Source organism: Rufibacter sp. JT20002 (assembly GCF_056491185.1).
In genome coordinates, this window is record NZ_JBSZJY010000001.1 from 807,401 (window position 1) to 865,071 (window position 57,671).

Below are 57,671 nucleotides of genomic sequence, written 5' to 3' on the forward strand. Positions count from 1 at the left end.
TCTCCATAGAGATCTACAACCGCTGGGGGCAGCAGGTCTACTCCAGCCGAGGCTATCCTAGTCCGTGGGATGGCAAACGGAACGGCGTTGATCTTCCCATTGGATCTTATTACTATATCATTGATCCCAGCAACGGCCGGCCAAAGATGTCGGGGCCGCTCACCATTTTACGCTAAGCCAAGAGCCTATGAGAAAGAACAGCTACCTTTTGCTTTTTCTGCTCTGTCTTCCGGGGTTGGGGTGGGCACAGCAGGTTCCGCACTACAGCCAGTACATGCTCAACCCGCTGCTCCTCAATCCGGCAGTGAGCGGAACTGACAATTACCTGGACGTGCGGGCGGGCTACCGAAACCAATGGACCGGTTTGGAAGGAGCCCCTACCTCTTATTACCTAAGCGGCCACATGCCCCTTTCCCGCCGTGATTACCTGAGCCCACCTACCACGTTCCAGCACCGGCCCGGCGTCAAAGGCAAATACAAAAATCAATGGCGACCCGAGATGCGCAACAACGCCCAGAAAACGCGGGCACATCACGGCGTGGGCATTCTGGTACAGGCAGACAAGGCGGCCGGCCTTAAACGCACCGAGGTGCAGTTGCTATACGCCTACCACCAACCGCTCACCCCCACCCTCAAACTGGCCGCTGGCATAGCCGCGGGCGTGACCCAGTTTGGGCTCAACCGCGATATGCTTACGTTTGGTACGGCCGGGGACCCAGTCATTAACGCAGATGAATACAACCGGCTGCTACCCAACATTGGGGTAGGCGCCTTGCTCTACTCTGCCCGCTTTTACCTGGGTGCCTCGGTGGCTCAGGTACTGCCTACCCCCTTTAGTTTCCGGGAAACGCAGACCACTCTTCCGGCCAAACAGCAGCGGCACTTCTTCGGGCACGCGGGGTACCGGCTTGCCGTCAGCAATTTCATAAGCGTGATGCCCTCGGTAGTGGTGAAGTACGCCTCGCCCAGTCCCCTTTCCATGGATGTGAACGCAAAAGTCTTTTGGCGCAACCAGTTCTGGGTGGGTGGCTCTTACCGCCTGCAAGATGCGGCAGTTTTGACGGCTGGTTTTCAGTACAAGCAGAAATTCCACTTAGGTTATGCCTATGATCTCACCACCTCGGGCCTCAGCCAGGTGAGCTATGGCTCCCATGAACTTGTGCTGGGCCTGATGCTCCGCAACCGCCGCTCCATCTACTCTCCGTCGCAGTACTGGTAAGGTTGTTTAGAGCCTGTTTTTGCAAAAGCGGGCCCAAAGCAGAGAACCCAACGCTGACGAAATAACCAAGCCATTGTTGAAAGTAAAACAGCTCCCACAGGAAGCTTCTGTTTGAGGCTTCTTTTCTGAAAAATGGCTTAAAAGCGATTTCAGACACAAATTTTCCTAACGCATGATAGGTGCCGGATAGATTCAATATCTTTGTTGGACATTCCCAAACTGCTACGTCCCATGCTACACTTAGGCGATTACAACTACCTGGAAATTCTGCGCGATCTGGAACACGGTCTTTACCTGGGCTCTGACGATGGAGACGTGTTACTGCCCCGCAAATACGTTCCAGCAGACGCCCGCATTGGTGACATGATCTCCGTGTTTGTGTACCGCGATTCTGAGGATCGCCTGATTGCCACCACCCTGGAGCCTAAAGCCAAGGTAGACCAGTTTGCCTGCCTGCAGGTACGGGACGTGAACAACTACGGGGCGTTTCTGGAATGGGGCCTTGAAAAAGACTTGTTTGTCCCCTACAAAAACCAGCACGACCCGCTGCACCCAGGCCAGTGGACCTTGGTCTACGTGTATTTGGACGAAAACTCAGACCGGTTGGTAGGCTCCACCAAGTTGGGCCCTTACCTGAACTACGACCCCATCACCCTGGAAGAAGGCGACGAAGTACAGCTGTTGATCGGGCCGGAGAAAGCCTTGGGCTACCAGGTAATCGTGAACAACAAGTACCTGGGCATGCTGTACCGCAACGAGGTATTCCGCAGCCTGACGCCCGGCGAATACACCCAGGGCTACCTCAAAAAAGTAAGAGAAGACAACAAGTTGGATGTAAGCCTGCAGAAGCAAGGCTATGACGAGGTACTGGAAGCCTCTGACCTCATCCTAGATCGGCTACGGGCCCAAAACGGGCATCTGCCACTCACCGACAAAAGCTCCCCTGATCTGATCTACCAGACGCTGGGCATGAGCAAAAAAACCTTTAAAAAAGCAATCGGGGCCTTGTACAAGCGAGGAGAGGTGCAACTATTGCCAGAAGGGATTAGTCTTTTGAATAAGTCCTGATTTGTCCTTCCACTACCTGTCTCTCACAACCTCATGAAATACGTCTGTCTGCTTTTGCTTTGTATTTGCAGTACCCTTCTCAGTCATGCCCAAGCGCCAAAGATCACAAAGCAACTGACCGCCGTCCGGACTGCCACCCCGCCCAAGTTAGATGGCCTTCCCGACGAGGAAATCTGGCAGCTGGCCCCTGCGGCGACAGACTTCACCCAGATGAACCCAGCCAACGGCTCACCGGCCAAGCAGCGCACCGAAGTACGGGTCTTGTATGACGATGAGGCCGTGTACGTGGGTGCCATTCTCTTTGATACGGCCCCAGATTCTATCCTTTCACAGTTAAGCCAACGCGATGGCGGCCAGGTGAACGCCGATATGTTTGGGGTGTATTTTGACACGTACCTTGACAAGCAGAACGCCTTCGGGTTTGAAGTGTCTACCGCCGGCGTGCAGACCGATTTCAAGGCCACCAACAACGGAAACCAGACCTCCTGGGATGCGGTCTGGCAAAGTGCCGTCACCCGTCACCCACAGGGTTGGAGCGTGGAGTTCCGGATACCTTACTCCGCCATCCGATTTCCCAAGAAAGACGTACAGACCTGGGGCATCAACTTCTGGCGCTCTACCCGCCGCTACCGCGAGGAGGCTTTCTGGAACTTCGTGGACAGCTCGGTGCAGGGTTGGGTAAACCAGTTTGGCGAGGTGCACGGCATCACTGGCCTCAAAGCTCCCTTGCGGTTGTCCTTGATGCCTTACCTTTCAGGCTACGCCGATCATTTTCCCCAAGACCAACCCGGCAAGAAAGACCTTAAAACCACCGTCAATGGTGGCATGGACATCAAATACGGCATCAACGACGCGTTCACCCTGGACATGACCCTGGTACCGGATTTCGGGCAGACGCAGTCAGATGCGCAGGTACTCAACCTCTCGCCGTTTGAGGTGCGTTTTGACGAAAACAGGCAGTTTTTCACCGAAGGGACCGAGCTCTTCAATAAGGCGGGCCTTTTCTACTCCCGCCGCATCGGGGCACAGCCCATCAATTACTCTAACTTCAGCTATGACAAAGGGTATTACGGGGAAAACGTAGAGATTCTGGAAAATCCCGAGAAAGCCAGCCTGGTGAACGCCTCCAAGCTCTCCGGCAGAACAAACAAAGGCTTGGGTATTGGCTTGTTCAACGCCGTGACCCGCAACACCTACGCCACCCTCAGAAGCGGCTTGAACAACGAGGAGTTCAAAGTCCTAACCGATCCCGTGACCAACTACAATGTGCTGGTGCTGGACCAAAGCTTGCCTTACAGTTCGTTTGTTACCTTCACCAACACCAACGTAACCCGGGGAGCAGGTTTCCACAACGCCAACGTGACAGGGCTTATGACCAAGCTCACCAACAAGAAGAACTCCTACACCCTGAACATGACCGGCAACCTGAGCCAGCGCTACAACAAAGGCGAACAGCCCCTGGGCACAGACAAGGTTGAATTGGGCCATATGTACTCGGCCAGTTTCGGAAAAACCAGTGGTAGCTTTCAGTTTCAGGCACGGCACACCGCCGAGAGCCACACCTATGACATCAATGACCTGGGTTACCTGGACAACAACAACTCCCGCGAAACGCAGGCCTACGTGGCGTACAATTTCTACAAGCCGTTCTGGAAACTGAACAACGCCTACAACGCGCTGGGGGTGCAACACCGCATGCTCTACAAGCCTTCTTCGTTTACCCAACTAGCGTATTTCCTGGAGACCAACGCCACCACCAAGAAATTTCTCTCCTTTGGCTACACCATTGTCTGGCTTCCGCTAGATGGCTATGATTACTTTGAGCCACGCTCTTATAAAGATGGTGTACCAGACCGTAAGCTGCGTAAACCCGCCGGTTGGGAGGTGAACAGTTACATTTCCACCGATTACCGCAAGAGACTGGCCTTTGACCTGAATGGCGGTTTCTACTACGCGAAGGAATATGACCAGTTAAGCCGATGGATTGGGATAAGCCCCCGAGTGCGGGTCAACGACCATTTACAACTTGTGTATGAAACCAACTTCAGCCAAGATTTCAACGCCTACGGGTTTGCCGGCAAAGGAGAACCAGACAGCGTTTTCTTCGGAAATCGCACCGTAAACACGGTCAGCAACACGCTTACCGGCACGTACATTTTCAACGCCCGTACGGCGCTCAACCTGAACATGCGCCATTATTGGTCTAACGCCACCTTTGACAAATACTTTCTGCTACAGGATAACGGGAACGGATCTCCCCTGGGCTACAGACCGGCCTCTCCGTCCGCCGATCCGCGTAACTTCAACGCCTTCAACATTGACCTGGTGTACAGTTGGCGATTTGCGCCGGGCAGTGAGGTAAGCGTAGTCTGGAAAAACGCGATCTATGACAGTGCCCTGCCCGAGCGTGCCAATTATTTTCTGAACCTGAGCAACACCCTGCAAGCCAAACAATTGAACAGTTTCTCCGTTAAGGTGCTATATTACCTTGATTATCAAGTGCTCCAACGTGCCCTTAAAACAAGATCCTAACTATGGTCTCTGCCAAAGCTGCTCTTATTGCCGGCGCCAGCGGATTGGTAGGCAGCCACTGCCTCCAGCTTCTGCTGCAAAGCCCCCGTTACAATAAAGTAATCTCTGTGGGCCGAAAGAAGCTAAACGTAGAGCACCCTAAATTGCAGCAGATCATTCTGGATTTTGATAACCTGGAGAAACACCGCCACAGCCTCATCGCCGATGACGTGTATTGCTGTTTAGGCACTACAATTAAGAAAGCAGGCTCAAAAGAGAACTTCCGGAAGGTGGATTACGATTACGTGGTCAATCTGGCCAAAATCACTTCCTCGCACTTTGCCACGCAGTTCTTAGTAGTGTCAGCGCTTGGGGCAGACCCTGACTCCCGCATTTTCTACAACCAGGTGAAAGGCCAGATGGAGCAAGCGGTCAAAAAGCTTCCTTTCACGGCGGTGCACATCTTTCAACCTTCTTTGCTTTTAGGGGAACGTCAGGAAGTGCGGTTTGGGGAGCGGGCGGCCGCCACGTTTATGAAAGGCGCTGGTTTCCTGTTCAACGGACCGTTGCGTAAATACAAAGCCATAGAGGCTAAAACAGTCGCCAAAGCCATGCTAGAGGCGGCCAAACAAGATGGCGGCGGGGTGCTGGTTCACCCCAATGAGCAGATGCTCCAGTATGCTTGACGGATAGATGCTTTTGCTAAAGGCTTTCTGCTTTTAAGGGTATTTAGCAAAAGTGAGTCCAAACCATTTCACTTTTCTCTCTTCTTCGTTGGCTAAAAGCTGTGGCTTGGGGAACTAACAAAGGTTCTAACTTTAAGGCAAGATTCTCCCTTAAGCGTCCATCAACTCTTCTCAAAACGGCAGACATCCGATTAAAAACGGTCTCTCCCAATTCTATCGCAACGATATAGCTGCAAAAGCCAAACTACTTTGGCAGCTACACTCAGGCAATTGCTTTACAAGACAACACCCTTGAAACTTTTTATTGAAACTCCATTTGATATTTTTTGAGCAAGAAGATCCACTACCTACAAAATACATAGAAGTAAGTATTTGATATTATCTTTTATCAAGATAATTTTGACTTAAAACCCCCACCAGTCATATTCATACTCAAGGGTCATTAAGTAAGATGACCTTTGGTTCCTTGTTGTGCCTGTTATTGAACTTAGGTTCTATATATAAATAACAGACAAGTTTACTACTATTTTAAATTCAGCATAATCTGTTTTAACGATTGCGAGAAAAGTGCTTTTCAGCTAACTATTTTTCGAGCAAATATCTTTTAACAAGGCGATGACTAATTACATCACGAGTTTCCTTATGATGCAATTAGTCATCGCTTATACTTCTCTTACTATATACCTTAAACAAATTAAAAACTATTGATTACTCAATTAACAAACACTATAATTCAACCTTTAAGATACATAACAAATACTTTGAAAAAAGTACATAATCCTGCAGCATAAATAAAAAAATAAATCATTCTTTTTTCTCAAGAACTACCACAATATTAGATAAACCATCAATGGAGTCTCTTACAGGTTTATCTGAAATATGAGAGGTAATAAAATTAGTTGAGGTAAGCTTTAATGAATTGGAGGTCAACTCAAAGGTACACAGCCAAACCATATCATTCTTGAAAAAGCTGATTGTGTTGCCACTGATCTTGAAAGAAAAAACACCACAGGGCTTTTCTAAATCAGAATCATACACCTCAAGTGTATTTTGAGAAAACTTAAATATAGAACCTTTTTTGATTGCCTTGCAGTGCGGCAAAATGGCAAGTGGGGTAGTTGTTGGTTCTACGACCACCCAAGAACCAATAATTAACGACTTTTCTAGATCATTTAGAACAGTACTTTTAAAACCGGTACACGCAAAAGAAAGCAACACACAAATGGTTGTTAAAACAAAAAAATCAGCTTTAAATCTCATCATTATTGGTATTAAATTTTAAATAAATAAACCAAGACTACATCATACAATTTACATTTATTTACCACAACTAATATCATTCAATAAACAAAGCAGCTTCAACAAATCATTCACAAACTACATACCTCGCGCAAACAAGTATCACACATCTACTCCTAAAACGTTTTCACCCTATTTTCTAAAAGATAATAAAAAATAAACAACCAAATATCCTTTCCATTTAACGTATACACTTATGAAACAGATCTATCTACTTCTATCCCTTCTATTCTTCAGTTGGGTCACAGGCTCTGCCACCGCCCAAAACCCCATCTATATCGGAAAAATTAAAGATATAGCTACAACTTACAAGACAAAGGTCCAACAAGCCAACAGCGCAACGGCTCTCGAGGCACAGGTCAGCCATCAACTACCCGGTGGAAAGCCTTTAACCCTCAAACTGAAATCAAGTAAGCAGGAGGGGGCGGCCAATCATTTTTACGGAGAAGTTTCCGGCTCAAGGTATAGTAGTTTCAACCTAAGCGTGAATGGCCGGGAGGTTTCCGGTTCCATCATCATGCGAGAGGAAAAGAAGTTTTATCGATACTCTTCCACTCCAGATGGTTCAGTGTATTTAAAAGAAGAAGATATTGATCAAGTGCTCTGTGTGGGCATTCCTAAATTTGAGAAAAAACCAGAGAAGGAACGATTCAAAACAGCCCAGGCACCTACCATAGCTAATGCCGTTCCTATCCTTCAGAGTTTGCCTGGTGCCGGAGCAGTAGTTTACCTTGACTTTGACGGGCAGACAGTATCTAATACCCTGTGGAACTCAAATTTCAACGGTGGCAACCCCATTGTAGCTGAGCCTTCCACCCTAAGCGAAGCTGAAATGACGGAGGTATGGAAACTGGTAAGTGAAGATTTCCGGCCTTTTGCTCTTAATGTGACTACCAGTGAAGCCGTCTTTAACAGTGTTCCGGTTAACCGCCGGATGCGCGTCATCTTTACTCCCACTAACTATTTCTATCCTAACGCTGGAGGCGTAGCGTACATTGGGTCATTTACCTGGGGAGGCACCTCTTACGGTGAAACTCCTTGCTGGGTGTGGAACACTGGCGTAAAGGGCGCCGGAGAGGCCGGTACCCATGAGGCAGGGCATACACTACAGTTAGTACATGACGGACGAACCTCTCCCGCTGAAGAGTATTTCTGGGGACAAAGCTCTTGGGGGCCAGTAATGGGCGCAGGATATTCTGTACCGGTGGTTCAATGGAGTAAAGGTGAGTACCCCTACGCCAACAACACAGAAGATGATTTAGCAAAAATTTCTACCCTAAACGGCTTTGGTTATCGCGCCGATGACCATGGAAACACCACTACAACGGCCACCCCACTTATAGTAGAAACTAATGGTGACATCTTAGCGGAAAAAAACAAAGGGGTTGTCACAACCCGCACCGATGTGGATGTCTTTTCATTCACTTCTTCTGGCGGACTGACGTCCCTTACCGTGAATCCGGATCCCAGCCACCCCAACCTGGACATTTCCCTTACGTTGCGTAACTCTGCTGGCACGGTAGTAGCAACTGCTGACCCATCTACCCTGGCAGCTTCTTTAAGCACAACCTTAGCAGCCGGAACCTATTACCTTACAGTGGATGGAGTCACCGGGGCATTGGGAGCTAACTCAGATTATGGCTCCTTAGGTTCCTACACTATCTCTTCATCCAGCTATTGCACACCTTTATATGTTACCGGGTGCTCTGACCAAGACTTTATCAACAACCTAAGCTTTAATACGCTCGTGAATAACAACTCGGGTTGTAGCAGCGGAACCTCAACTGGGTACACCAATTACGCTCCATCTGGCACGTACACCACCGCTGTAAACAAAGGCGTTACTTATAGCCTTAAACTACAGTCTGGAACTTCCTACCCCCAGGGGTTTGGCGTCTGGATAGATTATAACCAAGATAAAGACTTTAATGATGCGGGCGAGTTCGTATACGGCTCACCTTCCGCCACTACCAGCCTTTTAACCACCAACGTCACTATACCCACAACTGCGACGTCAGGTACAACCCGAATGCGGGTGAGAAGTTTATTTAACAATGTTCTGGCTAGCACCGATGCCTGTAGTTCTTTCAATTATGGCGAGGCTGAAGACTATACTATCACAATTAGTCATAACACCTCTCCTACCGTAAGTCTTACTGCACCAGCAGCTGGAGCAGTCTTCGTTAACCCAACCACAATTGCTATCACCGCCAACGCCGCAGACCCTGACGGCACAGTGGCTAAAGTGGAATTCTTCGCAGGAACTACCAAGCTGGGGGAAGACCTCACAGCTCCCTACTCCTACAACTGGGCCGGAGCTGCCGCCGGCACTTACTCGCTGACCGCCAAGGTGACAGACAATCAAGGCAAGGTCGCTACTTCTGCTGCCAGATCTATTACTGTGAAAACGACCACTCCTCCTACAGTAAGCTTGACTTCTCCCACAAGCGGAGCAATCTTTACGGTTCCAGCAACCATCACCATCAACGCTAATGCCGCAGATACTGACGGAACAATAGCTAAGGTAGAGTTCTTCCGGGGTACCACTAAATTGGGTGAAGACCTCACAGCTCCCTACTCCTACACCTGGACAAGCGCTACGGTTGGCACCTATTCCCTTACCGCCAAGGCAATTGATAATATAGGAGCAGCTACTACTTCAGCCGCAGTATCTATTACGGTTAAAGATAATGCCGCTCCTACCGTAAGTTTAACAGCCCCTACCGCCGGAGCCACTTTCACAGTTCCAGCCACCATCACTATATCTGCTAACGCCGCAGATACTGATGGCACGGTGGCTAAGGTGGAGTTCTTTGCCGGAACCACCAAGCTGGGCGAAGACCTTTCTGCCCCATACTCTTACAGCTGGACAGGAGCCACAGCCGGAACCCACTCGCTAACTGCCAAGGCGACTGATAACTTAGGCAAAGTCACTACCTCATCGGCAAGATCTATAACTGTGACCAGCGGCAACGTAGGCCCTACCGTTTCTATCACCTCACCTACCGCAGGAGCCACTTTCTCTGCCCCAGCCACCATCAACATCACGGCCAACGTCACAGATTCTGATGGAACAGTGTCTAAAGTGGAATTCTTTGTTGGAACCACCAAGCTACGGGAAGACCTGACGGCCCCTTACTCCTTCAGTTGGTCTGGAGTAGCCATGGGAACCTATTCACTTACGGCTAAGGCAACTGATAACCTAGGTAAGGTTACCACTTCTGCCGCTGTTTCAGTTACAATTACCAGTTGTGCTCCTACGTATACCATGGGTTGCTCAGATGGGGACTTCATCAACAACTTTAGCTTTAACACTCTGGTGAATAATAACTCGGGCTGCAGCGGCGGAACCTCCATAGGATACACCGTTTATCCCGCATCTGGAACCTATACCACTTCCGTTACTCCGGGGCAAGCCTATACTCTCAAAGTACAGTCTGGGGCAGCTTATCCGCAGGGATTTGGTGTTTGGATAGATTATAATGGAGACAGGGATTTCTCTGATGCTGGAGAGTTTGTGTACAAATCTGCTTCCGCTTCAACAAGCCTTCTGACGGCCACCATTACAATTCCAACCACCGCAGTTGCCGGTCCTAGGCAAATGCGGGTTAGAAGCCGCTACAACGCCGTCCTAGCCAGCACCGATGCTTGTAGCTCAATCTCTTATGGAGAGGCGGAGGACTATACCATTACCATCAATACAACCACTACTCCGGCGGTTGCTGCCATCAGCTCATCGGTAAGTGAATCAGAACTACAGGTTGGAACCGACCATACTTTCCGGGTATATCCTAACCCTTTCACTGATAACACTACCATTGAGTTCGCTTTTGCTCAGGATGAAGAATATAGTGTGAAGATCTATAGTGCAAGTGGCACCTTAGTGAAAACCCTTACCGCAGGTAAAGCAAAGGCTAAATCAATCATGCAGGTAGAGTGGGCAGATAATCAGACGGCAGCAGGTTTGTATTTTGTACGGTTAGAGTCTAAGCAGGGAGTGCAAACCCTAAGGGCCATGAAGAGATAGATTAGTTTACTACTTCTGAATCATGAACAGCTATAAGTCCTTGGCTCTTGGGGTCAAGGACTTATTTTTTGTTTTACTGTTACATTTCAGGAGAACATATTTTACATGGCTTGACAAGTTCCCCTAAAAGATAACTACTCAACATTAGAACTTGGCTGCGCGTAAAGGCAGCAGACCCAACTTCATTTCCATGGACGCTGCCCAACACCAGATACAACACCACTTTCCCCGGAGTACCCAATATGACCCTGAGTGGGTGCGTGAGCACTCCATGGGCGAAAATGTGCTCTTCAATCTGGAAAGCATCACGTCTCTCATTCCCTTAAAGAAAGGCATGCGCGTGTTGGACCTGGGCTGCGGCAAGGCAGCAAGTTCTATTTTCCTGGCCAAAGAGTTTGGAGTGCAGGTCTGGGCAGTAGACGAGGCTATCTCGGCCACCGCTAACTACAAAAGGGTGCAGGAAGAAAGCTTGGAAAACCAGGTGTTCCCGCTCCAGCTAGACGCCCGTTCGCTGCCGTTCCCAGAGGAGTTCTTCGATGTAGTGCTGGTTATTGACTCCTACACCTACTTCGGCACCGATGACAAGTATCTGCCCTACATCTGCCGGTTCCTGAAATCAGACGGGTATATTGGCATTGTGGACGTATGTTTCAAAGACGAGATTGAGACTATTGACCAAGTACCTGAGTTTCTGCGCGAAGATTTTCAGGCGTACTGGTACTACATCCATTCAGTGGCCTGGTGGCGCAAGCTCTGGGAAAAGACAGGCTTGGTGCAGATCAAAACCGCAGAACTTCTGCCCGCCGCCGACCTGATCAGAGAGCAATATGTGCGCGATTTTGAGGAACACGGTCAGAAAAAAGACCCGTTTGCCCGCGGACTGAAAAAAGATACCGAGCACCAAATCAGCTTTTTCAGGCTAATTGGCCAACGCACCTCCCGCGAGGCGTACTTGCAGTCTTATAAAAAAAGCTAACTTGCGAGCTCAGGTTTCAACCGGAAATCGCCCAAAAGCTTTTTACTAGTTTTTATCCACAGGTAAAATATTCCCAGGTTCTAAGAAGTTTTAGAAAGGCAGACCCCAGGATCGGTCTCTTTTGTGAAGAATCATTTTACTATGAAAAACAAACATCTTATTTTTGGGCTGATAATAGTAGTGCTCTCCCTCGCCAAGCTGGAAAGCGCCCAGGCGCAAACGGTAGGCCTTGGCCTTAGGGTGGGAGGGTATTCGGCGGGTATCTCCGGAAAGTATTTTTTCAGAGAAGACCGCGCCTTGGAGGGGATACTGGGAACGGGCTTCGGACGGCGAGGCTTCCAGTTAACCGGTTTATTGGAGCAACACGCCTCGGCGTTTGGCATCCAGGGGCTGCAGTGGTTTTATGGAGCCGGCGGGCACTTGGGCATTTTCCGCGGAAGATACTACCACAAGCCCTCCAGCAAACATTATGAAGACTCTTATGATAACACCCTCGTAACGTTGGGGGTGGATGGTATTGTAGGTTTGGAATATCAGATTACGGAAATTCCGATTTCAGTGGGCATCGATTTTAAGCCATTTTTCGAAGTCAACCGAGACGGTCTTTTCTTGTATGGCGACGGAGCTCTGACCGTCCGCTACACATTCTAATGCTTCCCCGAACCTACTTGAAAAGCCTGCCTCGTGCAGGCTTTTTCTATTTCAGGCCTTTCGTCTGTAGTCAGGCAACTCCGCTTTATACCTCTTTTGCTGAAACCTGGCCCAAAGCGCTTTAGCTCCACACCTGCATTTGCGGAATCCAACCGCAACCCGTATCTTTGCTACTGCTTATCAAGAAAGACGGAGGGATTAGGCCCTGTGATGTCTTAGCAACCCAATTCAGTTGGGTGCTACTTCCTACCCGCTGCACCTACGCGCCGGGGGAGATAAGTGACGGAACTCCCACGCACCTGCGCCCGCCACTTTCCTCTGCCCTTTCTTGAGCCGCAACTAACCCTTTAGGTTTGCACAAGATGACCCGCATTGAGGAAGAAGTAAAAAAACGAATATTAGTCTTAGACGGTGCCATGGGTACCATGATCCAGCGGTACAACCTCCAAGAGGATGATTACCGTGGCGAACGTTTCAAAGACTACCACTTAGATGTGAAGGGGAACAACGATTTGCTCTCTATCACCCAACCCCACATCATCAAAGAAATACACAGCCTCTACTTTGAGGCGGGCGCCGATATAGCCGAAACCAACACCTTCAGCGGCACCTCCATTGCCATGGCCGATTACGACATGCAGGATTTGGTGTACGAACTGAACTATGAGTCGGCCCGCATTGCCCGCGAAGCCGCTGACGAGTGGACTGCCAGAACCCCGGAGAAACCTCGCTTTGTGGCCGGAGCCATCGGACCAACCAACCGTACTGCTTCTTTGTCGCCAGACGTGAACAACCCTGGCTATCGTGCCATAACGTATGACGAACTGGTAGAAGCCTACACCGAGCAGGTTCGCGGACTGGTAGACGGTGGCGTGGACTTGCTGTTGGTAGAAACCATCTTCGATACGTTGAATGCCAAGGCGGCTTTGTTCGCCATTGACCAATACAGTCAGCAAACCGGCAAACGTTTACCTTTGATGGTTTCTGGTACTATCACCGATGCCAGCGGCCGTACCCTTTCAGGCCAAACGGTAGAGGCTTTCCTGTACTCCGTGTCACACATGCCGCTGTTGAGCGTAGGCTTTAACTGTGCGTTGGGTGCGAAGCAGCTGCGCCCGCACTTACAATCCCTGAGTAAGGCTTCTAAGTTTCATATCAGTGCTTACCCAAATGCTGGCCTGCCGAACGCCTTCGGGGCGTATGACGAAACGCCGGAGCAAATGGGCCAGCACATCCGCGACTTCCTGGAGAACAACTTCGTGAACATCGTGGGTGGCTGTTGCGGAACTACGCCGCCGCACATCAAGGCTATTGCTGAGATTGCGAAGCAGTATCCGCCTCGTCCGTTGCCGCAATTACCGGCTGTTCCTACTTACTCCGGTCTGGAGCCACTGACGGTATATGAAGGGTCTAACTTCGTGAACATCGGCGAGCGTACCAACGTGACTGGTTCTAAAAAATTTGCGCGTTTGATTCTAAACGAGCAGTACGAAGAGGCCTTGGCCATTGCCCGCCAGCAGGTGGAGAACGGAGCGCAAATCATTGACGTGAACATGGACGAAGGCATGCTGGACTCTGAGGCCGCCATGACCTTGTTCCTGAACCTGATTGCCTCTGAACCAGACATCGCCCGGGTGCCTATCATGATTGACTCCTCTAAGTGGAGCGTGATTGAGGCCGGTTTGAAGTGCGTGCAGGGGAAAGCCATCGTGAACTCCATCTCCCTCAAAGAAGGCGAAGAGGCGTTCAAAGAGCGCGCCCGCAAAGTGCGCAGCTACGGCGCCGCCGTGGTGGTGATGGCCTTTGACGAAGAAGGCCAGGCCGACAACTACGAGCGCCGCATCCAGATTTGCGAACGGGCTTACAATATCCTGACCAAAGAAGTAGGCTTCCCCGCCGAAGACATCATCTTTGACCCCAACATCCTGACCGTAGCCACGGGTATGGAGGAGCACAACAACTACGCTGTTGACTTCATCAACGCCACTCGCTGGATCAAGCAAAACCTGCCGGGAGCCAAAGTGAGCGGTGGCGTAAGTAACATTTCCTTCTCGTTCCGGGGCAATGACCCCGTACGCGAGGCCATGCACTCCGTATTCCTGTACCACGCCATCAAAGCCGGTCTGGACATGGGCATCGTGAACGCAGGTATGTTAGAGGTTTACGAGGAAATCCCGAAAGACCTTCTAGAGCGCGTGGAAGACGTGCTACTGAACCGCCGTCCAGACGCAACTGAGCGTTTAGTGGAGTTCGCCGAAACGGTGAAAAACAAAGGTAAGGAAGTCGTACGCGACGAGGCCTGGCGCCATGAACCGGTGCAGAAGCGTTTAACCCACGCTTTGGTAAAAGGATTGGTAGAATACATTGATCAGGACGTGGAAGAAGCCCGTCACCTGTACCAGAAGCCGCTGGAAGTGATTGAAGGTCCGCTCATGGACGGCATGAACGTGGTAGGCGACCTGTTCCAGGAAGGCAAGATGTTCCTGCCGCAGGTAGTGAAAAGCGCCCGCGTGATGAAGAAAGCCGTGGCATACCTGCTTCCTTACATTGAAGAAGAGAAAGTACGCGCCGCCGCCAACGGGGACACCTCCACGCGCCAGACTAACGGAAAAATTCTGATGGCTACAGTGAAAGGCGACGTACACGACATCGGGAAGAACATTGTAGGCGTAGTTCTGGCCTGCAACAACTATGAAGTAATTGACCTGGGCGTGATGACGCCCGCCGATAAAATTTTGGATGCTGCCCGCGAGCACAACGTGGACGTAATCGGCCTGAGTGGTTTGATTACCCCATCTTTGGACGAGATGGTGCATGTGGCCCGTGAAATGGAGCGCCAGAACTTCAACATTCCACTGCTCATCGGTGGGGCCACCACCTCGCGTGCGCATACCGCCGTAAAAGTGGCGCCTGCCTACAACGGCACCGTGGTACACGTACTGGATGCATCGCGCAGTGTACCCGTAGTTGGTAACTTGCTGAGCCCTGATAACAAGGAGAAGTTTGCCGCTGACACCCGCCTGGAGTACGACCAGATGCGCGAAGGCTACCTGAGCCGACAGAAAGACAAGAAATACCTGCCCCTACCCCAGGCGCGCGCCAACAAACTGCCTATTGAGTGGAAAGCCGAAGATGTGTACACCCCGGCCAAAACCGGCGTGCAGGTGTTCCAGAACTTCCCATTAGAAGAGTTGGTGCCGTATATTGACTGGACTCCGTTCTTCCAGGCTTGGGAGCTGCATGGCAAATTCCCGAAACTGCTGGAAGACGCGGTTGTTGGCGAAGCAGCCACCAAACTGTACGCCGATGCCCAAGCCTTGCTCAAGCGCATTGTAGACGAGAAGTTGTTAACCGCCAATGGCGTGGCCGGTCTATTCCCAGCTAACAGCATGGGAGACGATGACGTGGAAATCTACACGGATGAAGCGCGTACCCAAGTTTTGACTCACTTCCGGACGCTTCGTCAGCAGGGCCAGAAAGGACCCAACGTTCCAAATATCGCCTTGGCAGACTTTGTCGCTCCTAAAGAAACGGGCTTGGCAGATTACACCGGAGGTTTCGCGGTGACCGCTGGTATTGGCTTAGATGAACTGGTGCAACAGTTTGAAGCGGATCACGACGATTACCACAGCATCATGGCCAAAGCCTTGGCTGACCGTTTAGCGGAGGCTTTTGCGGAGAAACTGCACGAGATTGTGCGGAAGGAAATATGGGCCTACGAGCCGGAGGAAAGCCTCACCAACGAAGACCTGATCAAGGAGAAGTACCAGGGCATCCGTCCGGCACCGGGTTATCCCGCCTGTCCAGACCATACGGAGAAAACCACACTGTTCCAGTTGTTGGAAGTGGAGAAGCACACCGGCATCTCCTTAACCGAAAGCTTGGCTATGTACCCAACCGCGGCCGTGTCTGGCATGTACTTCGCGCACAAACAATCAAAGTACTTCGGATTGGGCAAGATTGAAAAGGACCAGGTAACGGACTACGCGCAGCGCAAAGGCTTGAGCGTGGAGGAAACCGAGCGTTGGTTATCACCTAACCTTAATTACTAATCATTGTTTAGGCGCTAGTTTGCTAAAAACAGCCCCTAAACAAACTCAATAAAAGCATTTTCAAGGCCTTGGCCTAAGACATACATAACTTCAATGAAAGTTACTGAGCATTTACAGAACGCCACCAATACCCTTTTCTCGTTTGAGATTCTGCCGCCGGTAAAAGGCACTAGCATTCAGTCTATTTACCAAGGCATTGACCCATTGATGGAGTTTAAGCCCCCGTTTATCAACGTGACCTACCACCGCGAGGAGTACGTGTTCAAGGAAAGGGAGAATGGTTTATTGGAAAAAATAACAATTAGAAAACGCCCAGGCACGGTAGGTATCTGTTCGGCCATTATGAACAAGTACCACGTGGATGCGGTGCCGCATATTATCTGCGGGGGCTTCAGCCGGGAAGAAACCGAGAACGCCTTGATGGATCTTAACTTCCTAGGCATCGATAACGTGTTGTTGCTGCGCGGTGATGCGGTGAAGACCGAGCCCGGTTTCCGGCCGCACAAAGACGGGCACTCCTACGCTTCTGACCTGATCAAACAGGTGGTGCACCTGAACCACGGCGTGTACCTGGATGAAGAGATGGAAAACCCTGTACCTACGGATTTCTGCATTGGTGTGGCCGGCTACCCGGAGAAACACATGGAGGCTCCCAACCTGGCCACCGACCTGCGCTACCTGAAGCAGAAAGTAGATCTGGGCGCCAACTACATCATCACGCAGATGTTCTTTGATAATAAGAAATTCTTTGAGTTTGTGAACGCGTGCCGGGCAGCGGGAATCAATGTACCTATCATTCCGGGTCTAAAAACGCTGACCACCAGAAACCAGCTGAACGTGCTGCCGCGCTACTTCAACATAGATTTGCCCGAAGACCTTGTGAACGCCGTGGAAGCTTGTACCAACCCGAAAGACGTGAAACAGGTAGGCATTGACTGGACTATCCAGCAGTGCAAAGAACTGATGGCGTTTGGCGTGCCGTGCCTGCACTTTTACACCATGAGTAAATCTGATGCTACCCAAGCAGTAGCGAGAGCTATCTTTTAATCTGTTTCCCTGGTATTTTCCATTAAACGGCCTTAAAACAAAGGAGCCATCTGCTTTTGCAAATGGCTCCTTTGTTTTAAGGCCGTTTTCTATTTAAGTTCTATAAATCGATTCTGAATTTTGAAGTGGTGATGCCGCCGAAATTACCGTAGCCGTTCCGGATGTTGCTGTGCAGGTTCAGGGGCTCGGCAAAGGGGTTATCCTCTTCGTAATTGTCTTTGGAGCGCTCGTACAGGTATAGGTCTGAGGTGATGTGCTGCAAGGTTATCTCCATTTGAGAGGGTGGGGTACCGCCTCCGGTATACGCACCAATCTTGCCGGTGAACGAGATAACTCCCTGGTTTGCCCATCCGTCATCAAACACTTTGTAAAGTTCAATCTTCTCCACCTCTTCCCCAAAAATATCGTCATTCTCATTCCGGGTGTAAGCGTTGCCCACGGGACGACCCTGGTCGTCTAGCAACTGAACAAATAGGCGGTAGTAGTTTTGCTGCCCCGCAGGATCATTGAATTGCACCCGCAGAGAACCCGAAAAATTGTACTGGTCATGTTTGGCATCGGGCTGGAAAGAAGCAGCGGCCACAGGTATCCTGGCTGGCATGGTCAGTTTGCCTTCAATAGTCTCAAAACTGGGCGCACTTATCTGCAAGGTGTATTCCTGGCCCGGCTCTGGGGTAAACTCAGAAGTGGGTTTGTAGTTGCCCTGCTCGGGGTTAAAGTCCAGGGTCACAAACCGGAAGCTCTGCTTCACGGCCCCATTGTGGTCCAGGATGTTGACAGAAGCATCTTTGACCATTCCGTTCCGCCACAGGTCATTTGCCGACAAGACAGATTGGCTCCGCCCGATGTACATGTTCTGTTTAGGAGAATCGGTGTTGAGGTTGTACTGCACGGCCAACCGCGGGGTATGTTCCGGCACTTCCATGTCCACTTCCTTTTCGCAGCCGGTTAAGGTCCCGCTTACAGCAAGGCCGCCCATGAAAACTAAACTGCGCAGGCTTTTGAGGTATTTTCCAGAAAACAGGGTAAAAACAAGAGGTGACATTTTCTAGAATTTAAAGGTTTTGCTGATAGACGGTAGAATAGGGAAAAGACTGATCTGCTTGAACCGGGCGGGATCGCCCTCCTTCTCACCCGCTTGCACATAAATGAAATAAGGGTTCTTGCGGTTGTAGGCGTTGTAAAAACTGATGTTGTTGACCACCTCTCCCCAGCGCTTCTTCTTGGTATGGCTCAGGCTGATATCGGCGCGGTGATAGGCGGCCATGCGGTAGCCGTTGCGCGATCCGTAATCATTGTAGGTTTCGGTTCCGCCGTAGCCTCCCTCCCAGGCCTCGCCCAGCACGTAACGACCTTCAGGCAAAGTGATGGAGTTGCCGGTGCCGTACACCCACGTACCCGACAAGGTTAGATTGGGCTTCAGTTGATGGATGACCACCACTTCAAAGTCATGGCGGCGGTCATAGCGGTACGGGAACTTCGCGCCCCGGTTCAGGTCTGGGAACTGACGGTTAGACCATGCCAGGGTGTAGCCAATCCACCCGTTGGTGCGGCCCGTCTTTTTGTGCAGAAACAACTCCGCGCCATACGCCCAGCCTTTCCCGGTGGTGACCTTGGTATCCCAACTGCTGGAAATACCAATGAACGAGGCGCCCTCTTTGTACTCAATGAGGTTGTTCATGGTCTTGTAATACCCTTCCAGGCTGATCTCCAGTTTGTCGCCGGCGATAGTGCGGGTGGCTCCCAAGGCTACCTGACGCGAGCGCTGCGGCTTTATCTTCTCGGTAGAGGGTACCCACAAATCGGTGGGCAAGCCGATGCCGCTGTTGGTGAGCAGGTGGATGAACTGGGTCATGTGGGCGTAAGACGCTTTCAAACTCAGCTTCTCGGTGGCAATGAACCTAACCGAGGCCCGCGGCTCAATGGAAGAGTAGGTTTCCTTGTTCACCAGAAAACCGTTGGCCCGCACGCCAATGTTCACCTTGAACCGTTCAGAAAGCCGCAGGTCGTCTTCCAGGTACAGCCCTACTTCCTGCGCGTTGGTCTTGCGGGTGTTCACGTTGAGCTCTTCGGCAGAGCCGCCGTTGTTGTCGCGCACCTGCAAAGCGCCCGGTTGAAACTGGTGGTGCACGTATTGGGTCCCGAACCGGATGTAATGGTCAGGATTAGGAATGTAGTCGAAGTCCAGTTTGGCACTCAAGTCCCGAATGTTGGAAAGGTACTTGAGTTTATAGTCATAGGAGTCGCCCTGGTAGCTGGAACTCTCCTCACTGGTAATGTCAAACTGGTACTTGGTGTAGGTGAGGTGAGTATTGAGGAAAAGGCGTTGGTTGAGGATGCGGTTCCAGCGGAACGCCGAGGTAAGGTTTCCCCAACCCAGACCGGCTTTGCTTTTCCTGTCTTCATCGTTCCGCTCCATGTCGGCGTAGAACTCGTCATAACCGGTATAGGCGCTCAGGTACAAGCGGTCTTTGGGGCTTACTTTCCAGTTTAGTTTTCCGTTTAGGTCGTAGAAATAGTAGCCTCCCATTCCTTCTTCCTTGTTCATAAAAGGACGGGCCAGCAGGTCAATGTACGTGCGCCGACCTGATACAATAAATGAGGCCACGTCTTTCTTGATAGGTGCCCCCACGGTTAAGCGGGAGGCAATCAGCCCAATTGAGCCTTCGCCGTCAACCTCGTTCATGTTGCCTTCCTTCATGGAGATATCCAGCACCGACGATAACCTACCCCCGTACCGCGCCGGGAAACCTCCTTTCACCAGTTCCACATTGTTCAAGGCCTCAGCATTGAACACCGAAAAAAACCCGAACAAGTGAGAGGCATTGTACACCGGCACGCCGTCCAGCAGGATGAGGTTCTGATCTGGCCCGCCGCCGCGCACGTACAAGCCGCTGGTCCCCTCGCCCCCAGACTGTACCCCTGGCAATAATTGCAGCGTCTTGAGCACGTCCACTTCCCCAAACAAAGCCGGCACCGATTTAATCTGGGACACACTCATGTTGATGGTACTCATGCGGGTACTTTCGCGCACGTCTTCCTCGCGGGTATTGACCACCTCCACTTCGCGCAGTGCGGTTGCAACCGGTTTTAGCAGGAGGTTTTGTTGCAGGTCTTTGTCTAAATAGGCAGAAAACAGGTGGCGCTCAAACCCCACATAGGACAGGACCAATTTAACTGAGTCTTTGGGCAGGGTGAGGCTGTAGAACCCATAAGCATTGGTAGCAGTGCCTTGCCCGGTGACTGAGTTGAGAATGGCTACCCCAATGAGGTTTTCGCCAGTTTCAGCATCGCGCACATAACCACTGATGGTGAATTTTTGCCCAAAGCCCATAAGGGGCAGCAAGAGAAAAGCAACGCTTACCAGGCACTTCAGGCTGTGTTTGCCCGCCAGGTCCCGATACCTAAAATGAAAGGACATTCAGAAATGAGTTGAGATAGACGATGACCGCAGGTAAGGCTTACCTACCGTGTAGGTAATGGACCGTTAAGATCGTATTTACCCCTACTCTTTCCAAAGAAAACTTTGCTTAGTACCCTATGTGCAGAATGGCGTCACCCTGATTGACCACGGGCATATGATTTAACCCAATTACGTAGCCACTCACCGGGGAGGTGATAGGATGACTGGCGTAACCGTACGGATCAGCGACGGTTCCCACCTGTTGTCCTCGGCTGATGTGCTGCCCGTTTTTCACGTAACTTCTAAACAGCCCTGCCCGGCGTGCCCTGATCCAGGTGGTTTTCTTACAGACCACCGGCGGTTGGGAAACCGGCACCGATTGGTCTGTGATCCCCAGGTGGTGCATAACCCGGGCGGTTCCCTCTATGGCCGTATTGATGCTGTTTTCATCTAACCGCAATGATTCGCCAGATTCATACACGATGATGGACTTGCCTAGCTTGGAAGCCTCTTTGCGCAGAGAACCCGGCCGTAACTTAGAATCCAGGATGAAAGGAGCCCCAAAAGCCTGAGCCAGTGCTTCGTTCTGCCCATCGTCCAGCTCACACCTGATCTGGGGGTAGTTAGACCGACTGGCCCCTCCGGTATGGAAATCTATGCCATAGTCTACCAGAGGCAGCACCTCACTTGTAAATCGGGCCGCCACCCTGCTGGCCAGAGACCCATTGGGCGTACCCGGGAAACTGCGGTTCACATCCTTGCCGTCTGGCACCTCGCGGGAAAAGTTGAGGAAACCGTAGATATTGAGGATAGGAATAGCCAGAATGGTGCCTTTTAAAGGTTGCAGCATCCGGCGACGTACCATCCGGCGGATGATTTCAATGCCATTCACCTCATCGCCGTGCATACCGGCCATGAGCAGCAATACTGGTCCTGGTTCCATGGCCCGGAAGACGTGGATAGGGATATCAATCTGGGTACCGCTAGGCAACCGCGATATGTTCAACCGGATGAGCAGATCATCGCCGGGACGGATCTCAATGTTATTGATGATCATCTCCGCCATCGGGGGTGCTTGGTTTCTTTGTCTTCTTGGCTTTCCCTTTTTTTACCAGCAATTCTGTGTATTCAATGATTTTACCGGCAATGTCTTGCTGGGTGGCTTTCTCAATGCCTTCTAAGCCTGGCGAGGAGTTCACTTCCAAAATAAGTGGCCCTCGGCTAGATTGCAGCATATCCACGCCGGCCACATCCAGACCCAACGATTTGGCGGCCAACAAGGCGGCGGCTTTCTCGGCGCGGCTGAGTTTGATCAGGCTGGCACTACCGCCTCGGTGCAGGTTTGAACGGAACTCGCCCTCTTTCCCCTGCCGCTTCATGGCGCCTACCACTTCGCCGTTCACCACAAACACGCGGATGTCGGCGCCTTTGCTTTCAGCGATGAATTCCTGCACAATAATACGGGCCTTCAGGTTATGGAACGCCTCAATCACTGATTCTGCGGCTTTCTGGGTTTCGGCCAAGACCACGCCCAAGCCCTGGGTGCCCTCCAGCAACTTGATTACCAGCGGCGCCCCTCCTACTTCCTTGATCAGTTCTTTTACTTGTTTAGAATAGTTGGTGAAGGCCGTTTTAGGCATCCCCAAGCCGGCCCGGGCCAGAATCTGCAGACTGCGCAGTTTGTCTCTGGACCGCAGGATGGACTGGGAGGCTACCACGCTTTTCACCTTCATCATCTCAAACTGGCGCACCACGGCCGTGCCGTAAAACGTCACCGAAGCCCCAATGCGGGGAATGATGGCGTCAATGCCGGTCAGCAACTCTCCTTTGTAGAGAATGTGCGGATCGCCTTTCTCCATCACCAGGTCGCAACGCAAATGGTCCAGCACTACCGTCTCATGGCCGCGTTGCTGGGCCGCTTCCACCAGGCGCCGGGTAGAATATAACTTTGGATCACGAGAAAGGATCGCAATTTTCATAAAGGAGAGTTCTTGGATGAGTTAGTTCTTTTCTTGGTATTGTTTTTGGCCTTGAGCGACAGGTTCTTCTTGGAGACATCCACGATAAACCGCTTCCGGAGCAGCGTTCGCCCCAACAAGACCGGGTACTTTAAGTCACTGCGGTCTGAGAGCGAAAACTCCGTCTCTATCTCCTGCCCGTAGATAATCACCTTAGTACGGATAACGTAACGTTCCTGCACATCGCCAAACGAACTTTTTACGCTGCGCAAATCAAAATCGGTGAACTCAAAGGCTTTGTGATTGTACGCCGGATGATTTTCATGCAGCAATTCAAAGTGAACGGCCCGTCTGCCGTCTGGCAAATCCACCTCCCGGATGTTGTCACAGTGAATGGACGAAGTGTACGCACCGGTATCCACTTTGGCCTCTATCTCAAACAACTCCAGCTCAGGAAAATCTACCATCTCCCGCCGACCTATAATGCTTTTAACAGGCTTGTCTTTCTTCATACTCCTAAAGCTTCGCTGTTTTTAGGCCATTAATCAGAAAACAGGCCTGAAACAGACAGGTTAAATCCCAGTGTAAGTGATGCGGTAAATGGCATCGTTCATATCATCAGAAACCAGCATGGAGCCGTCTGGCATCATTTCTACGTCTACGGGGCGGCCCCACTCCTTCCCGTCCTGCAACCATCCGGCCGCAAACGGTACAAAACTACCTTTGCCTTGCGCATCGGTGCGGTAGAGGCTTACCCGGTACCCAATCTTCTCGGTGCGGTTCCAGGAACCGTGCTCAGCAATGAAGATCTGGTTTTTGTAGGTTTCTGGGAACATAGCCCCGGTATAGAACTCCATACCCAAGGTACCGCCGTGCGGATTCAGCTTTTGCACCGGAGCGGTATAACTGCCGCAGTCTTTGCCTTTACCGAACTCTGGGTCTAAGGTCTCACCGGCGTGGCAGAACGGATACCCAAAGTGCATGCCTTTTCTAGGGGCGCGGTTCAGTTCATCAGGGGGCATATTGTCACCCATAAGGTCACGACCGTTGTCTGTAAACCACAATTCTTTAGTAGTTGGGTGCCAGTCAAAGCCTACGGTGTTACGCACGCCGTTGGCAAACACCTCCAGGCCTGAGCCGTCTGGGTTCATGCGGTTAATGGCGGCATACACCGGCTCCTTTCTAAGGCAGATGTTGCAGGGCGCGCCCACTGGCACGTACAGCTTGTCATCTGGCCCGAAGGCGATGTACTTCCAGCCGTGGTGCTCTTCGGTAGGGAACTTGTCATAGACCACCGCAGGCTTGGGTGGGTTCTTCAGGTTCTCGGCGATGTTGTCATAGCGGGTGATGCGGCTGATCTCGGCTACGTACAAGGCGCCATTGCGCAGCGCTACCCCGTTGGGCATGTGTAACCCAGAAGCAATGGTAATCACCTCATCGGCTTTGCCGTCTTTGTTTCTGTCTGGGATGGCGTACACGCTGCCTTTGTCGCGGGAACCTACGTAGAGCGTTCCGTCTGGCCCCAACGCCATAGACCGGGCATTCACCACATTACGGGCGTAGTAGCTGATCTGGAAACCATCTGGCAACGAGATTTTGGCCAGGTCTGCATCGGCGGCAGGCTGCTCAGTCACGTTCTCGGAGGCGGTATCCTGGGCAGCCGTGGAGGTTCTTTCGCCTTCTTCGTTTGCATCAGGCTTCCCTGAGTTGGAAGAGCAGCTTACCTGAAGGAATAACGCCAGCAGACAGGTGCTCCATTTTAGTATTGCGTGTTGTTTCATAGTTTTAAGATAGGTGGTTCAGTTGCAGCAATATTCAAATGTTCCAATTAGCAAGTTAAACTTACGTAATATAGAATAGCACAATATTAACTAAATTTAATGTTTATAAAAATCTGTTTAAACAAAGTAATGTGAGTTTCTACCCATCTTATAGATTTGCAGCCGTGTATCTCTTCTTCAAAATACATTTTAAATACTACTATACAAATCTAAATAAGTTTATATTACTCTGTGAATACCCTTAAATTCATAATCATCATCAAAATTCTTGCGCATACGTTATTCTTCCAGTTAATGCTCTTTTCCTTTTTTCATTACGAGTACCTCGGCCTTCCGCTCAACGCACTGTGGGGCATCTTCTATCTAAACAGATTATCCAAAGGAATCATATTGCTAAAACACTCCCTGCACTCTTAAGAAATAGCCTTTTTTGGAAAAGGAACAGGAAAACATAGCTTTCCTGTTTGGCGCCCCTGCTCCCTTTTATCAAAAATCAGCATCTCCAAGGTGCATCAACTGTTAGCATCTGAAGGTGATAGCTTTGAAAAGCTTTTGCTAAGGGCGTATACGCAAGAAAACTTACTTGGCTGTCTTTGAGCGATGATTCCGTAGCCACGTAGCCACGGTGTACAGCAGGTTGGTATGCCCTGTCTGCAGCACCACCAGGTTGTGCCTTTTGAGGGCGTTCAGGAACACTTGCAGCCGCTTCTGTGAGATGATCTGGTCGTACTTTCCCAGAAACACGTTCACTTCAATGTTGCTCTGATTCAGAAGCTTCACTATTTTACGGGTATCAAAAGTTAGGTTGCTGAATCCCGTCCAGCTGCGGTACACACGGAGGCGTTTCTGGGGCGAGTCCATCTGCCAGTTGGCAAACTTCACTAGGCCCGGATCTACCCAGCGCTTCTGCTCCAACCAGCTCAGGGTTCTGAAGAACCGGGTGGGCCGCAACACAATCCGTTTAAAGAGCCCCTGCAGCCAACCCGGGTACGTTGCCAGGCTGTAGAGCAAATGCGTTTTGATGCCGTCTGGCGCAATCAGGTACAATTCCTGCATGCGGTCATGAAACTTCTCCAGCACCGTAAGGGCGAATTTACCACCCATACTGAACGCCATCACCGAGAACCGGCCAATCCCCTCCTTCTCCAGCAACTCCTGAATAAACACCTGAAGCTTTTTCTTAGAAAGCGGCTGGTCTGCTTTGCTCAAGGTGCTTTTGCCGTGGAAAAACAGGTCTACCGCAAACACCGTGTATTCTGGCTGCAGCGTGCGGGCCATGGTGTCATAGTAATGGCTTTCCTGTCCGTACCCATGAAACGCCAGCAATGCCCGGGGCCCGTTGCCCATAATGCGGTAATGCAGTTTAGAGGATCTTATCTGGATGTAAGGCATACAGGCGCAACAGCTTTTCTAAAGTATTACGGCGCAATTAAAGAAAAATATACTTTTTGGTACTTTCCGTTCACAGTTACCCAAAGGCACCTTTGGTCTACCTACCTGAAAACAGACCTAAAACATCTTCTTCGCCGGTTCATAGAAATTCATTATTTGCCTATCCCTAACTCATCTGGGGTCGCCTTCCATTCTGCACAAATTTGACTAAACAAAGAATACTTAAAATTACCAGTTATTAAAACACTACCTTTACTAAACACCAATCTTCAGAGAGGCCCTTAATCCTTTTGCCTCTTTCTTGACGTTCCCCACTGCTTCTTTTTTCTAGTACTGGAAATCAATTAGCCTTTCATCTTAACAGGTCTGGTCCTTAGTGTCCTGCCTTCACCATTTAGTTATTATACCTATGGGAATTCCCAAATTAAAAACAGGCATTGCCGCTTTTGACCTCATTTCAGAGGGTGGCTTGCCAATTGGCCGAACTACTCTTTTAGCCGGTAGTTCTGGAAGTGCCAAAACCTTGTTTGGTGCTCAATTCCTGGCCATGGGTATTCTCTTATACAATCAAAATGGAGTATTTGTCACCTTTGAAGAGCAGGTAGAAGATATCAGGAACGACCTAAAAAGCTTTGGTTGGGACATAGACCAATGGGAGGCGGAAGGTAAATGGACGTTTATAGATGCTTCTGCTAAAGAAGAAGATGTCATTACAGTTGGCGAATTCGACTTAAGCGCTTTCAGGATTCGGCTGGAGAGGGCTATCACCAAAAACAGCGCCTACCGGGTAGTCATTGATTCTATTGGCAGCATTTTCACCCACTTTCCTGAGCATAATATTATCCGGCAGGAAATGTCCAAGGTGTCCATGACGCTGAGGCGAATGAAAGCTACGGCCATTATCACCACTGAGCGCACAGAAGAGTACGGGGCCATTTCACGATACGGGGTGGAAGAATTCCTGACGGATAACGTCATGATCTTGCGCAACGTGCTTACCAATGAAAGGCGTCGCCGCACCATTGAAATACTTAAGTTCAGGGGCAGCAACCACGTGAAAGGTGAAAACCCTTTTACCATTGTGCCCATGAAAGCGATAGTAATTGTGCCTATTTCTGCCATGAAATTGACCCAGCATTCCTCTAATCAACGCATTTCTTCGGGAGTTGAAGAATTAGATGAAATGTGCGGCGGTGGTTTTTTTAAAGGATCTATTGTGCTGGTTTCTGGGGCCACGGGTGCTGGCAAAACGCTTTTGGCCGCTAATTTCATGAATGGCGCCAAAGAGAAGAAGGAACGTTGCCTGCTACTGGCGTTTGAAGAGAGCCGCGAACAGATCTTCCGGAATGCTAAAGGCTGGGGCCAGGATCTGGAGCAGTTAGAAGCAGATGGTCTACTCAAAGTAGTATCCCACTACCCCGAGGTTCGCTCGCTGGAGGATCATCTCATCAACATCCAAGACCTCGTCAACGAATTCAAACCCGAACGCATCGCCATAGACAGTATCTCTGCTTTAACCCGCAACCCCTCCGAAAGAGGGTTTCAGGAATTTGTGGTAGCGCTCACCAATTTTTTGAAACATAAGGAAATCACCTGCATGTTCTCCGCCACTACGCACATGCTTACCGGTGGCGCCTCTATCACTGAAGGAGACATCGCCACCATTACAGACACTATCATTCTGCTGCGGTATGTGGAACTGACCGGCGAGATGCAAAGGAGTATCACGGTACTGAAAATGCGCGGCTCCAAACATGACGCCTCTATTCGCAGAATCTTAATTGATGAAGAAGGAATGCGGATTGGCGCACCCATCACAGGAATAAGCGGCCTGCTTTCAAACACTCCTATAGTGGCTTAGCAAAAACCCTGAGGAACAATGGGAATAGATGAAAGACAAAACGCGAAGCACCTAGAATAAAAATTAATGACAAATTACTGGATACAGCTCTTTATAAATAGAAACAGCACTACTTCTGTAGGCGCTGAAGAAAACTTAAATGCTATCCTCAAAAGATATTTTCCGGGTGACTATCAACTTGAGATTATTGACATTCAGGAACAGCCAGACAAAGCTGAAGAAGCTGGCATTTTAGCAATTCCTACTTTGATTAGAAAATGGCCTCAACCAGAGGTGCGTTTGATTGGTGCATTAACGGTTCAAACACGGGTATTAGCTGGTCTAGGAATAGCCAACGTAGACCATTTACAGAAATAAGGATTAATCCTGAGTACTTAGAAACAACTCAGACTTCTTTGTGATAATCGCACTTTACTTATACCCAAAGGTTTATGTTTATTAAAATCCCAGCTATAGGAAGTATCCAGGAGATGATCCTGAACACAGATTTTGTGGTGTCAATTACGCTAGATGTTACAAAAGCAGCCGGTGTCCTGGAAATTGAACTTGTAAAAGGAGATAGAACCCAGGTCTTGGAGTACTATTTTGACGAAGAAGGAGAAATGGAAACTATGTATGAAAAGCTCAACAGTCTACTAGAAGCAAAACAACTTTTCAAACAAGAGGGATTTGTAGGATAACCGAGGAAACGACACGATTTAGAGGCAATGTTCTGGTTGTTTTTACTTGATTAGTAAATAGGTGTATTTATATACTAATATATCCATTTGTTTTCTACTTTTCTGCGTATAGCTTAAGACAGCTCACTTACGCTAAACACATGAAAACCAAGACCTTATTATTTACCTTTTTAATGGGTGTGCTTACTTTTTGTACCACCCAAGCTTTTGCGCAAAGCACACAAAACGAGCAGGAGAAAAGACTAGAACAAGACTCAATCAGAGACAAAGCCCAAGGCGATAAAAAGCGCCTGAACGATTTGGCGGCGCAAAAGAAATCAGCCCAGTCTGACGCTAAAGTTGCCAAGGCCAACGCGAAGGAAGCCAACCGGATTGAGAATGAAGCATCAGACGCCGCCAGAGAGGCGAAGCAAGCTGCCAGAATGGAGGCCAAAGCGCAGAGAAACAGAGCCAACGCTGATAAACAAGCAAAAAAGGCGGAAAAAGCAGTAGAGAAGTCAGATAATAACTAACCTTTCAAAAGCTTAAAGATCCTCAACCCAGTACCTTTTCTGACGCAACGCACACATCATCAACTTATTTACAAAGCCCGAAGCGTTTCAAAGCTGATATTGAAAAATCAGCTTTGAAACGCTTCGGGCTTTTGATGCTTATCTAAATTTCTCTGCTCCTACATTCCCTGGCCATTCTCTACTGTGGTAACCCTACTAGACCGCCCGGCTACATCAAAGACAGCCAACTTTACTGTGCCTTTTTCTGAAATGGGCCCAGAATAGATTTTGCTTTTAGCGGTAGGCGTGGTTCCATCGGTGGTGTACCGGATGGTAAAGCCGGGCATTTGCACGTTGGCGACCACTTTGCCGTTCTGAACCGTGGCACCCACGGTAGGGATGCGGTAATTAAACCCACCGGCGTAGTAGCTCAAGCGCGGCAGTTCGCGTTTGCCCAGAATGTTCGTAAATTCAGACCAATCCTGCTGATAGGCTGCTTTGCTCTGCGCTGACTCTGGACTTGAGGCCCAGGATGGATCTGGTGCCCAGGCACGTTCGGCTAAGCCCAGGATCTTCGGCAAGATCATGTACTCCAGGCGCTCAGGCGACAAGATGGTCTCGCTCCAGAGCGGTGCCTGCAAGCCTACAATGTTGGCCCGGGCTTCGGGTTTCAGTTGTTCTTTTCCGGCGAACATGGCGGTGGAAGTAAGCGGTTTGTTTTCCTCGTTCACCTTGATGCTCTTCATGTAATCGAAGGGGATGAAGTAGAACGCTTTGTCCACATCGGTGTAGCCGCCCCAGTACAGGCCGTCTTCCTCGTAGGCTTTCTGGTAGGCCAAGTCCATGTAAAAGTGCGACACGTTGGTGAGCACCACTTTATAGCCGGCGTTGGCCATGCGGTAGGGCAAATCCAGGTTGGCGCCCAGGTTGTTCCAGACATCCACATGCACGTTGTCCTTCACATACTCGGGGTTGGCGGCGTAACTCAACCGACCGTTGGTTCTGATCTTGCGCAAACCTACTTCCTCCCAACCTGATAGGTACAGGTTGCGGGCCTTCAGCATATCATTAAGTTTCCCGAAGTAGTAATACCACAGATCATCAATGGTTTTCACGTTGGTGTTAGAGGCCATCAGGTTCTGCACTACCGGCGACTTTTCCCATACACCGTTGGGCACCTCGTCACCCCCGAAATGGATGGTCTGTATTGGCGCTCCGGCTTCTTTGTACATGGCCAGCAACTCATCGGTCACTTTCTCCAGGAAATTGTAGGTAGACGGCAGCGCCACATTGATGACGTTGTCGTTAAAATACTGCACCGAGCGGTACACCGATTTATCGTTCAAATCGCGGAGCAGGTATTGCTCAGCCTCGGCTTTCTTGCCTTCCTTCATGAGCCGCTCGTAGCGGGCATCCATGGATTTGATGGCCGCGCGGGCGTGGCCGGGCGTTTCCACCTCCGGAATAACCTTAATGTGGCGGTCTCGGGCGTACTTAAGAATCTCCACGAAATCTGCCCGGGTGTAGTAACCGCTACCGGTGGTGTTGTTCACGTCAGGGCCGGAGGCGTAAGACGGTTGCAGGAAATTTTTCTCGTCCAGGGTGTGTCCACGGCGACCGCCCACTTGGGTGAGTTCCGGCAAGCCGGGAATCTCAATGCGCCAACCCTCGTCATCGTTCAGGTGGAAATGGAACACGTTCAGCTTGTACAGTGCCATCAGATCCAGCAGTTTCAGCACTTCCTGTTTCTGGTGGAAATTACGAGCCACATCCAGCATGAACGCACGGTGCCCAAACCGGGGCTCGTCTTTCACCTGCACACCCGCTAGCTCCACCGAGGTTTGTTTCTTCGCCAAGGCCGATGGCGGCACCATGGTTTTCAAAGACTGCGTACCATAGAAAGCACCCACTGGCGTGGTGGCCGAGATTACGATCTCCTGTGGGGTTACTGTTAATTCATACCCCTCAGGTCCTAACCCTTCTTTCTTCTGCAGGCGGATGGCTTTGCCGGTGCCTGAGGATTTCACCTCAGGCTTCTGCCCGAAGATGGTACCCAGATGCGCTGATAATAGAGAAGCCTCGTTCTGGAAAGCAGCCGGGGCCACCACGGGAACGGTGCCCGTCAGGGTAAAGCCTTTGCCCGTTTCTTTGTACTGTGCCGGAGTAGGGAAAACCTTCGTCAAGGTCTCGGCCGGAATGTCTTTGATGCTGCTGTTCTGCTGGTAGATGTCTTTGGGTTCTACCCAGCCAATTGCGTTGTGCGTAGGTTTAATGATGTTATAGTTCTCGACGGTGAAGCCTTGGGTTTTGTCTTTGTCCCACACCAGGTAAAAGCCTCTGGGCGCTCTGGACACGTTCACAATTTGCCCGGCCGCCACAAACTCCACCCGAGCCGTAGCGCCGGGAGCAAGTTCTTTGAAGTTGGCTGTGGGCACCATCCGGAGCAAGTCCCCGTTGATAGGCTCCACGTTTACTCCTGCATTGGTTTCTCTTGGTTTGAAGGAAGGCGAGCAGTGAAAGTACAGACTCCAGCCCGAGGCCGGCAACGCTTCCTTCCCGGTATTCTTGAACGTCAGTGCCGAAAGCGTCTGGTTTTTCCCTTGGTGCTTCTCCTCTATGACTTCCCAGGTCAAACTCACCTGGTTTGTGGTGGCTTTGCTGGCGGCTATCTGCGGCGAAGCGGTTTGGGAAGCATTCGGTTGATTTTGCCCGGAGGAGCAAATAGACAGCAGGCTCATGGAAAGGACAAGGAGGTGTTTCATCTAGGGGCGTCTGTTATAAGAACAATGAAAAGCGCAACGAAAAAGAAGTCAAGAACAACGGCATTTTAGACCTTGTTCTTGGAAGGTTAAATATATCACAACCCAAGGAAATTCTTGTTTTTGGGTGCGTTTATTCTGATTTAACGAACATGCTGTTCCAATACTATCTCTTACGGAAGAAAAGAACTATAAAAAAAGCCGTTTTGCCCGTGATTTCACAAAATCACGGGCAAAACGGCTAACCATTCTTTGGAGCAAACTACTAAGACAAAAGGATGCTAGTATTATTCATTGGCACTTAGGTATTTTGATGGCGAATAGCTTTTGTAGCTCCACTAAATCCTCTATCTACAATTTGGAAACACCGCCCGACACCACAAATTTCATGACCTCACTGCTAGGAATTTCAAGGTACGTTACGTTTTCACGAGCCACTAAAAAGAGCTCGCCCGAAAAGTTGTAGGAGTGCGGAAAGTAAACTGCCACCTTATCTGACAAGTTAACCGCATCCATGGAAAGCTGCGTCACGAAGCCCAGTTTGTAGGTGTCATTGTACTGGGTCATCTTCACCAGCACCGGCTGATTGAATTTCTGGTTCTCGCCCACAAACGCATCGAAGAGGTCTTTAAGCGAGGAGTAAATCATGTTCACCAGCGGCAAACGGCTCATAATGCGCTCCGTGAGCACAAAGAAAGGTTTCACCAGGAAAGAAGAGCCAATATACCCTACCAACGTGACCAGCAGGACGATGAGCAGTAAACCCAACCCGGGATAGTTCAACCAAAACAGATCATCTAACCAATTGATGACGGCCAGTATGATGTAGATGGTTAAGGAGATAGGAGCTACAATCAGGAAACCGTTCAGGAAATAGCGTAAAATTCGTTTCATACACAGGAAGATAGTAAAAAAGCCCCGTCTCCGGGGCTTTCAAATATACTGAGTCTCTAATATTTTGTTCTAAGAATTATGCAGTTACCGGGTGTTGCGCCTGAATGGCATCGGCTACTTGCTGCATGAGCCACATTGGGGTGGAGGTAGCTCCGCAGATCCCTACAGAATTGGCGTCTTTAAACCACTCCATGTCCAGTTCCTCGGCGTTCTCCACAAAGTAGCTTCTGGGGTTTACCCGCTGGCAAACCGCATATAAGGCTTTGCCGTTAGAGCTCTTTTTGCCGCTCACAAACACCACCACGTCATGATTTTGGGCAAACTTGTCTAGCTGCGGCTCACGGTTAGACACCTGACGGCAAATGCTGTCATTTGCATCCAGGTCAAAAACCTCAATGCCATTGGCCTTCACCGCCGCTACCCGTTCTTCTATCAGTTCTTTCATCCGATAGAATCCTTTGGTGCTTTTGGTGGTCTGGCTAAAGAGGGTGATAGGACGCGTATAATCCAATTTATCTAAATCCTCCTCGGTCGTGATCACGATGGCTTCGTTGCCGGTCTGGCCAGCCAACCCGATCACTTCGGCGTGTCCCTGCTGGCCGTACAACACAATCTGGCCGTTGTGCGCTTTCACAGAGTCGTAGGCATGCTTTACGCGGTTCTGCAGTTTCAGCACCACCGGACAAGAGGCATCAATAAGCTCCAGGTTGTTGCGCAGGGCCGTCTGGTAGGTTTCTGGCGGTTCGCCGTGCGCTCTAATGAGCACCTTGCAGTCCCGGAGTTCTTCCAACTGCTCACGGTCAATGATGCGCAGGCCCTTATTATATAAACGTTGCACTTCCATGCTGTTGTGCACAATGTCACCCAGGCAGTACAACTCAGATACTTCCTCTAATTCATCTTCGGCCATCTGAATGGCGAATTCTACCCCAAAACAGTAGCCCGAATTCTTGTCTATGGTTACGTTCATATACTAAGGTAACAATCTGTTTACTGGGCAAGTTCTTTTTGCAGCAACGCGGAGGCCACCAAATCCAGCACAAAGTCTACCTGCTCATCTATGGTAATATAGGAAGTATCCAGCAGATGCGCATCTTCGGCCCTCTTGAGCGGGCTCTCAGCGCGGGTAGAGTCAATAAAATCGCGTTTTTTCAGGTTCTCTACAATCTCATCAAAGGGCACCATCTGCTTTTTCTCAAACAGTTCCTGCTGGCGACGGCGGGCCCTGATCTCCACGTCGGCGGTCATAAACACCTTCACCTCGGCATCGGGGAAAACGGCAGTTCCAATGTCACGGCCATCCATTACCACGCCGCGGCGCTTGCCCATTTTCTTCTGCTCGGCCACCATGGCATGGCGCACGGCGGGCAGCACGCTTACTTCGCTCACCTTGTCTGAGATATACATCTTCCGGATCTCGTCTTCCACGTTCAGGCCGTTCAGGAACACCTCATTGCGGCCGGTTTTGGGGTTCCGATGGAAGGTCACCTCAATGTTGTTCAACGCTTCCTGCACCTTCTTGGGGTTGGTGAGGTCTACGTAATGCTCTAAAAAGTAAAGGGTAACGGCCCGGTACATGGCGCCGGTGTCTATGTACGCGTAGCCTAGTTCTTGTGCCACTTGCTTGGCGGTAGTGCTTTTACCGCACGAAGAGTGCCCATCCAGGGCTACAACAATCTTCTTCATACCAGTGCCTTAGGGTAAATAAAATTAGCAGTCTTTGGTGGGGCAGGGTATTCCTTTGCCCGAGCGCTGATGGCGCTGGAAACTCTTGGTTTTCTTGCTCAAGGAGGTAGACTTGCGCGTACAGGCCGGGCTTACCGCACCCAGCAGCAAGCACCACAGCAACCCTAGGGAAAAAATCTTTCTCAAAACCATTAACTTTGACTGCAAAGATATACGTAATCTGCCGGAACCACTACGGTTTTTACGGGCCCGCCCGTTTCCGGATCAATTTTCTGCAAACTCCTCAAAAACATACCATGGCTACATCCAGATTCTACAAATTGAGCGGCAACATCATTGATGTGCTGCACCAGGAAATCTACCAAGGCACCCTGGAGATCATGGATGGCCAGATTGCCCGCATCGTGCGCGAGCCTGTGACAGAAACCCATTACCTACTACCAGGGTTCATTGACGCGCACGTGCACGTGGAGAGTTCTATGCTGGTGCCCTCTGAGTTCGCCCGACTGGCCGTGCCCCACGGCACCGTGGCCACCGTCTCAGACCCGCATGAGATTGGCAACGTTCTTGGTCTGAAAGGCGTGGAGTACATGCTGGAGAATGGGAAGAAAGTACCGTTTAAGTTTTTCTTTGGGGCTCCCTCCTGCGTACCCGCCACCCCGTTTGAAACGGCCGGGGCCGAGATCACCCCCGAGGACATTGAGGAGCTATTTCAGCGGCCTGAGGTGAAATACTTGGCCGAGATGATGAACTGGCCAGGCGTCTTGAACGGCGATGACCTGGTGATGCAGAAAATCACGCTGGCCCAAAAGTTTGACAAACAGGTAGACGGCCATGCCCCCGGCCTTCGCGGCGAAGAAGCCCAAGCTTACGCCGCTGCGGGCATGACCACCGACCACGAGTGCTTTACCGCTGAGGAAGCCAAAGACAAACTGGCTGCCGGCATGAAAATCCTTATCCGGGAAGGCAGCGCCGCCAAGAACTTTGAGGCATTGATTGAACTGATCGCCGACTACCCCGACAAGATCATGTTCTGCTCCGATGACAAGCACCCCGACAACTTGGTGGAAGGCCACATAAACGAACTGGTGAAACGCACCCTAGCCAAAGGCCATGAGTTGTTCCACGTGCTTCAGGCCGCCTGCGTGAACCCGGTGCACCACTACAAACTGGAGGTGGGCCTATTGCAGGAAAAAGACCCCGCCGACTTTATTATCATAGACAACCCGGAGCAGTTCAACGTGCTCAGAACCTACATCAATGGAAAGTTGGTAGCCGAAAATGGCCAGAGTAAGATTGAGTTCACCCCTAGCGAGATCATCAATAACTTCCACGCAGAACCCAAAATGGTAGACCAGTTCGTGTTCCCGGCGCAGGATGCGGTGAAGATCAGGGTCATTGAACCGTACAACGGCCAACTGGTCACGGGCATGCTGTTTCTGGACCCGAAAATTGAAAACGGCAATATTGTGAGCGACCTGGCCCAAGATGTCCTGAAAATGACGGTGGTCAACCGGTACCAGAACACCGCCCCTGCCCTAGCCTTCATCACCAACTTCGGGCTGAAAAGCGGCGCCATTGCTTCCAGCGTAGGGCATGACTCGCACAACATCATTGCCGTAGGGGTAGACGATGAAAGCCTGTGCCGTGCTGTGAACCTGTTGATTGAGGCCAAGGGCGGCATCTCGGCGGTAAACGGGGAGCGGGAAGAGGTGTTACCTTTACCGGTAGCCGGCATCATGTCTCCTGAGGATGGGTATTGGGTAGCCCAGCAGTACGCCAAACTGGACCTTGCCGCCAAGCACATGGGCTGCACCCTTACCTCGCCTTTCATGACGCTGTCGTTTATGGCCCTTTTGGTGATTCCGGCCCTTAAACTGAGCGACAAAGGTTTGTTTGACGGCCAGCACTTCCAGTTTGTGGACGTGACCTGCGCTACCCTGGAAGGAAAATAGCACCGCCACTGATTTCAGGGGGAGCCTTACCGGCACAGCCTTCTATTTGGAATGAAATCTAAGTAAAAGTGCCTCTTTGTTAATCGGGTTTTATCCCCTTTCCGAGTGAGATAGTACTGGTTGGCAGAATTTTTGCACTTAGGTAAGTAACCATTCCTCCGGTTGGCCGGTAAGCAGTATGTTGGCTTTGAGATAAGGCCCTGCGAACCTCCGGAAGAATGCGTTATTTAGCCTGAAAAGCACTGGTCTCTTCCGTATTGTCACCTACTAAACACACGCTTGGCAACAGACATTCTCCTTTTTGTGGTTGGAATTTTGGTCAGCACCTTCGGGACTATGGTGGGTTTTGGGGGCGGTGTGTTTATGGTACCGATCCTGATCATGTTTTTCCAGTTTCCTATTGAGCTGGCGATAGGCACCGCCATGACGGCCTTGCTGCCCGCTGCCCTGGTCTCGTCCATCTTTAATTTTAGGGAGAAAAGCATTGATTACGTGGTAGCTTCGCTGCTGCAGTTTCCGGCTATGGTAGGTACTCTGGTGGGGGCCTTTTTGGTGGCGTACATGCCCGTGCTGCAGATGCAGATTCTGTTCTCGTTGTTTGTGCTGGTGGTGGGCATCTACATGCTTGCCACCTATAAACAGAAGCAGAAACGCCAGAAGGGCATGATGTACCGCATCAACCGGATGCCTACTTCCTTTATCCGGAAAAACCACCCTAAGCACTTGGCGTACCGACTGAACGGAAGTTTGATGGCGTTTTTTGGGCTGTGCACCGGTACTATTGCCGGGCTTTTCGGGATTGGCGGAGGGTTTCTGCAAACCCCTATCATGATCAGGGCCTTCAAGATTCCTTCCCAGATTGCCATCTCCACTTCCCTGTTCATTTTGATCGTTACCAGCCTTTCGGGTATTTCCTCGCATTACTGGCTGGGGCACATAGATTGGGCCAAGAGTATGCCGCTGATGTTGGCTTTTGCCTTAGGGGCACTAATAGGCAAGTCCATCAAGGGCCCCCAAGCCACCAGCCAGCAGTTTTCTGAGAAGATGATTGGGGTGGGTTTAATGCTGGCCGGGATCAGTGTCATGGTCCATATCTTCCTCAAATACGAATTCTAAGACTTTCTCACGGGTGGTCGGCTCTTAAAAATAAACGTTATGAGCCTGTTTTGGATAAAGCAGGCTCATAACGCTTGGAAACCTCTATAGGTATGTTTTACCCTTTAAACCTTTACTCTGAAGCGCCTAGAAAATGAGAATCCAGAAGGTCCTGCACTTTTTGCGTGGTGAGCGGTTTGGTCAGGTAGGCGATGTTGCTAGCCGCGGCCCGCTCGGTATCCTGGCTGTGCTCTGAGGTAGACAGCAGGGCCAGCACAATATCTTTGGTAAATTCTGGGTTCAGTTTCTCAAAAAGAGAGAGGAATTCAAAACCATTCATCACCGGCATGTTGATATCCAACAAGATAAGCGAGGGCTTAAAGTACTCAGAAGAAGCCTCGTAGTTTCCCTCACTGATGTTGTAGAGATAATCAAAAGCTTGTTTCCCGTTCCGGAATTCCTTGATTTTTTCGCTTATCTGCATCCTATTCAGCAACCGCTGGTTCAGGAAGTTGTTGGTATCATCGTCGTCAATGAGCATGATGCCCTTCAGTTTTTTCATATCCGTGCGCTGGTCTCTTGGTCATGGTTCACAAAAAACAGCAGAAACGTGGTCCCTTCTCCGGGTACGCTTTCCACCTCCACTTTTCCGCGGCTGTTGTCCATGATGCGTTTGATAATATATAACCCGACGCCACTGCCTTCTACGTGGTCATGGAAACGTCGGAACAAAGAAAACAAATGTTGGCCGTATTGGGCTAAGTCAATCCCGATGCCGTTGTCCTGCACCCGTAACACCAGGTAATGGTCTTGCAAACTGGTGGAGAGACTGATATGCAAAGGCCGCTGGGCATCTCGGTATTTGATGGCATTGGAGATGAGGTGCGTAAGGAGACTGAGGAGGTTGTCTCTCGAAAACAACACCTGCGGAGCAGCGGAGAAATCGGCGTGCACGTTTGCCTCCGAAATGCGCAGAGGCTCAGCCAGCCGCTCCTTCACTAGTTCCAGCACCTGCTCAAAAGGCACCAGGTCTAAGTGCCCGTCTTCAATAGGTCGCTGTATCCGGCTGATCTCAGTGATGTTGTCCAGCTTGCGGTAGATGTTGGACACGGAGTCATCCAGGCGGCTGAAAAGCTGGCTTACCTCCTGGTTACCGGGAGGCAACTCCTCCCGGATGGCTTCCACCAGTCCGGCCACGTTCAGCACCGGTCCCCTTAGGTCACGGGAGGCGTAGTAGACAAAGTCATCCAGGTCGGCGTTCTTCTTGATTAGCTCGTAGTTTTTGGAAATCAGCTGTTTTTCGGCGCGTTTTCGGTTTTCAATCTCCTTCTCCAGTTCGCGGTTAGCTGTGATAGCCTGGGCGCTGCGTTTCTGCACCCGAGCTTCTAGTTCTTGCTGGGTTTCGCGCAGTTTTGCCTCAGCCTTTTCCCGCTCCTCAATCTGCTCTTTGAGCTCTAAGTTGGCTTTCTGCAGCTTTTTCTGGCTAGGTATTGCCAGCAGACCCGGAATGGCCCTAAACAGCAGGTATACCCCCACCAAAGCCACTACCCCAAAGACCAGTCGTAAGACCAGCAGGGTCTCGCCGCCGCCAGAGGCTCCCCAGAAGCTGAGCGCATGAATGCTCCCGCCCATCAGAGCGATAAGCCCAAACAGCGTCAATACCACTTTGCGCTCCCGCTCATCGCGCTGGAACGCCAGATAAAACAGAATGGCGGCTACCAGGAGGTAAGCCGTCACCACCAAAAGCTCTCCCACTAACGCTAAGCTTTCTGAGCCAGAAAACTCTGCCGGAGCAATTGCCGAATTAGGTTCTAAAATCTGAAATAAAGGCACTGCTTTTTGTCTTGAGATGGATGGTGTGCTTAAAACGGCCACTCGCCGCACAAAGTTACCAACGAAAGCGGTTAGCGAACCCAAGGCCGGTTCTGGACTGCTCTAAACGAAACGGCCACCTGTCTGGTAGGCAGGTGGCCGTTTCGGGCTTGTTTAAGAAAAACAGGCCTAAAATCTTATGCGTTAGTCCAGGTAACCTTGGGCACGCATCCAGTCGTCGTTGTAGATTTTTGCCAGGTAACGGGTTCCGTGGTCAGGCAGTACCACTACCAGCACATCGTCCTCGGTTAAGTGCTCGCGGGCATATTCCAACGCACCATGTACCGCAGATCCGCAAGACCAGCCCACAAACAAGCCTTCCTCCTTGGCCAACCGGCGGGTCATAAGGGCTCCGTCTTTATCAGTTACTTTGATGAAAGTGTCAATTAAATCAAAGTTCACGTTCTTGGGCAGGATGTCTTCGCCAATACCCTCAGTGGCATACGGGTAAATTTCCTCCTCATCAAAGATGCCGGTCTCTTTGTATTTCTTGAACACCGAGCCATAGGTGTCAATGCCTACCACTTTCAGGTCTGTCTTCTGTTCTTTGAGGTATTTGGAGATGCCGCAGATGGTACCGCCCGTGCCCACGCCAGAGGCGAAGCAGGTGATTTTGCCCTCAGTCTGCTTCCAGATCTCAGGACCGCTGGTGTCATAGTGCGCCGCGGTGTTGGAAAGATTATCGTACTGGTTCGGGTAAAACGAGTTAGGGATCTCCTGGTTCAGGCGCTTGGCCACGGAGTAGTAAGAGTCTGGATGTTCAGGCGCCACGTTGGTAGGACACACCACCACCTCAGCACCCACCGCTTTCAGGATGTTGATCTTCTCCTGGCTCTGCTTGTCAGACATGGTGAAGATGCATTTATAACCTTTGGCGATGGCAGCCAGGGCAAGCCCCATACCGGTATTACCCGAGGTACCCTCAATGATGGTGCCGCCTGGTTTCAGAATGCCCGCTTTCTCGGCGTCTTCCACCATGCGCAGGGCCATGCGGTCTTTCACGGAGTTGCCCGGGTTAAAGTACTCTACTTTCGCAAGCACCGTGGCCTTTACTCCGTCTGTGACGCTGTTCAGCTTCACCAGCGGCGTGTTGCCAATGGCTTCAATAATATTGTTGAAATACATACTTCGTGTCTTGGTTATTGACTCTTAGAATCAGCCACAAAGGTAAGCAATTTTTTCAGACCTTATGGGACTGGGCTTCTGGTTACCAGCGCGGATCATAGAAACTGGTGGTGTCTCTGAAGAAGCGGTTGTACCGCAAACGGGCCTGCCTAATGGAGTCTTGCCGCATCATAATGCGCTCCAATTCCTTTTGCCGCTCGCGCTCCTCCATGAGTTTAGCAACGCGGGTGCGCTGCCGGCCCTCCTTAGAAAACTGCTCGTACAGGAAACTGATGGGACTGGTAATAATATCTGGTGGTGTGGGCGGACCTGGCGGAATGATGATGCGGGGTACCGTTACGTTCATCCTAGGTTTAGGTGGGGCCGGGCGCGGCTTCATGTTCCTGAGCACCCGGTCTACTTTCTCCGGCGACAAAGGCGATACTTTCACCTCTCTTAGTTGCACGCTTTCTTCCTGCAGCAAAATGTTCACCCGCAGTTCTGTCACACTGCGCAACGAAGGCACATAGGTTTTCTCTTTGAAACCCAACGCCCTGAATACCAAGGTATCTGCTGAGGTGATTCTGATCCGGAAAGCACCCTGCTCATTGGTAGCCTGGCCCTGGCCGGTGGATTTCAGGTACACCGATACCCCTGCAATGGGCTTTTTGTTGTCTTCTCGCAGCACCTGCCCGCTTACCCAGATGTTGTGCCCCTGGGTCTGGGCAGAAGCCTCGCGCCAGCCTAGCAGACCTGTCATAAAAAGTATTAAAAAGCAGAAATGCTTACTCATAGATCACTGAAGGGCAGAAATAGCAATGAAAAAGGCTTGCCTTTCTTACGGGCAAGCCTTTCAAAGATACTGAGAGAACGCTTAGTTCTCCAGTTTTATTTTAGTGTCGCCAGACTTGTACTTCACTTCGTTTTTCTCACGTTTCAGTTTGGCGTCTTCGGTTTTCACTTTTGACTCATTGGGTTCCTTTTTCACCTTGGTGTCGCCTGACTTGAGTTTAGACTCATCGCCATCTCTTTTCACCTTGGTATCACCGGCTTTCAGTTTGGCTTCATCGCCGTCCACTTTCAGCTTGGAACCGTCCTGGGCTTTGTATTTAGCCTCGCCCCCGTAATATTTCTCACGGTTGGCTTCGTACATTTTAAACTGCTCTGGCGTCAGGAAGCCTTTCACTTCCATGTCTACGTTTGAGTTGATGGACTCCATCTCGCTGTAGTACTGGGTAGGATAATCTTCTGGGTAGCCCGTTACCTGCATAGAAGAACTCTGCACGGCCATGCCGCTGTCTTCCATGCTGGCATCCTCTACCATCATGTCTTCGCTCATCACACTCTCACTGTCAGCGGCCATACCGGCACTTTGGTTGGTGCTGCTGAAGCGGGTCTCCAGTTCATTCATCATGCGGGCCCGGTTGTACATCACCGTTCTTATTCTAGCCTGCGTCTCCGCATCTAACGTCAAATCCTGCGAGATCTGGGAAGACATGCGGTTTGCTCTTTCCCGTGACTCTTGCTCATAATTATAAACGGTAGAGCTGTCATTGGTTTCGCCGGAGGCGTTGTCTGGGGTATCGCTGTCGTTTTCGTTTGTTTCAGTAGAGGTACCTGCATCTTCGCGGCAAGAGGAGAAAGCCAAAGCTCCTGCCACCATAAACATCAACATATGCTTTTTCATAATCTGTTTTCTTTTGTGAAACATCTGACGCCAAGAAGCTTAGCTTGTTCCTGCAGTTTTACGCACCCCCTTTCAACAGGTTTTACCTAAATTGCACTTAAAACAGATATCTAAATATAACCAAGGTTCTACAAACTGACTCTAAAACCCAAAAATCTTGCTTTATGGCTGATATCTCTAAAGCTAGCCACAAAGCAGGATTTGCACTTTGGTTTAAAAATTTCTCTAAATTTATTTTTAGAAGCAGCTACAAAGCCCCGTTAACTTCTTTTGAATTCAAAAACGGTGATCTCTGGCAGGAAACCTACTCGCCCATGGTAGCCCAAGAAGCCTAACCCCACATTCACATACAGGTACTGCCGCCCTTTTTGGTACAGCCCGGCCCATTGCTTGTACACGTACTGCACGGGGCTCCACTTCCAACCGGGGATGTTCACGCCAAACTGCATGCCGTGGGTGTGGCCAGACAGCATGAGATCAATATCGGGGTACTTGATGTTCACTTCGCCATCCCAATGCGAGGGATCGTGCGAGAGCAAAATCTTGAACGGATACTTCTCCGTTCCGGCGTATGCTTTGGACATGATGCCGTACTTAGGAAAATTCATGCGGTGCCCCCAGTTCTCCACCCCCAGCAAAGCAATTTGCTGTCCGTCCCGTTCCAGTACCCGATGCTCGTTCAACAGGATGTCCCAGCCGGCCCTACGGTGATGCCCTACCAGCGTGTTCAGGTTCTTTATCTTTGCTTCGCGGCTTTCCCAGGCCACATAGTCCCCGTAATCGTGGTTGCCTAAAATGGAGAACACACCGTCTCGCGCCTTGATTTTTGCGAGGATGGGAACATACGGCTCCACTTCTGAGGCCACGTTGTTCACAATGTCACCAGTAAACACCACCGCATCCACGGCCTGTTTGTTGATGATTTCCACGGCTTTCTCTAGCGGCTCGCCAGAATGGAAACTGCCCGAGTGCATATCGGTGATCTGCAGTAGCCGGTACCCGTCAAAGGCGGGCGGCAGATTGGGGAACTTCAGCGTCACCTTTTTCACCTGGTAGTCATAGGCTCCCTTCACCATTCCCCAGATAAGGGTGGCAAACGGAAGCGCTCCCATCACCAATGCCAACTGGCTCATGAATTTATGCCGACCCACGTCAAACTGAGGCTTCTCTGGTCCGCGTACGTTGTTGGAAATCCATTGCACCAGCCGCACCAGGTCGTCCATGAACAGGAAAAGCACGATGACTAGTTTGGAGATGAACAGAATAAAGAGCACGTTGGCCACCTGCATGCGGGTGGGGTTAGGCGCCGAGCCCCGGGTGAGCAAGGCTAGCAACAGAGTGCCCAGCGTGAACAGACTAATGGCCCAGTAAATGATATAAGCGGCTTTTCGGGCTCCTGGGGCAAAACCCGCCGACACCGTGCGCACGGCCTGGAAAACGTAAATATCTATTAGTAAAACGAGTATTAACGTGATGATCAGTCTGGTCATATAGATCTAAAAAGAGGAATCAGGTAAACAAAGCTAATTCACCATAACGAAGGATGTACGTGTAATTGTGGTAACCCGATGAACTATTTCCGCATCATAGAACTTGTACAAGAAATTTTATACTAAATCCCATAAAGAAGCTTATAACGTATGTCAACCGCCTACGCTGCTGCTCCGCTCTCCATTAAATCCTGGGCTGAAGAAGACCGTCCCCGCGAGAAACTCCTGCTGAAAGGCCGCGCTGCCTTATCCGATGCCGAACTCATTGGCATCCTGATCGGCTCTGGTACGCCCAGTTTGAGCGCGGTAGATGTGGCTAAGTTGATTTTGACCGCCGTAGACAATGACCTGAATGCACTGGCCCGCCTCACGGTGAAGGAACTGCAGAAACACAAAGGCATTGGCGAAGCCAAGGCCATCTCCATTGTGAGCGCCCTGGAGCTGGGTCGCCGCCGCAATGAGGCTTCCCCTGTGGTGAAGACCCGCATCACCTGCTCCACTGATATTTACGACTACATCCGTCCGCACCTGCTGGACTTGCCGCACGAAGAGTTCTGGATCATTCTCCTCAACCGGGCCAACACCATCATGAAGAAAATCCAGATCAGCACCGGCGGCGTGGCCGGAACTGTGGCCGACCCGAAGCTGATCTTCAAGCATGCCCTGGAGAACCTGGCCAGCGCCATCATCTTGGTGCACAACCACCCCTCAGGCCAACTCAAACCCAGCGCCGCTGACATTGCTTTAACTAAAAAGCTACAGGAAGCCGGTAAGGTGTTAGACCTTCCCATCCTGGACCACCTCATCTTCACCGACAGCAGCTACTACAGCTTCGCGGATGAGGATCTTCTTTGATTGTTGATTGTTTATTGTTGATTGCTTTGTCTGTCTGGAAGGCGGCTGCTGTAAAGTGGCTGCCTTCTTTTTTGAACCTATTTCTGAAAAAAGAGCTCAAAACAACCTTTCTCCTAAGTTAAAATGCATGCTCAGGAAATTACCTTTTGATTAAGATTTCTTTCCGACCTTTGCGGCTTCAACCTGCCTTAGTTCATGAAAGGATTCAAATACATCATTCTTATTGGCGTGCTGCTCATTGTGGGCTATCTGGTGAAAGACCTGTTCTTCAACGATGAAAGCTACAACCAGGCCGTCCTGAAATTCAGAGAAAACAAAGACCTCACCTTCAGAAGCCTCACCCGCTCTCCCCTCCCCGATTCCATGCGGCGCTCGTTCAACAAACTGAACTACTATGCCCCTTCACGGGATTTTGAGATTGCCGCTGATTTCACGCCCATCGAAAGCAATGAACCGGTGGCTATGCCCATGACCACGGGCACGCAGGAGCCTTACTTTGTAAAAGGCAAGGCCTCTTTTGAGTTGGAGGGTCAGGAACACACCCTTACCCTGTTCCAAAAAGCTGGCTCCGTCTCAGACACGCTCTTCATCCCCTTCACCGATCAAACCAACGGCTTTGAGACTTACGGCGGAGGTCGCTACTTGGACGCTATTCCTAACGGTAAAACTATCGTGTTGGACTTCAACAAGGCCTATAATCCTTTCTGCGCCTACAACCCGGAGTTTGCCTGCCCTATGCCGCCCGCGGAGAACCGCCTGAAAGTGAAGATCCCGGCCGGAGAGCAAGCGTTTGCCAAGTAAATTTGGGTAGTCCTGAGTTCTGAGTCTTGAGTCCTGAGTTATTCGCTGGCGCGAGCTTGCAGCTCGTGTCCGCACGCATTCCATAAAGGACAGCATTGATATCAAATGTGTGGACACAAGCTGCAAACTCGCACCAACGGGGTATTAGAAGCGGTATAGTTTTGGGCTTCTTTTCTTAAAAACTGCTCAGAAGCCACACTGCCTTCTTTATGAATAAGGCTTGGAAAGTGTTAAACTGAGGTTTTCCACAAAATAACGGCATTACCTCTCCATGTTTACCAGTTTTTGGTAATTTTGAAAATTGTAGCCGCAAAACGGCTGTAGGTGCGGCGTGGCTGCACCTGTCACACCCTGAGATTACACACCATGCGCATATCACTGGATTGGCTTAAGACGTTAATTGCAATAGACAAACCCGCCCAGGAAGTGGGCAAGCTCCTCACCGATGCCGGCTTGGAGGTAGAAGGCATTGACACCGTAGAGGTGGTGCCCGGCGGCCTGAAAGGTATGGTCATTGGCGAAGTACTCACCTGCGCCAAACACCCTGATGCCGACAAACTGAGCGTGACCACCGTTGACACCGGCGAAGGCGAGCCCAAGCACATCGTGTGCGGTGCTGCCAATGTAGCCGCAGGTCAGAAAGTAGTGATTGCCACAGTAGGCGCTACCCTATACCCAGCGGGCGGCGAGCCCTTCCAGATCAAAAAATCAAAGATTAGAGGAGCTGTTTCTGAAGGTATGATCTGCGCTGAGGATGAAATTGGCCTAGGCACTGACCACTCCGGCATCATGGTACTGGACACAGATTTGCCTAATGGAACCCCAGCTGCCCAGTACTTCGGGTTAGCGTCTGATGAGGTATTTGAGATTGGCTTGACACCTAATCGTGCTGATGCCGCCTCTCACTTAGGGGTAGCCCGTGATTTACAGGCCCTGCTAAAGACTCCTTACCAATTGCCGGACGTAAGCGGGTTTCAGGTGGCCAACACCAGTCTGCCTATCTCAATAGAAGTAGAAAATCCAGAGGCATGTCCGCGTTATTCGGGCGTGAGCATCTCGGGTGTAAAAGTACAGGAATCACCTAAGTGGTTGCAACAGCGCTTGCGGGCTATTGGGTTGTCGCCCATCAACAACGTGGTAGACGTAACCAACTACGTACTGCACGAGTTTGGCCAACCCATGCACGCTTTTGATGCTGAGAAAATCAAAGGCGGTAAAATCATCGTGAAGAACGCTTCTGAGGGAGCGAAGTTCACCACTCTGGATAGCGTGGAGCGCACCTTACGTGCCGAAGACCTAACCATCAGCAACGCCGAAGAGCCGATGGTGCTGGCGGGTGTGTTCGGAGGTTTGCAGGCCGGTGTGACCGAGGCGACCCAGAACATTTTCCTGGAAAGCGCTTACTTCTCCCCTGCCGGTATCCGGAAAACCTCTCAGACGCACGGCATCAAAACTGATTCGTCGTTCCGCTTTGAGCGCGGCACTGATCCTAACATGGTGATCACAGCCTTAAAGCGGGCAGCTTTGCTTATCCAGGAAGTAGCAGGCGGTGTGATTTCGTCTGAGATTGTGGATGTGTACCCTACCCCAGTGGAGCCTACCCAAATCAAGGTAAGCTATGCGCGCGTGCACCAACTCATTGGGCAGCACATCGGCGAAGCCAGAATCAAAGAGATTTTGACTGATTTGGGCATCGGCATACAGGAAGAGACCGCTGAAGATTTACTCCTGTCTATTCCGCCGCACAAGGTAGACGTAACCCGCGAAGCCGATGTGGTGGAAGAGGTGCTGCGTATCTACGGCTACAACAACATCCATCTGAGCGAAAACCTGGCCGCCAGTTACCTGGCCAAGTTCCCGAACCCTGACCCGGAGGTGATTACCAAGCGCATCGCTGATTCTTTGGCCGCCAACGGATATTTAGAGACCATCACCAATTCACTGACTAACTCTAACTACTACAAAGACGCTGAAGGCAACACCCCAGCCGAAATGGTGCCTATCCTGAACTATAACTCAGAAGACTTGGACGCCATGCGCCTGACCTTAGTGTACTCTGGACTGGAGGTGTTGCGCCACAACATCAACCGCCGTCAACGTGATTTGAGGGTGTTTGAGATTGGAAAGGTGTACCGCAAGGACGGCGAGAAATACAAAGAGAACAACTACCTGGCCTTGTTCATGACCGGCAACCGGGCCGCCGAAAGCTGGCAACAAGCCACGGCCAAAGCTTCTTTCCATGACTTAGCTGGACAGGTGCAGCAGGTTTTAACGCTTTGCCGTCAGCCTAACTTCACGACAAAACCTACGGAGCACCCATACCTGGCAGGCGGTGTGACCTACCAGAAAGGTGATGTGACTTTAGGGCACATAGGGTTACTAAAGGAAAGCGTTTGCAAGCAGGTAGACGTGAAAGAGCAGGTTTGGTACGCTGAGTTGAATTGGGATTATTTATTGCGCAACTACAAAGACAAGCTGGTGTTTGAGGAGCTCTCCAAATTCCCCGAAGTTCGCCGCGACTTGTCTCTGGTGGTGGAAAAATCCGTATCTTTTGACCAAATCAAGCAGGTAGCCCAACGCGTAGAGCGGAAACTTCTGCAGGATGTGAATGTGTTTGACGTGTACGAGGGTGATAAGATAGAAAGTGGCAAGAAAGCCATCGCCATTAGCTTCACCCTGCAGGACAAGAACCAGACGCTCACTGACAAAGTGATTGATTCTACCATGAGCCGCTTGATGCAACAGTTTGAGCACCAACTAGGAGCCGTAATCCGGAAGTAAGATGTCTGACCAATCTACCCTTCAGCAGATCCAGTCCATAGAGGGCAAAGTGCGCCAGCTGGTACAGCAGTACCAGGCCGGGCAGGAGCGGCTTCAGGCAGCCCACCAGGAAATAGCGCGCTTACAGCAAGTGATTCAGGAGAAAGATGCTGAGATAAAAAATTTTCAGAATCAAGATAATATTAGTAAAATTGTACAAACCATAGCAGTAGACACTACCAATTCAACGGAGTTGAAGCTAAAAATAAACGAGTACTTGCGCGAGATTGACAAGTGCATCGCTTATTTAAGAGAATAGAAGAACGGGTTGTCTGGTTGCGGTTGTTGTTTGTTCTCTTTAAATGCGTGTTCGCACGCTCTTATACAAATTATAGAACCTTAGGCTTGACATGCGGAATTTTTACTTTTTTATGACATCGCAGGGCAACCTTTTAACAAACAAACGCGCCACGGCAGCACTAAATAGCATCTGGACATGAGTGAGTTATCTATACGAATCAAGATAGCCGACCGCGAATATCCAATGCGGGTAAACGAGGACGAGGAAGAAAGGCTGCGGCAGGCCGGAAAATACCTGAACGAACGCCTGAGAATGTTCAGGGAAGAGTTCGGGATTCATGACAAGCAGGATTTGCTGGCCATGATTGCATTGGAAACCGCCGCCGACAAAATAAAGACGGAAGACGCCGCCGTAGAAACCCAACTCACGTTGGAAGAAAAACTCTCTTCTTTAAACCAACTGCTCTCTTCTCTGCAGCTCGGATAATCAACCGTCCGCTCCGCATCTGACTTGTTTGGTGTCATTGCTATACTTTAAACCCTTAAAGTTATAGCCATGACTATTTATATCATTTTAGCAGCCGTAATAGGCGCCGGCATAGGCTTCTATGCGGGCCGCGTGCTGCTCCTGAAGCTCTTCAAGGAGCAGGAAGAACAGGCCACTGAGCGGGCCAAACTCATCATCCGCGAGGCGGAGGTGAAAGCCGAGACCCAGAAGAAAGACAAGATGCTGGAAGCCAAGGAGCATTTCCTGAAGCTGAAAGCCGAGCACGAGGAAGAGGCCAACCGCAAGAAAAACATCATCATTCAGAACGAGAACAAGGTAAAGCAGCGTGAGCAGTTCATTACCAAGCAGCAGGAAGACCTGAAGAAAAAAGAGCAGGAAACCGATGTTCTCAAAGACAAACTGAACCAGCAACTGGACGGCTTCAACAAGCGCAAAGAAGACCTGGAGGCCCAGTACCGCGACAAACTCAGCAAAGTAGAGCAAGACCACCACGAAATCCTGAGCCGTTTGGAGCGCATTGCGAACTTGAGCGCCGAGGAAGCCCGTGAGCAATTGGTGGAAAACCTCAAGTCTGAAGCCTCTACCCGCGCTTCTTCTTACATCAAAGACATTGTGGCCGAGGCCAAGCTCACCGCTACCAAAGAAGCCAAAAAGGTAGTGATCGAGACCATCCAACGCACCGCCGCTGAGCACGCCATTGAGAACTGCGTGTCTATCTTCAACATAGAGTCTGACGATATCAAAGGCAAGATTATCGGTCGTGAAGGCCGTAACATCCGTGCTCTGGAAGCAGCTACTGGCGTAGAAATCATCGTGGACGATACCCCAGAAGCCATCATCATCTCCGGTTTTGACCCAGTTCGCCGCGAGATTGCCCGTCTTTCCCTGCACCGTCTGGTAGCCGATGGTCGTATCCACCCCGCCCGTATTGAGGAAGTGGTATCTAAAACCAAGAAAAGCATTGAAGAGGAGATTGTGGAGATTGGTGAGCGTACCGCCATTGACCTGGGTATCCACGGTTTGCACCCTGAGTTGATTAAGATGGTGGGCCGCATGCGTTTCCGGTCATCTTACGGCCAGAACCTGCTGCAACACTCCCGCGAGGTAGCCAACCTTTGCGCCACTATGGCCGCCGAACTTGGCCTTAACGTGAAGCACGCCAAACGTGCCGGTCTTTTACACGACATCGGGAAAGTAACCACTGAGGAGCCGGAATTGCCGCACGCCATCATTGGTATGCAACTGGCCCAGCAGTACAAAGAGCACCCAGACGTATGCAACGCCATCGGTGCTCACCACGATGAGATTGAGATGACCGCCATGATTTCGCCTATCATCCAGTCCTGTGATGCCATCTCCGGCTCCCGCCCTGGTGCCCGCCGCGAGATTATGGAATCCTACATCAAGCGCTTGAAAGAACTGGAAGAAACCGCTCACTCCTTTGAAGGCGTGAACCAATGCTACGCCATTCAGGCCGGTCGCGAGCTCCGCGTCATGGTAGACGCTGATAACGTCACTGATGAACGCGCCCAGCAGCTTTCTTTTGACATCTCCCAAAAGATTGAGAAAGAGATGCAGTACCCAGGACAAATTAAGATTACCGTTATCCGCGAAATGCGTTCTGTATCTTACGCCAAGTAAGACATTAGATTTTAGACGCTAGAAGTTAGACTCCTGTTTTAGAGCCGATTTCTGGAATGAACATATAAAGGCCCTCTGCTATAAAGTGGAGGGCCTTTTCTTTTACATCAGAATATAGGGGTAATCACTTTTGGTTGCCCTAACGGTAACAGCAGCAAAGGGCAACTAAAAGGGATTGCCCCTACAGCATTAAACAATTACGCTGGCGCGAGCGTCCCGCTCGTGTCCATACGCATTCCAAATTCTCTTTTGCACATCAGCAAGGCAATGTTCAGCAATACCTGTGGACACGAGCGGGACGCTCGCGCCAGCGGAGATTGCCCTACCAATACCGTGAATCAGGTAACGTGGAGACAAGGCGGTGCCTGGTCTCTACCGGCGATCATCAACCAAATACGCCTTACTTAGCTTTTAGCCAGTTTTCCGGAAAACACCCCGGAAATGTTCTTCATCATGACTGCTCTGGAAATGGTGGGGCCACCCCAAACGATAATCTCGGTGCAGAGGCCGGCGGCGTTGAAACGGAGAGCTAGCATCGCGCTGTAGACCACGCTGTCTGCGGAGCCCCAGGTGCCTTCCAGTTGGGCATAGCCAACTTCTCCCTGCACGCCAATCAACTGATAAGATAAGTTGGCGTAGATGCCCAGGAACGTGTCATAATGCTGCTTTACCTTGGCGGGTCCGAAGATAGGCGCTGCAAAAGGAGATTCCAGCATCCTGACTTCCGGGGAAAACAACTGCTGCAAGGCTGGGAGGTCATTCTCATTTAAAGCCGTTTGCATGGCGTCTAACCAGGCCGTGAGGTGAACGGGCGTCAGGAAATGCTTGTGTTTGCTTTCTGGTAACCGCCACTCAGGGTTCACGCGGCTCTGCCCCGCGTAGTAAAGGCAAATGAGGTTACCCGAAGGGTCACGCAAATACGCTTCCCGCCAGCCCCAGGGTTGGTCTTTGAGGTCCTGCTCAAACACATAGCCCTTCTCTTTCAAAGAAAGCACCTGCTGGTCTACCTGAGCGCACTCAAAGTACACGGTGGTAGTAGAAGGTTGGAAAGTACCGTCCTGGTGCAGGTGCACTGAGAAGGTGGAAAGCCCATCGGGGCACACAAAACGGGCGTAGTGCGGGCTCTGGACAATCAGGTGCAGGCCCAGTCCTCTGTAAAAAGCAACCGCCTCCGGCACTTGGTGCACAGAAACGGTTACCTGGTTTAATGCCAAACTCATGGCTGAAAAACTAAAAGTACTAACGGATGACCTTGCTCACGCCCACCACTACGGCGGCAATGCGCACGGCATCAAAAATACGCTGCTCAGAAGCGCCCAGCTTGCGTACGCTTTCCTCATGCGAGGTCACGCAACGCTCACAGCCATTAATGGCCGAGATAGCCAGACTCACCAGTTCAAAGAATTCTTTGCCGGTCACGGGATTCATCATGATGTTCATCTTCACTTTTGCCGGTGCTGACTCATAGAAATCAGTGTGCATGAAGTGCTTAAAACGGTACAGAATGTTGTTGGTGCTCAACAGCGAAGTCACCGCAACAGCTTCAGCCAATTCAGCGTCAGAGGCTCCGTGGGAGGCAGCCAAAGCTCTGAACGACTCGGTTAAGGTGTTGTTCTCTTCGTTCACTGCCGCCGACAAAGCAATCAGGTAGGCTTCTTTGGACGTCACGTTCTCAGACTGCAGAGCGGTTTTCAGGTTGATGCGCAGGTCCTTCAGGTATTTGGAGTCGCCTTGCACCAGTTGGCCCAGGCGCGCGAAATCTTGGCCGGAAAGACCTAAGTCCTTCAGGAAATCTTGTTGGGTTTCTTGGATGACAGAAAGCATGGGATTGTATAGATAAGAAGGTGGTGGAGCAATGGCGGGACAAAAAGCACCATTTAGCCAGTCACCTTTTCAAAAGATGGTAGAAACAGAAGCGTTGGTGACCGGTAAGTGACAGACTTTACCTTCCGGCCCTCCGCAGCCTTCCTGTATAAAATTCAATTAAACGGATAAAGTGGCTTCGCCTTTTTTCCAGTTGCAAGGGCACAATTCATCGGTTTGCAGGGCGTCCAGCACGCGCAGCACTTCGGCTACGTTACGACCCACGCTCAATCCGTTTACGCTCACCCACTGGATGATGCCTTGCGGGTCTACGATGAAGGTAACGCGGTAGGCTACTTTCTCCTCGGTGTCTAAGATGCCCAGCTCTTCGGCTAGAGACTTGGAGGTGTCCGCCAGCATTGGGAAACGGAGGCCACGCAGGTCATCGTGGTCGCGGCGCCAGGCGGCGTGCACAAACTCAGAATCAGTGGAGGCGCCAATCAGTTGACAGTCGCGGTCGCGGAACTCGTCATAGTTCTTGTTGAACTCAGCAATCTCCGTAGGACACACGAAGGTGAAGTCTTTCGGCCACCAGAACATCACCAACCACTGGTCATTTTGGCGGTGCTCTTGCTCGGTGATGGTTCTAAACTCTTGGTCTCTCTCTAAAGAAACAACAGCTTTTTTGGAAAAGGCAGGGAACTCTGCCCCAACAGATAGTACTCGGTTTTGTGACATGGTATATGTAAAGGTTAAAAGAAAATAAAGGGTGTTAGTAGTGTTTTAGGAGCGGCGGATTAAGAACCTTGAAAGGCGTTCAGCATCCAAAGGTTTTTCTCCAGGGTATTCAGGTTATCACTGATGAGGCCTTGGGTACCTTCGTCGTCCAGTTCAGAAGCCAAAGCCAGCACCTCACGTTCCAGGTGGATAATCTGCCCGATGTTCTCCACGGTGGCAGCCACGGTATCTACATCAGTGGTCAAGCCTTTTCTTTCCTGCACTCTGGACGTGGCCAGGAAATCAGAGAAGCTGTGCATGGGCACGTGGCGCAGGGTCAGGATACGTTCGGCAATTTCATCAATGGTTTCAAAGGCCTCGGTGTACAGTTCCTCAAATTTGGCGTGCAGCGCGAAGAAGTTTCCGCCTTTGATATTCCAATGGAAGGCGCGCAAGTTTTGATAGTACACGTGGTAATTAGCCAGCAATTCATTCAATTTAATGGCTAAGTCTTTGGTATCTCTGCGTTCCAGTCCTAATTCGTTGTGTGATTCCATAGTGGTGTTAAAGGTTAGAGAATGTTCTTGTACTGCCTAACCATACGACAAAGGTGCCCGAAACGATTATATAGAACAAATTGATAGTACTTATACTATCATAGCCATTATCTATTACCTTTGCCTCAGCTCTTGAGAGCACCTTTTAGGTCTCTTTTTCAGAAAACAGACCCAAAAAGTCATCTGGAATAAATACAAAATTCGTTCAATTACTCATTTTCATATTCACCCATTCTATCCATCACTCATTCAACCACTCAACAATGACCCTCACTCAACTGGAATACCTGCTGTCTGTTGATACCTACCGCCACTTTGCCACCGCCGCTGAGAAATGTTTTGTGACGCAGCCCACCCTGAGCATGCAGATTCAGAAATTGGAGGAAGAACTGGGGGTTCAGGTATTTGACCGCAGCCGGGTGCCGGTGCGTCCCACCGAGTTGGGAAAAGAGGTGATTGCCCAAGCCCGAGTAGCGGTGGCCGAGTTCAAGAAGATTGAGGAACTGGTGAAAGTGCAACGCGATGGCATCACCGGCGAACTGCGGATTGGCGTTATCCCTACCCTAGCGCCGTACCTGGTGCCGCTGTTTATCACCTCATTTATCCAAAAGTACCCCAGAGTGCACGTCACCATTCAGGAACTGGTGACCAGTAGTATTGTGGAGAATCTGCGGCTGGAACTGTTAGATGTAGGCTTACTGGTAACACCCCTGCACGATAAAACCATTGTGGAGGTGCCGCTTTTCTACGAAGCCTTTGTGGGCTACCTGCACCCCACGCATCCCTTGGCCCAAAATGAAACCATTACCGCCGAAGCCATCGACCCCGCCGACCTTTGGCTCCTGAACGACGGCCACTGCTTCCGGAGCCAGGTCCTGCAGCTCTGCAACCGCGCCAAGGGTACCAGAAACGTGCACTTGGATTACGAGAGCGGCTCCTTGGAAACCCTCAAACGCATTGTAGAGACCCAAAGCGGTATGACTTTGCTACCCGAGCTATCGGTGCAAGACATGTCAGACGAGAAGAAAGCCATGATTCGACCCTTCGCCGAGCCTCAGCCTTTACGGGAGGTAAGCCTGGTGGTGCACCGCAGTTTCCTAAAGAAGAAGTTGATTGAGGCCCTAAGAGATGAGATTGTAGCCCATTTACCGGATGGGTTGCGCGAGCGAAACCCGGTGCGAGTAGTGAAAATTAAGTAAACCTATTTTCTGCTTATTTGACCAAAACGGGTCTAAAACAAGAAAGGCTGCTCTTTAAGGAGCAGCCTTTCTTTATGCTAAAAGCAAAATGACTTACGCGTTGGTAGTCTCGCCTTGCAATACTCTTACCATGGTCTCGCCAATTTCAGCTGGAGAGTCTACTACGTGGATGCCGTTCTCACGCATGATGCGCATTTTAGCGGCAGCGGTATCATCGGCACCGCCAATGATGGCACCCGCATGGCCCATTCTACGACCAGCAGGTGCAGTCTGACCAGCGATGAAACCAACTACTGGCTTCTTGTTGCCAGTGGCACGGATGTACTCAGCAGCTACGGCTTCGTAGTTACCACCAATCTCACCAATCATTACAATGGCATCGGTCTCTGGGTCTTCCATTAACAACTCAACTGCGTTTTTGGTAGGAGTCCCGATGATAGGGTCACCACCGATACCGATGGCAGTAGAGATACCCAAACCAGCTTTCACAATCTGGTCAGCGGCCTCATACGTCAACGTACCAGACTTAGATACGATACCGATTCTACCTGGCTTGAACACGAAACCTGGCATGATACCAACTTTTGCCTCGCCTGGGGTGATTACGCCTGGGCAGTTTGGTCCGATTAAGGTAACTGGCTTGTTTTTGATGTAGTTTTTAGCGGCAACCATGTCTTTCACCGGAATTCCTTCGGTAATGGCCACAATCACTTCAATACCGGCATCAGCGGCTTCCATGATGGCATCGGCGGCAAACGCTGGTGGCACGAAAATGATAGACACGTTAGCACCGGCTTTCTGTACGGCCTCGGCTACGGTGTTGAATACCGGACGGTCTAAGTGGGTAGAACCACCTTTACCTGGGGTTACACCACCTACTACGTTGGTGCCATACTCAATCATTTGCTGTGCGTGGAAGGAACCTTCTGAGCCGGTGAAGCCCTGCACAATCACTTTGGAATCTTTATTTACTAAAACACTCATGTGTAGTGGATTATGTGAAAGATGTACGCTCTCATTAAAACTGTACGCAAAATTAGGCTTTTTTGCCACCCATCCAAACGAAGAATCCGGATTAAGGCGAGGCAGTGGCTCCCTCGGTTTTGCGCCTGTTTTCTGATTATCAGGCCCAAAACCGAACATTGTGCTTTCCTCGTCATGCAGCGCAATAGTGTTTTTTCACTATATTAAGACAAAAAACGCCCGCATGCCGCTGCTCCCCTGCCTCCGCACCCGTTTCATCTTCTTGCTTTTTGCCCTTTGCCTGCTACTCCAATCCAAGGCTCTTGCCCAGCGCGACCTGGTCCAAAGCCGTACCACCAGCTACTACACCTACCTCTACAAAATAACTGATGAAGAGGCCAAACAGTTGTATGAGAAAGGGATGCAGGCTGCCCGGCAGCGTTTCTTCCACACCAAGGTAGACTCTTTTCCTACGGGACAGACGTATCTGAAACGGTTGCCGCAAGGACATTACCTGTACACCTACACCTCGGGACCAGATCTGGAATACTCCCTCACAAGCATCACCCACCACCAACTGCAGCTGCTCAAAAACCACGTAGACCTGGCGGCAGTATTGCATGACACGCTGGGGAACCTCATTCCAGATGCCCAGGTAAAAGTCAACAAGAAGAAAGTACCGTTTGATGCCGCCTCACAAAGCTACCGGTTGGCTCGCCACAAGAAGAGCGGCCTTCTCTCGGTGACAAAGGCAGGGTTCACCTTCTATGTGCCGCTGCAGCCAGAAGCCCAAAGGCAAACCTACTCTGTACCTTTCTGGAAGAAGATTGTGTTCCGCCCGCCTCTTTATTACGTATGGAGCCCTTTCCGCAGTGTGGTGCAAAGTCTGAAGTACCATGAGCCCCAGGGTTGGGTAAGATCAGCCTTTTCCATTTTCTCGGAAGATTACCGCGATGATTATGGAGATGAAAGAAGCAAAACCCGCGGCTATCTGGTGTTGAACAAGCCCATGTACCGGCCTAATGATACCGTTCATTACAAGGCATTTGTGGTGAAGAAGAATGGTCAGCCGTACAAAAGATCCCTTACCGCTGAAATCTACGCCAACAGCAAAGCCAAGACCATAGGCCAACTTCAACCCTACCGGCCCGGTGCCTACGAAGGCTCCTTCGTTTTACACGATTCTCTTAAAATCAAGCTAGATACTCAGGTAAGCCTGGACTTGGTGCGGGAAAAGAAAAACGATGACGTGGAAATCATCTCTACCTATTTCCGCTACGAAGACTATGAACTGAAGGAAAATACCTACTCGCTGCGGCTGGAGCACGAAGAACATTACCTGGGCACCACAAACCAGTTGGTGATGCGGGGCGCCGATGCCAACGGCCTCACCCTCCCCGATGCCCGGGTGGAACTCACGGTCCTCACCAAACAGGTAAGCCGCAGCCCCAATCCCGTCCAGTTCATCCCCGACACCCTGTGGGTACACCGGCAGGCGCTGGAGAACACCGGCGAAACCACCATCAAACTACCCGCCTCCATCTTCCCCAAAGCCCGGCTAGACTACCAAGTGAAAGCGGTCTTCCTCAACTCCAGCAATGAGCGCGCAGAAAAGGAAGTAAGGGGCAGTTATTCTTTTGAGGACGGACATTTCCAACTTACACTGAAGAACGACAGCGTGCTGGCGCAGTACCTGGAGGGCGAACAATCCAAGCCTCGGCAAGCCACCCTCGTTCTTTGGAAGGATAAAAGTGAGAAACTACAGACGCAGCAGGTGCAGCTTCCGGTACTGCTGCCTTTGCAGCCGTACGCCAGAACCTATGAACTCACCAACGGGAAACTGAGCGGCTCTTTATCCCTGCCCGAGGAGAGCGCCAACCTGCAGTTTTTCACCGAACGCACTTCAGATTCCCTTTTCTTCAG

Annotated in this window: 47 protein-coding genes, 1 pseudogene and 1 riboswitch (2 of these 49 running past the window's edge); of the genes and pseudogenes, 24 read left to right on the forward strand and 24 right to left on the reverse strand. The window is 50.6% G+C overall.

Annotation, left to right across the window (positions count from 1 at the left end; all coding sequences use genetic code 11):
* From ACW9SV_RS03220 to ACW9SV_RS03240, 5 genes are all read left to right on the forward strand, one after another.
* On the forward strand, window positions 1–176 hold the 3' end of the coding sequence (locus ACW9SV_RS03220) for a PKD domain-containing protein (protein ID WP_479555296.1). The gene continues 3,655 nt to the left of window position 1, outside the view; 176 of the gene's 3,831 nt are visible here — the last part of the coding sequence; its start codon lies beyond the left edge, outside the window; it ends in the stop codon at window positions 174–176.
* Window positions 177–187: 11 nt separating this feature from the next.
* Window positions 188–1,219 (forward strand): PorP/SprF family type IX secretion system membrane protein, encoded by a 1,032-nt coding sequence (locus tag ACW9SV_RS03225; RefSeq protein WP_479555297.1) that lies wholly within the window; start codon window positions 188–190, stop codon window positions 1,217–1,219.
* 231 nt (window positions 1,220–1,450) lie between these two features.
* Window positions 1,451–2,287 carry a CvfB family protein gene (locus ACW9SV_RS03230; RefSeq protein WP_479555298.1) on the forward strand — a complete coding sequence of 279 codons (837 nt, stop codon included), beginning with the start codon at window positions 1,451–1,453 and terminating at the stop codon, window positions 2,285–2,287.
* A 33-nt stretch (window positions 2,288–2,320) separates the two neighbouring features.
* The gene (locus ACW9SV_RS03235; protein WP_479555299.1) at window positions 2,321–4,819 is read left to right on the forward strand and encodes a DUF5916 domain-containing protein; all 2,499 of its coding nucleotides are present in this window, start codon (window positions 2,321–2,323) and stop codon (window positions 4,817–4,819) included.
* A 2-nt stretch (window positions 4,820–4,821) separates the two neighbouring features.
* Window positions 4,822–5,484 carry an oxidoreductase gene (locus ACW9SV_RS03240; protein ID WP_479555300.1) on the forward strand — a complete coding sequence of 221 codons (663 nt, stop codon included), beginning with the start codon at window positions 4,822–4,824 and terminating at the stop codon, window positions 5,482–5,484.
* 804 nt (window positions 5,485–6,288) lie between these two features.
* On the opposite strand, the gene ACW9SV_RS03245 is transcribed toward ACW9SV_RS03240, so the two are convergent.
* Window positions 6,289–6,747, reverse strand: a complete 459-nt coding sequence (locus tag ACW9SV_RS03245) for a hypothetical protein (protein ID WP_479555301.1) — start codon at window positions 6,745–6,747, stop codon at window positions 6,289–6,291.
* 232 nt (window positions 6,748–6,979) lie between these two features.
* Between ACW9SV_RS03245 and ACW9SV_RS03250 the strand changes: the two genes are divergently transcribed.
* The 5 genes from ACW9SV_RS03250 to metF all read left to right on the forward strand — a co-directional run bounded on the left by ACW9SV_RS03250 (window position 6,980) and on the right by metF (window position 17,536).
* Window positions 6,980–10,810: an Ig-like domain-containing protein gene (locus ACW9SV_RS03250; protein WP_479555302.1), complete on the forward strand. Its 3,831-nt coding sequence runs from the start codon at window positions 6,980–6,982 to the stop codon at window positions 10,808–10,810.
* Between the two features lie 151 nt (window positions 10,811–10,961).
* The gene (locus ACW9SV_RS03255; protein ID WP_479555303.1) at window positions 10,962–11,786 is read left to right on the forward strand and encodes an SAM-dependent methyltransferase; all 825 of its coding nucleotides are present in this window, start codon (window positions 10,962–10,964) and stop codon (window positions 11,784–11,786) included.
* Window positions 11,787–11,927: 141 nt separating this feature from the next.
* Window positions 11,928–12,437: a hypothetical protein gene (locus tag ACW9SV_RS03260; RefSeq protein ID WP_479555304.1), complete on the forward strand. Its 510-nt coding sequence runs from the start codon at window positions 11,928–11,930 to the stop codon at window positions 12,435–12,437.
* Window positions 12,438–12,611: 174 nt separating this feature from the next.
* Window positions 12,612–12,719: riboswitch (SAM riboswitch) on the forward strand.
* Window positions 12,720–12,799: 80 nt separating this feature from the next.
* Window positions 12,800–16,489 carry a methionine synthase gene (gene metH / locus ACW9SV_RS03265; RefSeq protein WP_479556507.1) on the forward strand — a complete coding sequence of 1,230 codons (3,690 nt, stop codon included), beginning with the start codon at window positions 12,800–12,802 and terminating at the stop codon, window positions 16,487–16,489.
* A gap of 93 nt (window positions 16,490–16,582) precedes the next feature.
* Window positions 16,583–17,536: a methylenetetrahydrofolate reductase [NAD(P)H] gene (gene metF, locus ACW9SV_RS03270; protein WP_479555305.1), complete on the forward strand. Its 954-nt coding sequence runs from the start codon at window positions 16,583–16,585 to the stop codon at window positions 17,534–17,536.
* A gap of 100 nt (window positions 17,537–17,636) precedes the next feature.
* Here metF and ACW9SV_RS03275 read toward each other — a convergent pair whose 3' ends face one another.
* From ACW9SV_RS03275 to ACW9SV_RS03305, 7 genes are all read right to left on the reverse strand, one after another.
* Entirely contained in the window at window positions 17,637–18,581 is a 945-nt protein-coding gene (locus ACW9SV_RS03275; protein WP_479555306.1) for a DUF4249 domain-containing protein, read from the reverse strand.
* 3 nt (window positions 18,582–18,584) lie between these two features.
* On the reverse strand, window positions 18,585–20,957 hold the full coding sequence (locus tag ACW9SV_RS03280) for a TonB-dependent receptor (protein WP_479555307.1): 2,373 nt from the start codon (window positions 20,955–20,957) through the stop codon (window positions 18,585–18,587).
* A gap of 109 nt (window positions 20,958–21,066) precedes the next feature.
* Window positions 21,067–22,005 (reverse strand): succinylglutamate desuccinylase/aspartoacylase family protein, encoded by a 939-nt coding sequence (locus ACW9SV_RS03285; protein ID WP_479555308.1) that lies wholly within the window; start codon window positions 22,003–22,005, stop codon window positions 21,067–21,069.
* Window positions 21,983–22,918, reverse strand: a complete 936-nt coding sequence (gene rimK / locus ACW9SV_RS03290) for a 30S ribosomal protein S6--L-glutamate ligase (RefSeq protein WP_479555309.1) — start codon at window positions 22,916–22,918, stop codon at window positions 21,983–21,985. The genes ACW9SV_RS03285 and rimK overlap by 23 nt, the downstream gene beginning before the upstream one ends.
* Entirely contained in the window at window positions 22,915–23,409 is a 495-nt protein-coding gene (locus ACW9SV_RS03295; RefSeq protein ID WP_479555310.1) for an ATP-dependent zinc protease family protein, read from the reverse strand. Before ACW9SV_RS03295 ends, rimK begins: the two co-directional genes overlap by 4 nt.
* A gap of 60 nt (window positions 23,410–23,469) precedes the next feature.
* The gene (locus ACW9SV_RS03300) at window positions 23,470–24,678 is read right to left on the reverse strand and encodes a PQQ-dependent sugar dehydrogenase (RefSeq protein ID WP_479555311.1); all 1,209 of its coding nucleotides are present in this window, start codon (window positions 24,676–24,678) and stop codon (window positions 23,470–23,472) included.
* Window positions 24,679–25,257: 579 nt separating this feature from the next.
* A complete protein-coding gene (locus tag ACW9SV_RS03305; RefSeq protein ID WP_479555312.1) occupies window positions 25,258–26,070 on the reverse strand; it encodes an alpha/beta hydrolase in 813 nt (270 codons plus the stop codon).
* A 409-nt stretch (window positions 26,071–26,479) separates the two neighbouring features.
* Here ACW9SV_RS03305 and kaiC point away from each other — a divergent pair, with 409 nt between their 5' ends.
* From kaiC to ACW9SV_RS03325, 4 genes are all read left to right on the forward strand, one after another.
* Window positions 26,480–27,931 carry a circadian clock protein KaiC gene (gene kaiC / locus ACW9SV_RS03310; protein ID WP_479555313.1) on the forward strand — a complete coding sequence of 484 codons (1,452 nt, stop codon included), beginning with the start codon at window positions 26,480–26,482 and terminating at the stop codon, window positions 27,929–27,931.
* 66 nt (window positions 27,932–27,997) lie between these two features.
* A complete protein-coding gene (locus ACW9SV_RS03315; RefSeq protein ID WP_479555314.1) occupies window positions 27,998–28,288 on the forward strand; it encodes a circadian clock KaiB family protein in 291 nt (96 codons plus the stop codon).
* Window positions 28,289–28,362: 74 nt separating this feature from the next.
* Window positions 28,363–28,611: a hypothetical protein gene (locus ACW9SV_RS03320; RefSeq protein WP_479555315.1), complete on the forward strand. Its 249-nt coding sequence runs from the start codon at window positions 28,363–28,365 to the stop codon at window positions 28,609–28,611.
* Window positions 28,612–28,751: 140 nt separating this feature from the next.
* Window positions 28,752–29,123 (forward strand): hypothetical protein, encoded by a 372-nt coding sequence (locus ACW9SV_RS03325; RefSeq protein WP_479555316.1) that lies wholly within the window; start codon window positions 28,752–28,754, stop codon window positions 29,121–29,123.
* A 158-nt stretch (window positions 29,124–29,281) separates the two neighbouring features.
* On the opposite strand, the gene ACW9SV_RS03330 is transcribed toward ACW9SV_RS03325, so the two are convergent.
* The 5 genes from ACW9SV_RS03330 to ACW9SV_RS03350 form a co-directional block, all read right to left on the reverse strand.
* Window positions 29,282–31,864, reverse strand: a complete 2,583-nt coding sequence (locus tag ACW9SV_RS03330; RefSeq protein ID WP_479555317.1) for a family 20 glycosylhydrolase — start codon at window positions 31,862–31,864, stop codon at window positions 29,282–29,284.
* 348 nt (window positions 31,865–32,212) lie between these two features.
* Window positions 32,213–32,755: a DUF502 domain-containing protein gene (locus ACW9SV_RS03335; protein ID WP_479555318.1), complete on the reverse strand. Its 543-nt coding sequence runs from the start codon at window positions 32,753–32,755 to the stop codon at window positions 32,213–32,215.
* Between the two features lie 76 nt (window positions 32,756–32,831).
* The gene (locus ACW9SV_RS03340; protein ID WP_479555319.1) at window positions 32,832–33,725 is read right to left on the reverse strand and encodes a 4-hydroxy-3-methylbut-2-enyl diphosphate reductase; all 894 of its coding nucleotides are present in this window, start codon (window positions 33,723–33,725) and stop codon (window positions 32,832–32,834) included.
* A 20-nt stretch (window positions 33,726–33,745) separates the two neighbouring features.
* Window positions 33,746–34,441, reverse strand: a complete 696-nt coding sequence (gene cmk / locus ACW9SV_RS03345) for a (d)CMP kinase (RefSeq protein ID WP_479555320.1) — start codon at window positions 34,439–34,441, stop codon at window positions 33,746–33,748.
* 24 nt (window positions 34,442–34,465) lie between these two features.
* A complete protein-coding gene (locus tag ACW9SV_RS03350; RefSeq protein ID WP_479555321.1) occupies window positions 34,466–34,627 on the reverse strand; it encodes a hypothetical protein in 162 nt (53 codons plus the stop codon).
* A 110-nt stretch (window positions 34,628–34,737) separates the two neighbouring features.
* On the opposite strand from ACW9SV_RS03350, the gene ade reads away from it, so the two are divergent.
* Both ade and ACW9SV_RS03360 read left to right on the forward strand, forming a co-directional pair.
* Entirely contained in the window at window positions 34,738–36,396 is a 1,659-nt protein-coding gene (ade, locus tag ACW9SV_RS03355; RefSeq protein ID WP_479556508.1) for an adenine deaminase, read from the forward strand.
* A 279-nt stretch (window positions 36,397–36,675) separates the two neighbouring features.
* Window positions 36,676–37,512: a sulfite exporter TauE/SafE family protein gene (locus ACW9SV_RS03360; protein WP_479555322.1), complete on the forward strand. Its 837-nt coding sequence runs from the start codon at window positions 36,676–36,678 to the stop codon at window positions 37,510–37,512.
* A 112-nt stretch (window positions 37,513–37,624) separates the two neighbouring features.
* Here the strand turns inward: ACW9SV_RS03360 and ACW9SV_RS03365 are convergent, their stop codons facing one another.
* From ACW9SV_RS03365 to ACW9SV_RS03390, 6 genes and pseudogenes are all read right to left on the reverse strand, one after another.
* Window positions 37,625–38,053 carry a response regulator gene (locus ACW9SV_RS03365; protein WP_479555323.1) on the reverse strand — a complete coding sequence of 143 codons (429 nt, stop codon included), beginning with the start codon at window positions 38,051–38,053 and terminating at the stop codon, window positions 37,625–37,627.
* Window positions 38,050–39,324 (reverse strand): sensor histidine kinase, encoded by a 1,275-nt coding sequence (locus ACW9SV_RS03370; protein ID WP_479555324.1) that lies wholly within the window; start codon window positions 39,322–39,324, stop codon window positions 38,050–38,052. The genes ACW9SV_RS03365 and ACW9SV_RS03370 overlap by 4 nt, the downstream gene beginning before the upstream one ends.
* Before the next feature lie 186 nt (window positions 39,325–39,510).
* Window positions 39,511–40,488, reverse strand: a pseudogene (locus ACW9SV_RS03375) (PLP-dependent cysteine synthase family protein); the annotation flags it as partial.
* An 82-nt stretch (window positions 40,489–40,570) separates the two neighbouring features.
* Complete coding sequence (locus tag ACW9SV_RS03380; protein WP_479555325.1) at window positions 40,571–41,227, reverse strand: carboxypeptidase-like regulatory domain-containing protein; 657 nt, start codon at window positions 41,225–41,227, stop codon at window positions 40,571–40,573.
* Window positions 41,228–41,341: 114 nt separating this feature from the next.
* A complete protein-coding gene (locus ACW9SV_RS03385; RefSeq protein WP_479555326.1) occupies window positions 41,342–42,154 on the reverse strand; it encodes a hypothetical protein in 813 nt (270 codons plus the stop codon).
* Window positions 42,155–42,414: 260 nt separating this feature from the next.
* The gene (locus ACW9SV_RS03390; protein WP_479555327.1) at window positions 42,415–43,644 is read right to left on the reverse strand and encodes a metallophosphoesterase; all 1,230 of its coding nucleotides are present in this window, start codon (window positions 43,642–43,644) and stop codon (window positions 42,415–42,417) included.
* Between the two features lie 150 nt (window positions 43,645–43,794).
* Between ACW9SV_RS03390 and radC the strand changes: the two genes are divergently transcribed.
* The 6 genes from radC (at window position 43,795) to rny (ending at window position 50,509) form a co-directional block, all read left to right on the forward strand.
* Window positions 43,795–44,499, forward strand: a complete 705-nt coding sequence (gene radC, locus ACW9SV_RS03395; RefSeq protein ID WP_479555328.1) for a RadC family protein — start codon at window positions 43,795–43,797, stop codon at window positions 44,497–44,499.
* A gap of 195 nt (window positions 44,500–44,694) precedes the next feature.
* Entirely contained in the window at window positions 44,695–45,300 is a 606-nt protein-coding gene (locus tag ACW9SV_RS03400; protein WP_479555329.1) for a DUF1684 domain-containing protein, read from the forward strand.
* A 366-nt stretch (window positions 45,301–45,666) separates the two neighbouring features.
* A complete protein-coding gene (pheT, locus tag ACW9SV_RS03405) occupies window positions 45,667–48,081 on the forward strand; it encodes a phenylalanine--tRNA ligase subunit beta (protein ID WP_479555330.1) in 2,415 nt (804 codons plus the stop codon).
* A 1-nt stretch (window position 48,082) separates the two neighbouring features.
* Window positions 48,083–48,379, forward strand: coding sequence for a hypothetical protein (locus ACW9SV_RS03410; protein ID WP_123125455.1), 297 nt, complete (start codon window positions 48,083–48,085; stop codon window positions 48,377–48,379).
* 177 nt (window positions 48,380–48,556) lie between these two features.
* Entirely contained in the window at window positions 48,557–48,847 is a 291-nt protein-coding gene (locus ACW9SV_RS03415) for a cell division protein ZapA (protein ID WP_479555331.1), read from the forward strand.
* Between the two features lie 69 nt (window positions 48,848–48,916).
* Window positions 48,917–50,509, forward strand: coding sequence for a ribonuclease Y (gene rny / locus ACW9SV_RS03420; RefSeq protein ID WP_479555332.1), 1,593 nt, complete (start codon window positions 48,917–48,919; stop codon window positions 50,507–50,509).
* Between the two features lie 404 nt (window positions 50,510–50,913).
* On the opposite strand, the gene ACW9SV_RS03425 is transcribed toward rny, so the two are convergent.
* From ACW9SV_RS03425 to ACW9SV_RS03440, 4 genes are all read right to left on the reverse strand, one after another.
* Window positions 50,914–51,729 carry a VOC family protein gene (locus ACW9SV_RS03425; RefSeq protein ID WP_479555333.1) on the reverse strand — a complete coding sequence of 272 codons (816 nt, stop codon included), beginning with the start codon at window positions 51,727–51,729 and terminating at the stop codon, window positions 50,914–50,916.
* Window positions 51,730–51,748: 19 nt separating this feature from the next.
* A complete protein-coding gene (locus ACW9SV_RS03430; protein ID WP_479555334.1) occupies window positions 51,749–52,333 on the reverse strand; it encodes a carboxymuconolactone decarboxylase family protein in 585 nt (194 codons plus the stop codon).
* 159 nt (window positions 52,334–52,492) lie between these two features.
* On the reverse strand, window positions 52,493–53,050 hold the full coding sequence (locus ACW9SV_RS03435; RefSeq protein WP_123125458.1) for a peroxiredoxin: 558 nt from the start codon (window positions 53,048–53,050) through the stop codon (window positions 52,493–52,495).
* 59 nt (window positions 53,051–53,109) lie between these two features.
* Window positions 53,110–53,586 (reverse strand): Dps family protein, encoded by a 477-nt coding sequence (locus ACW9SV_RS03440; RefSeq protein ID WP_479555335.1) that lies wholly within the window; start codon window positions 53,584–53,586, stop codon window positions 53,110–53,112.
* Window positions 53,587–53,849: 263 nt separating this feature from the next.
* Here ACW9SV_RS03440 and ACW9SV_RS03445 point away from each other — a divergent pair, with 263 nt between their 5' ends.
* Window positions 53,850–54,785 carry a LysR substrate-binding domain-containing protein gene (locus ACW9SV_RS03445; protein ID WP_479555336.1) on the forward strand — a complete coding sequence of 312 codons (936 nt, stop codon included), beginning with the start codon at window positions 53,850–53,852 and terminating at the stop codon, window positions 54,783–54,785.
* A 93-nt stretch (window positions 54,786–54,878) separates the two neighbouring features.
* Here the strand turns inward: ACW9SV_RS03445 and sucD are convergent, their stop codons facing one another.
* Window positions 54,879–55,769 (reverse strand): succinate--CoA ligase subunit alpha, encoded by an 891-nt coding sequence (gene sucD, locus ACW9SV_RS03450; protein WP_149089372.1) that lies wholly within the window; start codon window positions 55,767–55,769, stop codon window positions 54,879–54,881.
* A 223-nt stretch (window positions 55,770–55,992) separates the two neighbouring features.
* Here sucD and ACW9SV_RS03455 point away from each other — a divergent pair, with 223 nt between their 5' ends.
* On the forward strand, window positions 55,993–57,671 hold the beginning of the coding sequence (locus ACW9SV_RS03455) for a carboxypeptidase-like regulatory domain-containing protein (RefSeq protein ID WP_479555337.1). Its footprint extends 4,198 nt past the window's final position; the window shows 1,679 of its 5,877 coding nt (coding positions 1–1,679); the start codon lies at window positions 55,993–55,995; its stop codon lies off the right edge, out of view.

Excerpts from the sequence above, each read along its gene's own strand:
- rny (WP_479555332.1), top strand. The coding sequence starts at position 48,917 with ATGACTATTTATATCATTTTAGCAGCCGTAATAGGCGCCGGCATAGGC.
- ACW9SV_RS03415 (WP_479555331.1), top strand. The coding sequence starts at position 48,557 with ATGAGTGAGTTATCTATACGAATCAAGATAGCCGACCGCGAATATCCA.
- ACW9SV_RS03280 (WP_479555307.1), bottom strand. The coding sequence starts at position 20,957 with ATGTCCTTTCATTTTAGGTATCGGGACCTGGCGGGCAAACACAGCCTG.
- rimK (WP_479555309.1), bottom strand. The coding sequence starts at position 22,918 with ATGAAAATTGCGATCCTTTCTCGTGATCCAAAGTTATATTCTACCCGG.
- ACW9SV_RS03320 (WP_479555315.1), top strand. The coding sequence starts at position 28,363 with ATGTTTATTAAAATCCCAGCTATAGGAAGTATCCAGGAGATGATCCTG.
- ACW9SV_RS03410 (WP_123125455.1), top strand. The coding sequence starts at position 48,083 with ATGTCTGACCAATCTACCCTTCAGCAGATCCAGTCCATAGAGGGCAAA.
- ACW9SV_RS03275 (WP_479555306.1), bottom strand. The coding sequence starts at position 18,581 with ATGTCACCTCTTGTTTTTACCCTGTTTTCTGGAAAATACCTCAAAAGC.
- ade (WP_479556508.1), top strand. The coding sequence starts at position 34,738 with ATGGCTACATCCAGATTCTACAAATTGAGCGGCAACATCATTGATGTG.
- ACW9SV_RS03385 (WP_479555326.1), bottom strand. The coding sequence starts at position 42,154 with ATGAAAAAGCATATGTTGATGTTTATGGTGGCAGGAGCTTTGGCTTTC.
- sucD (WP_149089372.1), bottom strand. The coding sequence starts at position 55,769 with ATGAGTGTTTTAGTAAATAAAGATTCCAAAGTGATTGTGCAGGGCTTC.
- ACW9SV_RS03325 (WP_479555316.1), top strand. The coding sequence starts at position 28,752 with ATGAAAACCAAGACCTTATTATTTACCTTTTTAATGGGTGTGCTTACT.
- ACW9SV_RS03235 (WP_479555299.1), top strand. The coding sequence starts at position 2,321 with ATGAAATACGTCTGTCTGCTTTTGCTTTGTATTTGCAGTACCCTTCTC.
- ACW9SV_RS03335 (WP_479555318.1), bottom strand. The coding sequence starts at position 32,755 with ATGAAACGAATTTTACGCTATTTCCTGAACGGTTTCCTGATTGTAGCT.
- cmk (WP_479555320.1), bottom strand. The coding sequence starts at position 34,441 with ATGAAGAAGATTGTTGTAGCCCTGGATGGGCACTCTTCGTGCGGTAAA.
- ACW9SV_RS03295 (WP_479555310.1), bottom strand. The coding sequence starts at position 23,409 with ATGAAGAAAGACAAGCCTGTTAAAAGCATTATAGGTCGGCGGGAGATG.
- ACW9SV_RS03380 (WP_479555325.1), bottom strand. The coding sequence starts at position 41,227 with ATGACAGGTCTGCTAGGCTGGCGCGAGGCTTCTGCCCAGACCCAGGGG.
- ACW9SV_RS03330 (WP_479555317.1), bottom strand. The coding sequence starts at position 31,864 with ATGAAACACCTCCTTGTCCTTTCCATGAGCCTGCTGTCTATTTGCTCC.
- ACW9SV_RS03400 (WP_479555329.1), top strand. The coding sequence starts at position 44,695 with ATGAAAGGATTCAAATACATCATTCTTATTGGCGTGCTGCTCATTGTG.
- ACW9SV_RS03305 (WP_479555312.1), bottom strand. The coding sequence starts at position 26,070 with ATGCCTTACATCCAGATAAGATCCTCTAAACTGCATTACCGCATTATG.
- ACW9SV_RS03250 (WP_479555302.1), top strand. The coding sequence starts at position 6,980 with ATGAAACAGATCTATCTACTTCTATCCCTTCTATTCTTCAGTTGGGTC.
- ACW9SV_RS03300 (WP_479555311.1), bottom strand. The coding sequence starts at position 24,678 with ATGAAACAACACGCAATACTAAAATGGAGCACCTGTCTGCTGGCGTTA.
- ACW9SV_RS03340 (WP_479555319.1), bottom strand. The coding sequence starts at position 33,725 with ATGAACGTAACCATAGACAAGAATTCGGGCTACTGTTTTGGGGTAGAA.
- metH (WP_479556507.1), top strand. The coding sequence starts at position 12,800 with ATGACCCGCATTGAGGAAGAAGTAAAAAAACGAATATTAGTCTTAGAC.
- metF (WP_479555305.1), top strand. The coding sequence starts at position 16,583 with ATGAAAGTTACTGAGCATTTACAGAACGCCACCAATACCCTTTTCTCG.
- ACW9SV_RS03225 (WP_479555297.1), top strand. The coding sequence starts at position 188 with ATGAGAAAGAACAGCTACCTTTTGCTTTTTCTGCTCTGTCTTCCGGGG.
- ACW9SV_RS03245 (WP_479555301.1), bottom strand. The coding sequence starts at position 6,747 with ATGATGAGATTTAAAGCTGATTTTTTTGTTTTAACAACCATTTGTGTG.
- ACW9SV_RS03435 (WP_123125458.1), bottom strand. The coding sequence starts at position 53,050 with ATGTCACAAAACCGAGTACTATCTGTTGGGGCAGAGTTCCCTGCCTTT.
- ACW9SV_RS03230 (WP_479555298.1), top strand. The coding sequence starts at position 1,451 with ATGCTACACTTAGGCGATTACAACTACCTGGAAATTCTGCGCGATCTG.
- ACW9SV_RS03425 (WP_479555333.1), bottom strand. The coding sequence starts at position 51,729 with ATGAGTTTGGCATTAAACCAGGTAACCGTTTCTGTGCACCAAGTGCCG.
- ACW9SV_RS03365 (WP_479555323.1), bottom strand. The coding sequence starts at position 38,053 with ATGAAAAAACTGAAGGGCATCATGCTCATTGACGACGATGATACCAAC.
- ACW9SV_RS03260 (WP_479555304.1), top strand. The coding sequence starts at position 11,928 with ATGAAAAACAAACATCTTATTTTTGGGCTGATAATAGTAGTGCTCTCC.
- ACW9SV_RS03440 (WP_479555335.1), bottom strand. The coding sequence starts at position 53,586 with ATGGAATCACACAACGAATTAGGACTGGAACGCAGAGATACCAAAGAC.
- ACW9SV_RS03240 (WP_479555300.1), top strand. The coding sequence starts at position 4,822 with ATGGTCTCTGCCAAAGCTGCTCTTATTGCCGGCGCCAGCGGATTGGTA.
- ACW9SV_RS03430 (WP_479555334.1), bottom strand. The coding sequence starts at position 52,333 with ATGCTTTCTGTCATCCAAGAAACCCAACAAGATTTCCTGAAGGACTTA.
- pheT (WP_479555330.1), top strand. The coding sequence starts at position 45,667 with ATGCGCATATCACTGGATTGGCTTAAGACGTTAATTGCAATAGACAAA.
- kaiC (WP_479555313.1), top strand. The coding sequence starts at position 26,480 with ATGGGAATTCCCAAATTAAAAACAGGCATTGCCGCTTTTGACCTCATT.
- radC (WP_479555328.1), top strand. The coding sequence starts at position 43,795 with ATGTCAACCGCCTACGCTGCTGCTCCGCTCTCCATTAAATCCTGGGCT.
- ACW9SV_RS03390 (WP_479555327.1), bottom strand. The coding sequence starts at position 43,644 with ATGACCAGACTGATCATCACGTTAATACTCGTTTTACTAATAGATATT.
- ACW9SV_RS03445 (WP_479555336.1), top strand. The coding sequence starts at position 53,850 with ATGACCCTCACTCAACTGGAATACCTGCTGTCTGTTGATACCTACCGC.
- ACW9SV_RS03285 (WP_479555308.1), bottom strand. The coding sequence starts at position 22,005 with ATGGCGGAGATGATCATCAATAACATTGAGATCCGTCCCGGCGATGAT.
- ACW9SV_RS03315 (WP_479555314.1), top strand. The coding sequence starts at position 27,998 with ATGACAAATTACTGGATACAGCTCTTTATAAATAGAAACAGCACTACT.